The organism is Duganella paludis, assembly GCF_054461335.1.
This window is the reverse complement of record NZ_CM136922.1, coordinates 5167202-5221122: the sequence shown is the minus strand read 5'-3', so window position 1 is coordinate 5221122 and position 53921 is coordinate 5167202. Positions and strand designations below refer to the sequence as shown.

The following is a 53921-nucleotide window of genomic DNA, read 5'->3' as shown; positions in this document are numbered from 1 at the left end:
TGATCGCGTTGTGCACCAGGTTCATCAGGATCTGCTGCACCGCGTGGCGGTCGCTGGACACCGCCGGCTCGTGCATCGACTCGAACTCCAGCGCCAGCCCCTTGCTGCGCGCCTGCGGCTTGAACGAAATCAGCACTTCATCGATCACCGCGCGGCACGACAAGGGCTGCACATCGAGCTCGACCTTGCCGGACTCGATGCGCGTCAATTCCAGCAAATCGTTGATCAGCGACAGCAGGTGGCGGGCACTGCTTTGCACCATGCGCAACTGCTTGTTCTGTTCATCATTAATGGGTCCAGGCAACTTCATTAGCATAGTACCTGTAAAACCGATGATCGCGTTCAACGGCGTGCGCAATTCGTGCGACATGCCGGTCAGGAAACGGTCCTTGGCCGCCACCGCCTTGGCCAGTGCGACATTGTTTTCCTGCAGCGTGCGCTCGAAGTGCTTGCGCTCGCTGATGTCGCGGATCGCGCTCATCACCAGCGTGCCCTCTTCGGAATCGATCGGGCTCAGGCTGATCTCCACCGGGAACTCGGCGCCATCACTGCGCAGGCCGTACAGGTCGCGGCCGCTGCCCATGGGCCGCACCAGCGGCTGCGCCATGAAGCCGGTGCGGTGGGCGATGTGGGCGTGGCGCAGGCGCGCCGGCATCAACTGCTCCAACAACATGCCGCGCAGGGCGCCGTGCGCATAAGCAAACAATTGCTCGGCCTGGCTGTTGGCCAGCACGATGCGGCCGGCGGCGTTGGCCATGATGATGGCGTCCGGCATGGAGTCGAGGATGCCGTCGTAGCGCGCCTCGACCAGCTTGGCATCGCGCAGCACCTTGAGCGCGGTGACATCCTTCTTGCTCCACAAGATATAGGCGGGCTGGCCCTCTTTATCACGCACCAGCTTGCTTGAACTGTCGATGTAGACCAGGGTGCCGTCCTTGGCCTGCCGCATCGACTCGTAGCTGGCCAGGCCGCGCGCCAGTGTTTGTTGCAGGATGTCGACACTATCATTAAAGCGGGAAGGTGGTTCGATCAGCGCATCGAGTCGGCGCCCCATGGCCTCCTCGCTGCTGTAGCCGAACACGGCCTCGGCGCCACGCGTCCAGCAAACTACTTCGCCGTCGGTCGTGGTCAGCACCACCGCATCGGGAGTCTCGTTCAGGAACAGGGTGCCGAAATCGACGGTCATCGCCTCGCCTTTTGCTATGAGCACAGGACTCACCATACAGCATGGCGGCAGCGAGATACTCACACAAAATCACACTCGCGCAACGGCCTCGATTTCGTCCAGTGCACAACGCAGAATTTCAGGGTGGCGGCCGAGCGCCACATGGCCGATGGCACCGAACACCAGGTTGCGCGCGCCCGGCAGCACGCTGGAATCCTGCGGCGCGATGATGTTGTCGTGGACAGAATAAATCGAACTGATCAAGGTGCGTTGCGTATTTGCCTCAGAGGCCGCCAGCGCGTTCAGCCAGGCGCTGTCGCGGCGCATCTGCGCGGCGTTGCTGCCGGGGCCGAAGTGCGCCAGCGCCGTGCCGTGGTGCGGCGTGCCGAGCGTGATTACGCGGGCGATATGGGCGTCGCCGTAGCGGCGCAGGTAGGCGCGCGCCACCAGCCCGCCCATGCTGTGGCCGAGGATGATGACTTGCGCACTGCCAGTCTCGCGCCGCAAGCGTTCCACCGCCGTGTGCACCTGCGGCGCGTAATCGTCGATCGATGCGCCCGGCGGTTCGAGATCGATGCCGTAGTGGCTGATGCGCGCCTGCTTCAGCAGCTTGCTCATCGGTAGCCAGTAGCCGCTGTTGCAGACGTAGCCATGGATCAGCAGCACCGGCAAACCACGCGCTTCCGCCTGCAACTGCAGGCCGACGGGACGCAGCATGTAGTACGACGAGGTCAGCATCGAGGAATTGAATTCGTGCCAGAACAGGCCCGCCGCGCGCAGCGGATTGAGCGCATGATCCGGCGGCGTGATGCTGCCGGATCGCCAGCTCAGGTAGAAGTTGTTGGCCGCGATCAGCAGCCGCACCAGCAGCACGACCAGCACGCCGAAGCCGAGGCACAGCGCCACCGTGAACGGCGCGCTCAGCGCGGCTACACGCAGCGGCCGCCACCAGTAATAAAGCCCGGTCGCCAGCAGCCCGGCGACCAGGGCTTGCAGCACCAACAACAGGATCAGCAGTCGTTTAATCATGACCGCATGATACCGTGTTCAGGCCACTCTCACGCGCGTGTAGGCCGCACCGCCGGCTTGCCGCTCAGTTCCTGCGCCAGGCCGCTGGCCAGGCGCGCGACGATGCCGTAAATCGACAGCTGCGGATTGGCGCCGATCGAGGTCGGGAACAAGGAACCGTCGTGCACCGACACATTGCTCAGCCCGTGATAACGGCCGCTGGAACTGGTCACGCCCAGCCGCTCATCGTCGGACATGGCGCAGCCGCCCATCACGTGCGCCGACACCACCCGCGTTTGCAGCAGCTTGAACGGCAGCGCCGCGATGCCGGCCTTGGCCTGCGCCCAACTGCCGTACATCTGCGACCGCTCATGCGTGGGCATGACGCTTTTGGCGCCGGCGGCAAACTGGATTTCGGCCATGCTGAGCAGCGCGCGGCGGGCGCCGTCCCAGATGAATTCGCTAATCGGATAATCGAGCACCGGTGCGCCGTCGACCAGCGCCACGCTGCCGCCGGGCGCATCGTCGTGGAAGCCGTCGCGCAGCAGCGCCAACAGCGCGTGCACATGCGGGAACTGCTGCATCAGCGCCGCGTGCTGCGTACCGAAGCCGGCCATGGTGGTCGACAACAGCAGCGGATGCAGCGGCGGCGCTTCCAGCTTGTAACCCATGGGACCGTCGATGCGGTCGGTGTGCAGGAAGTGGTCGGAATACACCGTCTGCGGCGCGCCGGCATAGCCGTCCACGCGCTGCGCGAACAGGCCGGCCGAGATCACGGTCGGATGCAGGAAGGTGCGCCGGCCCAGCAGGCCGCGCGGATCGGGCGCAAGCGAGCGCAGCAGCAACGCCGGGGTGTTGATGGCGCCGCCGGACAACACGAAATACTTGGCGCGCAGGGTCACGCGGCGGCCGGTGGTCTGCAGGCCGTCGACGCTCAGCGCCACGCATTCGAGTTCGGTCACGCGGTCGTTTTTGATCACCAGCTTCTCGGCGCGCACCCGCGTCAGCAGGCTGGCGCCATGCTGCAGGGCCGACGGGATGGTGGTCACCAGCATCGACTGCTTGGCGTTGGTCGGACAGCCCATGCCGCAATAGCCGAGGTTCCAGCAACCGTTGACGTTGCGGCGGATCAGCGCGGTTGGAATACCGAGCTTGCTTGCGCCACGGCGCAGCAGATCGTTGTTCTCGTTGGGTGGCGTCGGCCAGTCGGTGATGGACAGGCGCTCCTCCATCATGCCGAACCACGGCGCCAGCGACTCCGGCGTGTAATCCTTGAGGCCGAAGTGCTGGTTCCAATAGCGCAGCGTGATGTCCGGCGTGCGAAAGCTGCTGGTCCAGTTGACGGTGGTGCTGCCGCCCACGGTGCGGCCCTGCAAAATGTTGACGCCCTTGTCCTTGGTCTTGCGCGCGGCCGACTCCTGGTACAGCGCGGGATAGGCGTCGGCCTCGCGCATCTTGAAATCCTTGGACGACTTGAGCGCGCCCTCTTCCACGATCAGCACCTTGAGACCGGACAGCGCCAGGATCTCGGCCGTCACGCCGCCGCCGGCGCCGCTGCCGACGATGACCACGTCCGCTTCCAGCGTTTGATCGGCCTGCAGTTGCGCGCCGTCGGTGACGTGCCAGCCCGCGGCCAGGCCGGCCTGGATTGGATCAGGGATCAGGTTCGCGCTCATGCCAGCAACTCCTTCGGCGGACCGGGATAGCCGATCGCCTCCCAGCTGGACGGATCGGCATACCAGGCGCCGATGATCAGGTCATGCAGCCCGTGATACGCGGTTTGCAGCGTCTGCAGGCGATGCGTGCGCCAGTTCTGCAGGAAGGCTTCGACCTGGCGCGGATCGGCCTGTTCCCAACCGCCGCCCACGCCGGCCAGCAAGCGCCGCGCCGGCCCCAGCGCCAGCAGCCCGAACAGGTCTTGCACTTCCTTTTGCGTGGTCAGCGGCAAGCCGCGCACGGCGTCGCCCACGTGCTGCCCGGCGGCGGCCAGCGCCTGCGCGCGCGCGGCCGGCTCAAGCGGCAGGACCGGGCCCAGCATGACGGGAATAATCGCCTGCAACACCGCCTGGGCGCCGCCTTCCAGCGCGAAACGGTGCAGCGTCGGCGGATGCGCCAGACGATAGAGGGCGCCACCGGCAGCGAGGGTTAACGCGCCGGCTACGCCGATCTTCAGAAAAGATCTGCGGGATAATTCCATTGTCTCCGTCCATTTTTATGGTTTGGCCACAGTGTAAGCCAAAGCGCCATGCTGCTTCCAGGCAAAAATAGAGGGGGAAGTCTAGATCACCGCCGGCAGGTAGGCGGCGCAGAATTCAGGGGGCATGCGGCGCGCGCGGCCGCTGCTGATGTCGATGCAGACCAGCTCCCAGCGGCCGCGCAACACCGTGGCTCCGTCGCTGGCGCGCAGCAGCTGGAAGCGGCGCTCCATGTTCAGCTTGCCGTCGGTGGCGTACAGCCAGGTGCCCAGCACCAGCTGCTCGCCGGCGCTGGTCGGCAGGATGTAGTCGTATTCGGAGCGGCGGATCGCCATCGCCCGGTCCAGGCGGCGGTAGTCCGCCAGGCTCATGCCCAGCGCTTCGGAGTGCGCCCAGCCGGCTTTTTCGCACCATTGCACGTAGACGGCGTTGTTGGTGTGGTCCAGTCCATCGATGTCGGCGACGGCCGGCGACAGCTCCAGGGTGTACGGTTGCGGATGATCCCAGTTCCAGCTCATGGCGTCCTATTTCGGTAACTCGTATTGGTATTTTTTCAGCAGCCGCTCGTAGGCGCCGTCGCGCACCATGGCGTCCATGGCGGCACGCCAATCGGCCAGCAGCGCGGGATCAAGCTCGGGCGAGCTGGCCACGTAGATCTTGACGCGGCTTATCACCACGCCGCGCCGCAGGCTGTCGGCTTTCAGGCCGGCATTGCGCTGCGCCGACAGGATGCCGTTCCATGAACTGAGCCAGGCATCGACCCGCCCCGCGCTGAGCTTGCGGGCGTTGAGGTCGTCGTGCGTGACCAGGCTCACGCGGTCGAAATTGTGGGCCTCGGCCAGGCGCGCGCCGGCGCCGTCGCGCACCACGCCCAGCGCCAGCTTGCGCACTGCGGCGATCGAGGAGATGTCGACGCTGGAATCCTTGGCAGCGACCACCACGAAATCATCCTCCAGGATCGGCACCTGCCACTGGTAAAGTTTTTCGCGCGCGGGAATGCGCGACACCGGCGCCACCAGCGTGCCGGGCGTGCTGGTGGCCAGCATCAACGCGCGCGCCAGCGGATACAGCTGGATCTTGCCGACGTGGCCGGCGCGGCGCGCCATCTCCGCCATCAGCTCGCAGGCCAGCCCGGACGGCGCCTCGCCTTCAACCGTCGGCGGAATGCAATAGAACGACGTCTCGGCGCCTATCATGCGCAGCTCGGCGGCGGCGGCGGCCGGCACGCACAGGCAGGCGGCCGTCAGTGCCAGCAAGCGGCGTTTGAGGGAGGTCGACATGGCGCCTCAGTCCTTGGCGCCGGGCTTGCCGGTCATGTGGCGGGCGATGCCGCGCAGGATGTTGACTTCTTCCTTTTCCAGCTGGGCGCGCGCGAACAGGCGCTTCAGGCGCGGCATCAGCTTGCGCGGGTTGGCGGCGTCCAGGAAACCGATCCGCACCAGCGCCTGCTCCAGGTGCTGGTACATGCCCTCGATCTGCTCGACGCTGGCGGCCTCGCCCTGGAAACCGATCTCGCTGGCCTCGCCGGCCGGCTGGCGCGGGGTCAATGCCACGCCGGCGCCGTCCAGCACCGCCATGCGGCATTCGTAGGCCAGCACCTGCGCCGCCTGCGACAGGTTCAGCGACGAATACTCGGGATTGGCTGGAATATTGATCAAAACATTACATTTCTCGACCAGCTCGTTCGGCAGGCCGAAGCGTTCGTTGCCGAAGATGAGCGCGGCGCGCAGCTCCGGCTGCGCCACCAGTTGCCCGGCGAACTGGCGCGGCGCCAGCACCGGCGGTGAAAATTCGCGCAATCTTGCCGAAACGGCAGCGGCGAAATTGATGCCCTCCAGCGCCTCGGCCATGCTGCCCACCACCCGCGCGCCCTCCAGGATATCCTGCGCGCCGCTGGCGAAAGCCACCGCTTCCGGGTCTTGCAGCGCGTTCTCGAAACGCGGCGTCACCAGCACCAGGTCGCTGTAACCCATGGTTTTCATGGCCCGCGCCACCGCCCCGATATTGCCCGCGCGGCTGGTCTCGACCAGAATAAATCGCAGTTGTTTGAAAAGATTCGTGTTGATTTGGGGCAGGTTCATTTAAAATAGCGCAATCGCGCGGTATCGATACGGAAATTCAAGCAGAATTCTACCCTGTCGGCGCCGCCCCGCTCTTTAATTCACTCTTGTACCCTTACGCGCCGCCGGGCTGGTATTCCCCCGGTGGGCGTTAGCGTTCTTTTAACGGAAAAAGCCCACATGCATCCAATGATCAACACGGCGGTCAAAGCCGCCCGCCGCGCTGCGGCCGTCATCAACCGCGCCTCGTTCGACCTCGACCGCGTCATCGTGACCGAGAAAAACCACAAGGACTTCGTCACCGACGTCGACCAGGCCGCCGAACAGGCGATCATCGAAGTGCTGTCCAAAGCTTATCCGGACCACGCCTTCCTGGCCGAGGAATCGGGCGCCTCCAAGAACGCCCACGACGAGAGCGAATACACCTGGATCATCGACCCGCTCGATGGCACCACCAACTTCATGCACGGCTTCCCGCAATACTGCATCTCGATCGCGCTGGCCCAGCGCGGCGTGATCACGCAAGCGGTGATTTACGACCCGGTGCGCAACGACCTGTTCACCGCTACCAAGGGCGCCGGCGCCTATCTGAACGAAAAACGTATCCGCGTCGGCAAGCTCGACCGCATCAGCAATGCCCTGCTGGCCACCGGCTACCAAACCGGCAGCCCGAAGGCATTGACCGAATATCTGGAAATGTACGGTATCATGGCGGAACGCAGCCAAGGCGTGCGTCGCGCAGGCAGTGCCGCGCTGGATCTGGCCTACGTCGCATCGGGCCGTCTGGACGGCTTCTACGAAAAAGGCCTGAAACCTTGGGATATCGCCGCCGGCGCCCTGATGGTCACTGAAGCCGGCGGTATCGTCGGTGAATTCAGCGGCGAATCGGACTACCTGTACAAGGGCGACATCATTGCCGCCAGCCCGAAAGTATTCGCCCAGATGGTCGGCTTGCTGGCCCCCTACGCATAACCATTCCACACGTTCTTCTTAGAAAAGGGAGCGTTTGCTCCCTTTTTTATTTCCCGAAGTATTTCCTCTTTGAAACAAGATGCTATACTGAAAGTTGCGGCACCGCTCAGTCCGATGCCGCAAACCAAGAATAATCGACTGCATTCACATAAAGTTAATATGTCATTCTCCTCCCTCGGTTTGTCCGACGCCCTGATTCGCGCTGTCAGCGAAACCGGCTACACCTCGCCCACCCCTATCCAGCAGCAGGCCATCCCTGCCGTGCTGAAAGGCGGCGACCTGCTGGCGGGCGCGCAAACCGGCACCGGCAAGACGGCCGGCTTCACCCTGCCGCTGCTGCACCGCCTGTCGACGGACGCCGTCGGCCTCAAGCAGACCAGCAACAAGACCCCACGCGCGATCCGCGCCCTGATCCTGACCCCGACCCGCGAACTGGCGGCCCAGGTTGAGGAAAGCGTGCGCGTGTACGGCAAGTACACCCAACTGAACTCCGCCGTGATCTTCGGCGGCGTCGGCATCAACCCGCAGATCAAGCAGCTCAAGCACGGCGTCGACATCCTGGTCGCCACGCCGGGCCGCCTGCTGGACCACATGGAACAAGGCACCGTCGATCTGTCGAAGGTCGAAATCCTGGTGCTGGACGAAGCCGACCGCATGCTCGACATGGGCTTCATCCGCGACATCAAGAAAGTGCTGGCCAAGCTGCCGCCGAAGCGCCAGAACCTGCTGTTCTCGGCCACCTTCTCGGACGAGATCAAGGCCCTGGCCGACGGCCTGCTGGACAAGCCGGCGACCATCGAAGTGGCACGCCGCAATTCGACGGTGGAAGTGATCGCCCAGAAGATCCACCCGGTCGACCGCGACAAGAAGCACCCGATGCTGGCGCACCTGATCAAGACCCACAACTGGACCCAGGTGCTGGTGTTCACCCGCACCAAGCACGGCGCCAACAAGCTGGTTGAACAGCTGGAAAAAGACGGCATCGGCGCCATGGCCATCCACGGCAACAAGAGCCAGTCGGCGCGTACCCGCGCCCTGAGCGAGTTCAAGGACAACAGCCTGCAAGTGCTGGTGGCCACCGACATCGCCGCGCGCGGCATCGACATCGACCAGCTGCCGCACGTGGTCAACTACGACCTGCCGAACGTGCCGGAAGACTATGTGCACCGCATCGGCCGTACCGGCCGCGCCGGCGCCACCGGCGAAGCCGTGTCGCTGGTGTGCGTGGACGAGCACGACATGTTGAAAGACATCGAGAAGCTGATCAAGCAAACCCTGCCGCGTGAAGTGATTCCTGGCTTCGAGCCGGACCTGAACGCGCGCGCCCAGCCTATCCAGCTGCGCAGCGGCGCCGGCGGTCACCGTAATGGTGGCGGCGGTGGTGGCCGTGGTGCTCCGCGCAACAAGCCGGCAGGCGCAGGCGCAGGTGCGGCCGGCAAGCCGCGCACGGCCGGCGGCAACGGCGGTGGCGGTGGTGCTCCACGCAGCAACGGTGGCGGCGCTCCACGCGGCAATGGCGGCGGCGGCGGTGGTGGCGGTGCTCCGCGCTCCGCAGCCCAGCACCGCTCCGGCGGCCGCGGCCGCTAAAATGAAAGCCATCTTCGGATGGCTTTTTTTTCGTGCATCGCCAAGGGGCAATCTGGATTAGGATAGCGAATCAACCACACCGCTAAACGTCCATGCCCAAGTTCGCCGCCAACCTGTCGATGCTGTACACCGACACCCCTTTCCTCGACCGTTTCACCCTGGCCCGCGCGGCCGGCTTCGAGGCCGTCGAGTTCCTGTTCCCCTATCCCTACGAAGCGGCTGAGATCGCCGAACGGCTGCGCACCCATCAGCTTAAGCTGGTGCTGTTCAACCTGCCTGCAGGCGACTGGAACGTCGGCGAGCGCGGCATGGCCTGCGATCCCACCCGCGTCGACGAGTTCCGCGCCGGCGTGGCCAGCGCCCTGCACTACGCCAAGGCGCTCGACGTCGGCCAGGTCCATTGCATGGCCGGCAAGCTGCCCGCCGGCCTGGCGCCCGAACTGGCGCGCGCCACCTACCTCGACAACCTGCGCTACGCCGCCCAGCAATGCGAGCCGGCCGGCATCAAGGTCCTGATCGAACCGATCAACCACTACGACATGCCCGGCTACTTCCTCAACCGCAGCAGCCAGGCGCTGCAGATCATCCAGGAAGCGGCTTGTCCCAACCTGTTCCTGCAATACGACGTCTATCACATGCAGCGCATGGAAGGCGAACTGTGCAACACCATCGAAGCAAACCTGCCGCAGATCAAGCACATCCAGATCGCCGACACGCCGGGCCGCCACGAGCCGGGCAGCGGCGAGATCAACTACCGCCACCTGTTCGCCTTCCTCGACCGCATCGGCTACGACGGCTGGCTCGGCTGCGAGTACAACCCTGCCGGCGACACCAACACCGGCCTGGCCTGGCGCGAGACGCTGACCACATAGTCTGCGCCCGCGCAACACTAAAGTCTTCACCAGCGGCAACAATCGACCCTAGCGTTTCCCTCACTGCGGAGTGTCCATGAAACTGTCCCGCCTGTTCCTGATCGTCGGCCTGCTGGCCATCCTCACCGGCTGCGCCAGCAGCACCCCGCGCATGGCCGACGTGCGCGCCTTTGCCAGCGAGGCGCCCAAGCTCGGGGCCTATCACGAACTGACGGAGCGCTACCGCCAGACCTACCAGCGCGAGCAACCGTTCCTCTCTCCCGAGGCCGACGCCCGCGAGCAACAGATCGACGCCCGCCGCCAGCAAGCCTGCGACGATTTCGTCAAGTTGCAGTACGGCCTGCAGGCCTACATGCAGACGCTGGGCAAGCTGGCCGGCGACAGCCGCTACGACATGGAGGACCAGGTCAAGAACGTCGGCAGCGGCATCAAGGCCTGGCCCGATTCCGGCCTGGACGACCGCCACGTCAACGCCTTCGCCGGCCTCACGCGCCTGATCGCGCGCGGCCTCACCGCGCCGCTGCAGGAGAACGCCGTCAACGACATCATGCGCGAAGGCCAGCAACCGGTGCAGGACCTGCTGGACGCCATGCGCACCCTGCTGCGCCTGTACGACAAGACCAGCGACAACGAAGAGAAAATCGTCATCGGCATGCTGGAATCGGAGATCCCCTTCCGCGATCCCAAGCGCGACAAGCTGCTGCTGGCGCTCGCCAAATCGCAGCAGCAACAGAAGCAGGCCGAGTTCCGCCTGATCGGCCTGCGCTACACGCTGGCGCGCAAGAACCTGGACGCGATCGAGCAGCAGCACCGCGCGCTGGTGGCGCAAATCCCCGCAAAACCGTAAGGAGCAGCCATGGCAGATCCGCATAAACAAGCCGAGTTCGAAACGCTGGCCGACCACTTGTCCGCCTGCGCCGACGCCTTGCATAAACGCCTGATGCGCGCCATCCGCAAGCCGGCGCCGGAGGGCGGCATTCCCGGCATTTCGCAGGGCGTGGCGCAGGCGCTGTTTGAAAACGAGGTGACGCTGCGCCAACGCGCCAACAGCCTGTACCTGGACGCCGCCGTGCTGGCCGCCAGCGGCCTCGCCGCGCAGCAACAGCAACTGCTGGAGGTGACCGCACGCGCGCAGGAAAAAATCGACCAGATCGACCGCATCAAGGATCTGGTGGACTTCGCCGCCGAGCTGATTTCGCTGGGCGCGGCCGTCGCCACCGGCAAGCCGGACAAGGTGCTGCAGCCGCTGGAAAAACTCAAGCACCACATCGAAGCGTTGTAACCCTGTAGCAGAACCAATAGGCGCGCAGCGGGTCCAATGCCAGAGGGGAAAAGTGGGAGCACAGGCATGGGCGCGAACGGATTGAATGAGCAACAGTGGCACGAGCTGCAGGCACGCCTGACGCAGGCGCGCGCCGCCCTGCTGAGCCAGCTCGCGGACGATCTCGACCGCACCACCGACCTGCGCCTGCCGCTGCCGCACGTGGCCGAGGCCTCCCCCGCCGACAACGCCAGCCAGCGCGCGCTGCACAGCGCCGTGCACGAGGCGGCCACGCTCACGGCACGCCGGCTCGACGTGGTGCGCCATGCGCTGGCCAGGTTCGATGATGCGAGTTATGGATTATGTGAAAGTTGCGGCGAGCCGATAGGCTATTCGCGGCTGGCCGCCTGCCCAGAGGCGCGCTTTTGCATCCAGTGCCAGACGCGCCTGGAACGGGGCCTGCGCTAGCTAGTCAAGCCAGGGCTGATTGCGGATCTTGGCCACCTGCCGCTGCGCCATCATGCGCCACAGTTGCAAGGCGTCGGCCTGCGCCGGCACGGTCATGGTGCGCGGCGAGGCCAGCGCGATTTCGCAATCGCGGTCCGACCATTCGGCAAAGCGCACCGAGCCGCCGGACGACACTTCCATCTCGTACATCAAGCCGTCGTCGTAACCGAAGCGCAGCACGGCGCTGCCGGGGCCGTCGTCGGAAGCCGGCGCCTTGCCGCCGTAGACGTCGGCCAGCGCCGCCGCCATCTGGGCCTCCGACGGCGCAGCCACATCGCGTCCGTCAGGACGAGTGAGCACTAGCCATGCCTGTGTCATTGCCGCCTCCCGCTCTTCGGTTGGGTGTCTAGCGACTATCATACCGAAAATTGCTCAGCGCGCAGACATCGTCGCCGATATGCAACAGCGCGGCCCAAAAGAGGGATAGCAAGCCGACACTGTTGCCGGAGAACGGTCAGCCAGCAATCAGTTCCGGCAGCGAATTCGGATCGAAATCGCGCCAGTCGCCGGCCGTGATGTGGCCTTCGGCCCGTTCGATCTCGCCCGCCCCCAAGCGCAGCAGCACGCCCTGCGCGCGCTGCTCCTGCGCTACGTCGTCGACCGCCACGGCAATCATCATGCCGGACTTGCGCGGCGCGCGCACATTGCTGCCGTCCTGGTCCGGCTCGCCCGCCTCCTTCATCTTGTGCAGGCTGTACAACGAGCCCACGTGGGCGCCCACCAGCGCGCCCACCACCGGGCCGATCGGACCGGTCACGGGCATGGTCGCCGCGCCGACCACCGCGCCCGCCACCGCGCCGGTGGCGCCGCCCTTGACCACGCCTTCGTCGCTTTCCTTGGCGCCCGGCGATTTGTCATGATCCCCGCCCAGCTCGTACACATCGTGCTGGCCGGGCGGATTGACGTAGAAGGAACTGATGCGCGCCGCCCCGAAGCCGGCGTCCAGCAAGGCCAGCCGCGCATTGGCGATTTCGTCCTGCAACTGGAAATGTCCCGCAATGATGGTGCTCATGATGTTCTCCTGTGTTCATGGTTAGCCGCAGTGTCGCCCGCCTGCACGCGGGCTTCCGTTCGCTCCCGCACATGTTTGGCCGTATAATCAACCGATAGTTTTTTCGAGCAGCAAGCTTCCATTTCGATAGGAACGCCTGATGGAGTTCGATGAGCAGCCGCCGCTTTACCAGCCGCTGGTCGACTTGCGCAACGGCGCGGTCGCCGGATTGGAGGCGCTGTCTCCGGACGCCGACAGCCTGGCGCTGCTGCGCCGCTCGTGCACCGATCGCCAGCTGTGGCAAGGCGGCGTGCTGGACGGCGGCGATCTGCAGGTGACCATCAACGTCGCGCCGGCGCAGCTGCACGATCCGGCCTTCGGCCACGAGGTGGCGGCCATGCTCGAACAATATGGCGTTCAGCCCACCGCGCTCACGCTGGAACTCGACGAGGACACCCTCACCAACGATCCAACCGCCAGCGACCGCGCGCTGGATTTCTTCAAGCAATTGGGCGTCTGCCTCACGCTGGACCACTTCGGCGCCGGCCCGGCCTGCCTGACCCACCTCCTGCGCTACCCCTTCGACTACGTCAAGCTCGACGCCGCGCGCGTGCACGGCGTGGCCGACGACGCCGGCGCCGCCGCGCGGTGCCAGGCCTTGATCGCCATGGCCCACCACCTCGGCATCCGCATCGCCGCCGACGGCGTGCACACCGAAGCGCAGTGCGCCTTCCTGCGCACCAACCTGTGCGACCTGGTGCAGGGCGAGCTGTACGCGGCACCGCTGCCTGCGGCCGAGGTCGGCGCCCTGCTACGCGAGGACCGGCGCCTGCCGCCGCAGTTGCTGCGCACCCCGGCGCGGCGGCGTTGCCTGCTGCTGGTGGACGACGAGGCCAATATCCTGTCGGCGCTCAAGCGCCTGCTGCGCCCGGACGGCTACCACATCCTGAGCGCCGACTGCGGCGAGCAGGCGCTGGAGATGCTGGCGCAGCAGCCGGTCGACGTCATCATCTCCGACCAGCGCATGCCGGGCCTGAGCGGCGCCGACTTCCTGCGTCGCGCGCGCATCCTGCGGCCGGACACCATCCGCATCATGCTGTCCGGCTACACCGAACTGCAGTCGGTCACCGAGGCCGTCAACGAAGGCGCGATCTACAAATTCCTCACCAAGCCGTGGAACGATGCGCAGTTGCGGGCCCACCTGGCCGACGCCTTCCGCCTCAAGGAGATCGCCGACGACAACGCGCGCCTGAACATGGAGGTGCGCAACGCCAACCACGAACTGGCCGGCGCCAACCGCCGCATGGAGCAGTTGCTGCACCAGATGCAGCGCCAGATCGACCGCGACGAGATCAGCCTCGGCATCGCGCGCGAAGTCCTGCAACAACTGCCGCTGGCCGTGATCGGCCTCGACGACGATGGCATGATCGCCTTCATCAACGGCGCCGCCGGCCGGCTGTTCGCGCACAGCGGCGCCCTGCTCGGCAACCAGGCGCACGCCGTGCTGCCGCAGCTGTTCGACACCGCTGGACCGCCATCGGCCGGCCGCCAAGTCGACATCGCGGGCCGGCGCTACGCCGTGCACGGCTACGCCATGGGCCGGCATTCGGCCTCGCGCGGCAGCCTGCTGACGCTCAGCCTGGCGGGAGACCCGGCATGAGCCCGATTGCGCTCGACGAGGTGGTGCGCCGCGTGCACGACCTGCCCTCGCTGCCGGCGGTGGTGGCCGAACTGCTGTCCAGCATGGAGGACGAAGACGATATCGACCTCAACTACCTGGCCGGCCGCCTGGCGCTCGACCAGGCCCTGACCGCCAAGACGCTGCGGCTGGCCAACTCCTCGTTCTACGGCATGCCGTCCAAGGTGATCAGCATCCCGCAGGCCATGTCGGTGCTAGGCCTGCACAGCGTGCGCACGCTGGTGACAGCCTGCGGCGTCATCGGCGCCGTACCCAAGGCGGCCGGCACGCCGCTCGACTTCGACGCCTTCTGGCGCCACGCCATCGCCACCGCCGTGTGGGCGCGCGCGCTGGCGCGCCACCTGCGGCAAAGTCCGGACACCGCCTTCACCACCGGCCTGCTGCACAACCTCGGCACGCTGGTGCTGGCCACCCGCTTCCCCGAGGAATACGCCGCCGTGCCGCTGTGGCGCAGCGCCCACCAGGACGCCAGCGTGGCGGAGGCGGAGCTGGCCGTGTTCGGCGTCGACCACACCGAGGCCGGCCGGGCGCTGGCGGCGCACTGGAAGTTCCCGCTGGCGATCCAGGACGCCATCAGCCAGCAGCACCGCGCCGATGCCACCGGACTGGCGCTGGCGGTGGGGCTGGCGCATCTGCTGGCCGGCCCGGCCGACGATAAGGAATCGACCTGGGCCACGCTGGCGGTCGAAGAGGAACAGCGCCGCCAGCTGACCGAACACTGCACGCTGATGGTGAACGATATGTGCCAGATCTTAATCAACTGAGTGATCAACCGGGAAGCGGCCATGAAACTGAGCACGCAGGCGGAAGTCGACCTGTCCGAATTCTTCGACGGCAATCCGGTGGCCACCTTCGCCATCAACCGCCAGCACGTCATCACGCACTGGAACCGCGCCTGCGAGCAATTGCTGGGCTGGACCCGCGCCTGCATGGTGGGCACGCGCAATCAGTGGCAGCCGTTCTACACCAAGGAGCGGCCGCTGCTGTCGGACCTGATCGTGGCCGGCGACGACAATATCGCCGCCCATTACCCCGGCCACACGCGGCGCTCGACGCTGATTCCCGGCGCCTATGAAACGGAAGACTTCTTTCCGAACATCGGCGCCAGCGGCCACTGGCTGCATTTCACCGCCGCGCCGCTGCGCGACGCCGAGGGCCACATCGTCGGCGCCATCGAAACCCTGCGCGACGTCACCGAGCGCCGCGTGGCCGAGAACGCGCTGCGCAAATCCCGGGACAGCCTGGAGCACATCGTGGAGAAACGCACGGCCCAGCTGGCGCAGGCCAACGACAAGCTGGAGGACGACATCCGTCAGCTCACCGAGCTGAACGACATGCTCACCACCGCGCAGCAGCAGTTGGTGCAGTCCGAGAAGATGGCGTCCATCGGCCAGCTGGCGGCCGGGGTGGCGCACGAAATCAACAACCCGATCGGTTACATCTTCTCCAACGTCGGCACGCTGCAAAGCTATCTGGAGCAGCTGTTCGGGATGTTGGACGCCTATCAGCAGGCCGAGGCCAGCATCGCCCAGCCGACCGTGACGGCGCAGCTGCGCGCCATGCGCGAGCAGATCGACCTCGACTTCCTGCGCCAGGACATCCCGGCCCTGATGCGCGAATCGCGCGAAGGCATCGTGCGCGTGCGCCACATCGTCGAAGACCTGAAGGACTTTTCGCGCGCCGACGCCGGCCAGCAATGGACCCGCGCCAACCTGCACCAGGGCATCGACTCCACGCTCAACATCGTCGCCAACGAGGTCAAGTACCGCGCCGACGTGGTCAAGGCCTATGGCGACATACCGGAAATCGAATGCCTGCCGCTGCAGATCAACCAGGTGGTGCTGAACCTGGTGATCAACGCGGCGCAGGCCATGGGGCCGGAGCGCGGCCTGATCACCCTGCGCACCGGCATGGCGGACGCCCACACCGTCAAGCTGGAAGTGGAGGACAGCGCCTCCGGCATTCCGCCGGAGGCGCTGTCGCGCATCTTCGACCCCTTCTTCACCACCAAGGCGGTCGGCAAGGGCACGGGGCTGGGCTTGTCGCTGGCCTACGGCATCGTCAAGAAACACGGCGGCCGCATCGAAGTCGATACCGAACCGGGACGCGGCAGCTGTTTCCGCGTGCTGCTGCCGATACGTCACACGGAGGAAACCGCATGAGCCGCATACTGCTGGTGGACGATGAACCGAATATGCTGAGCGCCCTGCAGCGCGCGCTGCGGCAAAGCAAGCCGCTGGCCGGGGCCCAGATCGAAACCTTCACCAATCCGTTCGAAGCCTTGAACCGCATCTGCGTGTGCGAGTTCGACCTGGTGGTGTCGGATTTCATGATGCCGGAAATGAGCGGCGGCGAATTCCTGCAGGCGCTCAAGGACGTCGCCCCCACCACGGTGCGCATCATGCTGAGCGCCTCCACCGATTTCCAGACCGCCATGACCGCCATCAACGAGGCCCAGGTGTTCCGTTTCATTTCCAAGCCGTGGCAGCAGTCGGAGCTGGAGCAAAACATTCTGCAGGCGCTGGAGGAACGCCAGCGCCTGCTGGCCGAGGCCGGCCGCAGCCCGAGCGCGCAGGAACTGGAAGCGCGCCGGCTGGAACAGGAGGAGCCGGGCCTGCTGCACGTCAAGCGCAGCGACGACGGCTCCATCATCCTTTAGCGGCGCGCCGACGCGCGCTACGCTGGCGGCGGTTTGATGTTGACGGCGACGTCGTCAACCAACTCGTACGGCACGCGTACGTTCGGCCCTTCCCCGCCAAAATCGGCAGGATTGCGCGTAATGATGAGGCGACCCTCGACTTCCGCCGTAGCACGAATAATGCAATCCAGGAGTTGCAGTTTCCTCCCTACGCCGGCACCCTGGCTTGCAACGCTGTCGCCCCGAATCGTGGCGGCGCGGCGCGGCGCATGATGTCGTCGTTGGGATGGACGATTTGGATGCCGGCGTTGAGAAGAAGCGCATCGAAAGCATTGCGCTCGGCCTGATCCATAAGGCAGGCAACCTCCATCCAAACTACCGAGCTGATGACGGCGTCGTCATAGGTGAAAAGCTCGTTGGCAGCGGCTGCATGACCGTTGAAATTGTCGAGCAGGATGTTGCTATCGAACAGTACTATTGTCATTCAGACCGCACCTCGCGCTGGTAAGCAACCGGATCTTTAGGCTTGGTCGGGTCATTCTTCCAAATGCCGTGCATGCTCATGATCGCTGCCTTGCGCTTGGCGCGTGCTTCCGCCGACGGGACCGCTGGCGCCACCTTGGCCGCCGAAGCGCTGACCTGCGAATCATTCAGCGCCTGGACTAGCTGTTTCGCCGTTATGTGTTCAGGATCTAATTGCTGGGCGCGCGCGGCGGTCTGGACCTGATCCATTTCACCCTCGCTAAGCTCAACTGTTAAGCGTTGTGCCATGATGCGCCTCACGCCAGTTATCGTTGCAGCTAGTGTATAACATTTGGGCAGGACCAGCGCCGGACAACTTTCATGCCGAACTGCGCTGGCCAAAACCTTGAGAATCAAGCTCGGCATATAGCACCGGTGGCGGCGGCGGCGCCATCCAGTCGCGCGGGTCGACGCGGTAGTATTTGAGGAATTCCGCGTACAGCTCGGCGTGGTGTTCGGCCATCTGATACGGTTTTTCGAAGAAGGTTTCGGTCGCCACGGCAAAGAACTCGGCCGGGTTGGTGGCGCCGTAGGGGTCCATCACCGTTTGCTGGCGGTACATGGCGTTCATGCGCAGGTTTTGGAAGTCGCGCGATAGCACTTCCGACCATTCGCGGTAGCTGGCTGGATTGCCGAGGTAGGGGGCGCCGTTGGCGCGGCCTGATTCGCTGTCGAGCTGGTGGGCGAACTCGTGCAGGACGACGTTGTGGCCGTCGGTCCAGTCGGCGGCGCCGCGCTGGACGTTGTCCCAGGACAGCACCACGCGGCCATCGTCCCACGACTCGCCCAGCATGCTCTGCCGGCCCGGCGTGACCACCCCGCCCGGCCCCACTTCGGCCCGCTGCGCCACGAATTCGCTGGGATAGACCAGGATGGTGTGCAAGGCCGGATAGACCTTGCTGGGCCGGTTCAGCAGCAGCATGCAAGCTTGCCCGGCGATGGTGATGGCCATTTCATCGGTCACCTCCAGCCCTTCGCAGCCGACGAATTTCTTTTGATGCAGGAACTGCACCACCATGCGCCGCAACTGCTGTTGCAGATCCGGGCTCATGCGTTTGTAGACGGGTATGTTTCGCTGCAGCACGGCTTCCGCATGGGGCGGCAAGGGCCGGGCCAGCACGCGCTGCAGGCGCCAGCGCGGGTAGAAAAATGGCGCTGCAATCAGCAGCGCCGTCAGGCCTATCCAGATCAAAGCTTCCATATGCCGCTGTCCGTTGAATGTCTTGACGGAGTAGTTGGGGTTGCTTGTTTACATTTCAATATGCAAACATCATACCCCTGCGGCGGGAGGCTTACTCTGCTTTTTGCTGCGAAGCCGGCGTACCGAACAGTGCAGCCACCAGCGGATCGCGCATCACCGGACCCCGATTGACACGGATCGCATAGTGCGTATCGTCGGCCAGAATGTGGAAGTGACGGCCGCTGCCCGACATGGCTTGCTCGCGCAGGCCCGGACGTTCCTTGCGCGGCGGCGCGCCTTCGCGCTTCGGCTGGGCGATGGCGGCCAGGAAGGCGGCAATGCGCTCCGGGTCGGGGGTCAGCTGGTACACCGCCTTGCCCAGGTAGGTGGCCGTGCCTTCGACATAGCGCGACAGCTCGATCACGCCGGCCTCGCGCAGGTCGCGGATATATTTACGGGCGCCGGACGGCGAAAATTTCAGGAACCAAGCGATCTCGTCGGCCAGCATTTCGTGCTGGGTCAACTCGGCGATCAACTTTTGCATGTTTTCGATGCGGCGCAGGGTGGCCGAAGTCGAGCGCACACGTTCGATGGAAGCCATCGACAGGGCAGGCTTGCGGTCCAGTGGGGCCGGGGTCGAGCGGTCGACCAGGGTCAGGCGCGCTGTCGTCGCCTGCATCTCCGGCGAGGCTTTCATCTCGTTCTGGACCAGGGTTTGTTGTTTGCTGACTGCGTGCATGGGATCACTCCTTAAGATTGGGTATGCCTTGAGCCCAAGAATGCCCGCATGTGCGGCCGCAGTCTGTGCGGCAACGAACATTATTGAGCCATCTATGTCCTTACGATGGGACAAAAGCAATCCAAATAAGTTTTCAGCAAATGTGACCGTTTTGATACAGCTCAAACTTGTGTGCGCTAGCGAACGGTGAGAACGAACCAAGTTGCCTAATCTTCGCTCCAACAGCGGTGCAACAACATTGCTGGCATCGAAACATTTTTAAACAATTCGGGAGCTTACCTGTGAATAAATCAAAAAAAATCGCCCTCGCCGCTGCAGTCCTCTGTGCGTCGTTCTCCGCCATGGCCCAAGACGCGGTCATCAATCCATCGTGGTATATCCAGCCTAGCGTGAACGGCATCAAGCCTGATTCCGACTTCGGCGTGGACAAGCGCGGTTACGGCGGTGGCCTGAAATTCGGTAAAGCTGTGAACCAGAACTGGGACGTGCAAATGGGCACGACCTACGCCAGCAGCGACGAAAACGGCCAGCGCTACCAGCAAAACACGCTGGGCGTGGACGGTCTGCTGATGCTCTCCCGTAAATCCTTCCGTCCTTTCCTGCTGGTCGGTGCCGGTGTTGAACGCGACAAGGCCAACCTGGTCGGCAATATCGAGCGCCGCAAGAACTCGCCTTACCTGAGCGCCGGCCTGGGCTTCCAGGCCGACCTGAGCGAACGCGTCGCCCTGCAAGCCGACCTGCGCAATGTGCATGGCTTCATCCGTGACGGCTCCTTCCCTAACAGCAAGAGCAACAACTACTATGCGACCGTCGGCCTGAACATTGCGTTCAACGCGCCACCGCGTCCAACCCCACCGGCGCCGCCGCCAGCACCTGTGGCCGCTGTGGAACCGCCACCGCCACCAGCACCACCAGCACCGCCGCCACCAGCGCCGGCGCGCTTTGAAAAAGTGACCATGTCGGCCACCGAGCTGTTCTCGTTCGACAGCGCCAAGCTGAATCCGAACCAGCCTAAACTGGACGACATCGCCAATGTACTGAACACCAACAGCGGCATCAACGACGTGGTCATCTCCGGCTACGCCGACCGTCTGGGCAGCGACAAGTACAACCAGAAACTGTCCGAGCGCCGCGCCAATGCGGTCAAGGACTACCTGGTCGCCAAAGGTATTGCCGCCAATCGCCTGAACGCCGTCGGCAAGGGCGAGTCGAATCCTGTTGTGGAGTGCAACGACAAGAAGCGCGCCGACCTGATCAAGTGCCTGGAACCTAACCGTCGCGTCGAGGTGGAACAAATCACCATCGAACGTCGCGTGCAATAACAAGGAATGAAACGCCCCGCAACTTCGGTTGCGGGGCTTTTTTTTTATGAAGACAAAAACCATACTCTCTGTATTCAAGTGCGCCATTTCCGAATGGTTCGAGCATCGCGGCGGCAGCATGGGCGCGGCGCTGGCGTTCTACACCCTGTTTTCACTGGCGCCCATCCTGGTGCTGGTGCTGGCCATTGCCGGCTGGTTCTACGGGCCGCAGGCGGCGCAGGGTGAATTGTTTGCCCAACTGCGCGGCCTGGTCGGCACGCAAGGCGCGGAAGCGATCCAGCTGGTGCTGGCTGGAGCGAAGAACAAGGAAGAAGGCCGGCTGGCCACGCTGATCGCCAGCGCCCTGCTGCTGTTCGGCGCCACCACGGTATTCGCCGAACTCAAGGACAGCCTGGACGCCATCTGGCAAGTGCCGCCGCTGACCAAGGGCACGTTCTGGAACGTGATCCGCACCCGCCTGCTGTCGTTCGGCATGGTGCTGGTGCTGGCTTTCCTGTTGATGGTGTCGCTGGTGGTCAGCGCCCTGCTGACGCTGCTGGAGAAATACTGGGGCAGCTTGTGGGGTGACGCGGGCATGATCCTGTCGGGGCTGAACATGGCCATCAGTTTCCTGGTGATCGCCGCGCTGTTCGGCGTGATCTTCAAGATGCTGCCACGTATCAAACTGTCGTGGCATGACGTGACCATCGGCGCGCTGGGAACGGCCGCCTTGTTCACGTTGGGGAAATATGCGATCGGCGCCTATATCGGCAACAGCGGCGTGGCCAGCAGCTTTGGCGCCGCCGGCTCGATGATCGCCCTGCTGCTGTGGGTGTATTACTCGGCGCAGATTTTCTTCTTCGGCGCCGAGTTTGCGCGTCAATATGCTTTGCAGCTGGGCAGCTTGCGCAACAAATCACTCGCCCAGTAGCTCAGCCACCACTTCCATTCCTTCAACCCGCTCGGCCACCACCTTGACGATCACCGTCAGGGGGACGCCGAGCAGCAAGCCCCACACGCCCCACAGCCAGCCCCAGAACAGCAGACTGACGAACACGGCCGCTGCATTCATGCGGGCGAAGCGGCCCGTCATCCAGGTCGCCACCACGGTGCCGATCAGGGTGGCGACGGCCAGCGATACGCCCATCACCAGCAAGCTCATCTGCAAGGATTCGAACTGCAGGAAGGCCACCACGCCGGTCGCCACCATGATCAGCAGCGGACCGAAGTACGGCATCAGGTGCAGCAGGCCGGCCACGATGGCCCAGGCGCCGGCATTCTCCAGGCCGATCCAGCGCAAGGCCACCCACATCAGCAGCGCCAGCGCGACATTGGTCACCAGCAGCATCAGCATGTATTTCTGGATCGAGACGTTGATGTCTTCCAGGATGTGGACGGTAATGCGTTTCTTGGTCAGCGAAGGCCCGGTCAGCTTGACCAGCTTGCGCTTGAAGGTGTCGCCCGACAGCAGCAAAAAGAACACCAGGAAGATCACCATGGTGGCTTGGCTCAGGAAACCCATCACGCCCATGGAGCCGGCCCAGATCCAGTTCATCACCGGGAAGCTTTCCGAGGTGCTCGGCGGCGGTGTGGCGCGGCGGGCCGCACGCTTCTCCTGCGCGCCGGCGGTGGCCTGCTGCAGTTCGGCGGCGACGTCCTGGATGCGCTGGATGGTGCTGGGGCCGCCACCATGCAGGCGGTCGGACAGCAGGCGCGACAGCTTATGTCCGGCCGTGGGCAATTCGTCGACGATCGATTGGAATTCGCCCTGCACTTTATCCATCACCAGCACCGAGCCGCCGAGGATGGCGGCGGTCACCAGTGTGGCGCCGATCAGGCGCGGTATGCGCCATCGCTCCAGCACGCAGACCAGGGGACTCAGGGTATAGGTAATCAGGATGCCGAGCAGCACGGGCACAAGGAAATTGCGCGACCATTGCAGGGCGTAGAGGAAGGCGACGGTTGCAATCACGCCGAGCGCGAGACCGCGCGCGTGGACATGCAGCGGAATACGAGGAGCATCAAGGTCCTCGGCAGGTAGGTTCATGATGACTCACAAAAAAAATGCCGGCGCGATGGTCGCGCCGGCGGGGCTACTGGCTAGCGCGAAAGCTTACTTGACGCGAATGTCGTTCTTCACGGAAGTGACGCCTTTGACGCCGCGGGCAACCTGGCCGGCTTTAGCGATGTCTTCAGGTTGCGCCACGAAGCCGCTCAGTTGCACGGTGCCTTTGAAGGTTTCGACGTTGATTTCGGTCGATTTCAGGGTAGGCTCGTTGAAGATGCTGGCTTTGACTTTAGTGGTGATGACGGAATCGTCGACAAATTCGCCGGTGCCTTCTTTGGTCGAGGTCGATGCGCAGCCGGTCATGGCGCCCAGCAGCGAAACAGTGAACAGGGCAGTAGCGATTTTATGTGCGATTTTCATGGCGATTCTCCTTGGTTTGAAAAAATGAGTTTGTCAGCCAGCGGGACGTTGTTTGGGTTCCGTCTCTGCTACCGATGTGCCATTAAACGCTGAATCCAGGGCGCGCTCTGTACGCTAGCGTACTAAAAGCCCAACGACCTTGTTGCCTGCGGCACAGTGCGTAACCGCACAGATCTTCCGGCGCGTCGTGTCTATGCTGGTATCACACTTTTCCAGGAGGATAAAATGAAACGCTCAACTACCCTTGCCGCTGCTGTCTTTGCCGGCGTTGCCGTGCTGAGCGGCTGCGCCAGCACCAGCCAGCAGCCTCAGCAGATCGGCTATATCAGCAATGACTCTTCTACTTACGGCACCATCGATTCGATCCAGGTGATGCAAGCACGCGGCAGCTCCGGCGCCGGCGCCATCACGGGCGGCCTGATCGGCGGCCTGCTGGGCAACCAGGTTGGCTCGGGCAGCGGCCGCACCGCCGCCACCGTGGCCGGCGCAGTGGGCGGCGCCGTCGTTGGCAACAACGTCGAGAACAACCGCAACGCCGGCAAGGAGGAGTATCAAATCTCCGTGCGCATGGATAACGGCGATACCCGCATCATCCAGCAGGACAGCGTTTACGACCTGCGCGTCGGCAACCGCGTGCGCCTGATCGACGGCCGCCTGTATCGCTATTAATGCGTCGTCCGGGACCAGTCCACATCAATTACTACATCCACTAAAAGGAGAACAACATGGGTACCATCATTCTGATTATTCTGGTCCTGGCCTTGATCGGCGCACTGCCGACCTGGCCGCACAGCCGCAACTGGGGCTACGCCCCCAGCGGCATCACCGGCCTGATCGTGGTCATTCTGCTGATCATGCTGCTGACCGGCAGGCTCTAAACCAAGGAGAAGATCATGGTTCGTCACATCATCACAGGCGTGATGATGGCGTGTGCGGCGCTGTGCGCCGCACACGCGCAAGACACCACGCCACCGCAAAACGTCCAATTGCAGCAACAGGAAATTGCCAAAGGAGAGCCGGCGCGCTGGACCCAGCCGGATCTCACCAAAGCCCAGCAGGCACGCACGCTGCGCAAGGAAATCGGCGCGGCGCTGGCCGAGGCCAAACAGGCTTGCCACAAAGGCCCTGCGGCCGAACGCGGCGCCTGCATGAAGGAAGCGCAAGCGACCTATCAGCGCGACCTGGCCAATATGCCGCAGTTGCTGGCGCAAAGCCAAACCAGCCAACAATAAGCAAGGGCCGCATCAGCGGCCCTTGTTTTTATTCCTGCTCCGCCGCGCTTCTGCGCCGCATCATCCAGGCCACGCCTGCGCCCGCCGCCAGCGCCAACACCAGCACCGGCTTGATCAGGCGCCTGCGCGCGATGAACGAGCCGACCGTTAAGGCATACGGCATCAACGACTTCGCATACGGCAGCAGCGACTTGACGTTCAAGCCGCCCATGCCGCCCGGCTGCAGCAAGCCGCCCAGGCGTGCCTGGGCCAGACCGACCGCATGGTCGACCGCGCCATGGAACAGCGCGTCCGGATGCAGTGCTTGGCCGACCAGCGCTTTCGAGTGCACCAGCTTAATGCGGTACAGCTCGCCCTCGCGGATCACCTTCAGCTTTTCGGCCGCCAGCGCGGCCGCTTCTTCGTGTTTGCTCATGGCTTTTCCTTACAACAGCATGTCGCGGTCGGACTTGAGTTCGGCCATGGTCGCCGGCAGCGAAAGCTTGCCACTGCGTAGCAGGCTGCGGGCATACAAGATGAGGCCGATGGCGATCAGCAGGAAGACCCCGGTGATGATCGGCAGGATAAGCCAGCCGATGACCGCCCAGGCGAGGTAGACGATGGTAACCGAGGCGTAGATGAGCGCAAAGCCGCCCAGCACCACGGCCAGCGCGAACACCAGCACCAGCTGCAGCAGGCGGTCGCGCACTTCCGCCAGCTCCAACGCGGCCAGTTCAAGCCGGTTGAGCAGCAGGCCGATCGCGTTGCGGGTCACCAGACCCAGCGACGCGATCAAACCCGGCGGACGAGTACCTTCTTCGTGCGCCACGGTGGATTACTTGCGGCCGATGATCACGCCGATCAGCAGGCCGATGCCGGCTGCCGCCGCGATCGAACGCCATGGGTTTTCCTTGACGTATTCATCGGCGTGCTGCGCCGCTTCCTTGGTCGCGGCCAGTGCGCTGACCTGGGCGTCGTGCGCCTTGGCCAGTGCGCTGTCCAGCGCGCGCATGCCGCGGCCGCGCAGTTCGTCGGCCTTCTCGCCGGTCAGGGCGGTGGCGGCGGTAAACAATGCCTGGGCATCTTTGACCAGAGTTTTCACGTCGTTATTCACGGTACTGATGTTTTGTTCCAGCATGATGAAGCTCCTGTTATGGTTGTTGATGTGAAAACTGTACAGCAAATGCGGCCGGCTTGACGCCGGCCTGTTTCAACCGTGTACGTCCATCAGATCACGCATATCGTCCGCGTGTTCTTCTTCGATCGCCATGATCTTGATCAAAAGATGGCGGGTTGTCGGATCGGTGTCGCCGATCTGTTCAATCATCTGACGGTAGGACTCGATGGCCACGCGCTCGGCGATCAGATTGGCGCGCACCATCGATTGTACGTCCTCCGACGCATCATACTCGGCATGACTACGTGCGAGCAATGTTGCCGGATTGAAATCAGGATCGCCGTTCAGCTGGACGATGCGTTCGGCCAGCCAGTCGGCGTGTTCCTGCTCCTCGTTGGCGTGTTCCAGGAACTCCGCCTTGATGCTGGCGTTCTCGCGGCCCGAGACCGTGTAGTAGTGCCGCTTGTAGCGCAGGATGCACACCAGTTCGGTAGCCAGCGCCTCGTTCAACAGCTTGATGACGGCCTCGCGGTCGCCCTGGTAGCCGGCCGTGACGGGACCGTCTTCCAGGTTGCGGGCAGCGGCGCGAATGGCTTCGACATCGATGCCTGCCGGATGGGTTAGGGTAGATTCAGCCATGGTCAATCCTTATTGGGTGAGAGGTTAGCGGCGGTTGGCGATCGGTGCGCCGTTCTGCGACAGCACGATCTCCACACGGCGGTTGAGCTGGCGACTGCCGGCGTCCGAGTTGCTGGCAACCGGATACGCTTCGCCATAGCCGCGCGTGGCCACTTTGGCGGCCGGCACGCCCATGCCGATCAGGGCGGCGCGCACCGACTCGGCGCGGCGCTGCGACAGTTCCAGGTTGTGGTTCGAGGTGCCGGTGCTGTCGGTGAAGCCTTCCACCAGCACCACGCTTTGCGGTTCCTGCATCAGCACGTCGGCGATTTTTTGCGCGGTGCGCTGGCCTTCAGCGCTCAGTTCGGCGCGGTCGACATTGAACAGCACATCGCTCAGGGTGATGATGATGCCGCGTTCGGTCTGCTTGGCTTGCAGATCGGCCAGTTGCTGTTGCAGGGCGGCGTTCTTGGCTGCTTCATCGCGCGCCGAATTGGTGGCGGCGTCGGCTTGCGCGCGGGCCGCGTCGGCATCGGCCTTGGCTTGTTCAGCCGCCGTACGGGCGCGGTCGGCGCTGGCGCGGGCATTGTTGGCTTCGGCGGTACGGGCCTGCAGGCGCACTTCATCGCGCTGACGGGCGGCGTCGGCCACTTGGGACTCAGCCTGCTTGCCTTTGGCGACTTCCTGCGCGGTGGCGATCTTCTGCTTGGCGACATAGGCCAGCTTGTCGATCTCGTCCAGGCTTTCCTTTTTCGCGGCGGCGGCGTTGGCGCGGTCCAGCGCATCGGCGGCGGCCTTGAATTCCAGCGGCGCGTTGGCGGCTACGGATGGATTGCTTTGGGCGACGGCAAAGTCGCTACGCGCCTGGTCCAGCTGACCGGTGGTGGTCGGCGTGGTGCTGCAAGCGGCGAACATGACGGACACGGCAAAGGCGGCTGGCAGAAGGATGAATTTTTTCATGATGGGCTCCATTCAGTGAAATTTTTATTGTTGGCTGGTGGCGTTGGCGCGCTGCAGTTCTTCGCGCAGCAGGCGGATATTCTGTTGCAGCTCGTCGGCCGCAGTGGTGGCCTTGGCCGAATTGGCCTTGCTTTGCGCCAGCTGGGCATCGGCCTGCGCTTGCACCGCCAGGTCCTGGGCGGTTTTGTAATCCTTGGCGGCCAGCGCCTGGTTGGCGCGCATCAGTTTTTCACGGGCCGACTGCATTTCGGCGGGCGCCAGGTCGGCGGCACCGGCACTGGTGGCGGCGGCGACCGCTTCACGGGAAACGGCGACGCCGGCGGTGGCCGGGGTTTTGTCGCTGGCACAGCCGCTCAGGCCGACCAACACTGCGATACCGGCCATCATTTGCCATTGGGTGTTCAGGTTCATCATTATTTTTCTCCTCAAGTTTTGTGGGATGAGCGTAGTTATAAACGGATGTCGCGTTGCCATCAGTACGGTGACGCACAAAAGCGGAATGTGTAGAATGATGCAACTATCAAGATAAGGTTTTCCATGGCCCTCCCGCGTCGTACCCGTATTGCCCTGGCCGTCGGCGCCCTCGTGCTGGCCGTGCCGGTCGCCGCCGTTGTTGCGCTCAGCTCGGTGGATTGGGAGCGGGCACGTCCCTGGCTCAACGACAAGATCGGTACCGCGATCGACCGCCCGTTCGAGATTCGCGGCCCACTGGCGCTGGACTGGCATCGGCGGGACAGCTGGCTGCCGCAGCCGCACTTGGTGGCGCACGATGTCCACATCGGCAATCCGCGCGGCATGCAGGCGCCGGCCGAGATGGCCAGCGTCGGCCAGTTCGCGTTTGCCATCGAACTGCTGCCGCTGCTGCGCCAGCGCATCGTGGTGCCGGAGCTGCGCTTCGACAATCCGGCCCTGCTGCTGCAGCGCGACGCCGACGGCCGCCACAACTGGAACTTCAAGCGCGACGAACAGCCTTCAGTGTGGAAGCTGGAGGTGCTCAGCGTGGTGTTCTCCAAAGGCACGGTGCACTACATCGACGCCGTGACGCACCTGGACGCCAGCGCCACCATCGACACCATCGACGACCCTCGCTATGACGTGGCATGGCAGTTGCGCGGCAAATGGAACCAGCAGGACGTCAGCGGCAGCGGCAAGGCCGGCGCCGTGCTGTCGCTGCAGCAGCAGACCACGCCCTACCCGCTCGCGGCCCACCTCAACGTCGGCGGCACCAGCATCAGCTTCGACGGCACGCTGACCAAGCCGGCCGCGCTGACGGCGCTCGACATGCGCCTTAAACTGTCCGGCCCCAGCATGGCGCGGCTGTATGGCCTGACCGGCGTGCTGCTGCCGGAAACGCCGCCCTTCGTCACGGAGGGCCATTTGACCGGCAACCTGGGCGACCATGCCAGCCACTGGGTCTACGACAAGTTCACCGGCAAGGTCGGCCAAAGCGACATCGCCGGCAAGCTCGACTTCAAGACCGGCCAGGCCCAAGCGCGCCCGCTGCTGAGCGGGAACGTGCAATCGAAACTGCTGCAGGTGTCCGACCTCGGCCCGCTGATCGGCGCCGACTCCAAGGCCAGCAAGGAAGCGCGCGGCGCCGACGTGGTACAGCCCGGCAACCGCGTGTTGCCGGTCGAAACCTTTCGCACCGAACGCTGGACCGCCATCGACGCCGACGTCAACTTCAAGGCCGCGCGCATCACGCGCGACAAGGACCTGCCGATCCATAATCTCGATACGCAGATCCACATGAAGGACGGCGTGCTGGCGCTGACGCCGCTGAACTTCGACATCGCCGGTGGCCGCTTCACCTCCACCGTCATGCTCGACGGCAGCGGCAAGATCAATCCGCACGCCATCCGCGCCGAACTGAAGGCCGATGCCAGCAAGTTGCAGCTCAAGCAGCTGTTCCCCGGCATCGACGGCATGCAGGCCACCGTGGGTGAAGTCAACGCCGGCGTCTCGCTGTCGGCCACCGGCAACTCGGTGGCCAGCCTGCTCGGCTCTTCCAACGGCGAGCTCAAGGGCGTGGTCAACCAGGGCAGCGTCAGCAAGCTGCTGCTGGAAGCCATGGGCCTGAACATCGGCAGCGTGGTGCTGGCCAAGATCTCGGGCGACAAGCAGGTCAAGCTCAACTGCATGGTGACCGATTTCGCCGTCACCAACGGCCTGATGAAGACGCGTTTGTTCGTGGTGGACACGGCCGATGCCCGCATCGACATCGGCGGCACCGTCAACCTCGGCAACGAGAAACTGGACCTGGTGCTGCGGCCGGACGCCAAGAGCATGCGCGTGCTGTCGCTGCGCGCGCCCATCTATCTGCGCGGCACCTTCAAGGAACCCGACATCAGTGTCGACAAGGGCACGCTGGCCTTGCGCGCCGGCGGCGCCCTGGCCTTGGCGGTGGTGGCGCCGGTGGCCGCCATCGTGCCGCTGATGAGCACCGCGCCGGGCGAGACCTCGGGCTGCCAGGCCTTGATCGCCCAAGGCGGCGGCAAGCCCAGCGCACCGCGCCCACGCTGATTCGAGAGCTGTGTGTGGTGCCGAACGGAAGTGATACGCACGGTTGCGTAATCTGTAGTCATTGGTTGAGGCGCAATACCGCGCCTTGCCTGCCACAGGAGAAACCATGAACAACATCAAGCGAATCGCAGCAACGGCCGCCGTCGTGGCAGCCACTCTGGGTCTGAGCGCATGTGCCAACATGTCGGGCCAGGATAAGAACACCGCCATTGGCGCGGGCGTAGGTGCGGTGGCCGGCTCGGTCCTGACCGGCGGCAGCGCAGTCGGCGCAGTCGGCGGCGCGGCCGTCGGCGGCGTGATCGGCAACCAGGTGCAAAAGCCACCACGTTGATCGCTAAGCGCCATCAGCTAAAAGATGCACCTTCGGGTCGAATGCCGTTCAGTTAAGACTGAGCGGCATTTTTTTTAGATGTTCCACCGATGCCTGTGTGGTCGCAAAAACCTGCTTCAAAGTTTGCGCCGTCCCCAGCGCGTCACTCCAGGCTTCGACCTGCTCCACACTGGCCTTGGCAAGCTTGCTGCGCACGGTTTTCGGCAATGCCCCGAAACGTTGCGCCAGCAACCGTTCCAGCAATGCAGCCGCCCCCTCCGCGCGCCCCCGCGCGAGTCCTCGCTCTAGCCCTTGTTCGAGCCCTTGCTTCAAGCCCTCGCACCGGCCTTTCTCCAGGCCTTTCTTCAAGCCCGTCTCCATGCCTCTTTCAACGCCTATCTCAAGACCTTTCTTTATGCCATCTTCGAGGAACATTTGTTCCAGTGGGTTGAGCAATTTCATTTCGTGCTCCTTTTCCAAGCGGAAGACTGCCTGCCAGTAGCGTCGCTGATACGGCTCAGGCAAGGCCATCATCCAGTTGATCACGTTGAATAATACGATTATGCGCCTGCGATTCCAACGATGCTTGAACAGTAGCCTGGTCAAGTGTAGCTTGGCCGCGTACAGCACATCCGGATCATGATGCGCTTGCTGCGTACGCAGGTGGACCAGCGTCACCCAAGCAAATGGATGGTGTGAGGCTTCCAGCGCCTCGGTGTTGGCGACGCAATCAAGCAGCTTGGCGGTTGTGAACGAGAATCCCCTGGCCGTGCCCAGCACCCGCTGATGGAAACTGCTTGGCCGCCAATTGGGATCGGCATCGGCCAGCAGCACCAGGCTGGCCACCGGTTGGCCGTATGTCTTGCCGATATGGTAGTTGTAGTCGTGCATACGACGCGCCAAAGCTGCATCGCGCTGCGCCTGGATTTCGATGTGGACCAGTACCCGGTGCTCGGAGCCGTCACGCAGGAATAGCTCGACCAGCTTGTCGGCCACCATCACGTCCGGGACGGTGCCGATAACAATCCCCGCCAATTCCTTGTCCCGGAAACGCGGCCGCTGCGTCCAATCGATGTGCGCGCTGAAGTCGGGAAAGTAGAAGTCCATGAAGGGGTGGAAAGCATGCGTTAAAGCGGCTTTCCACGGTAGGTCGTAGCGGGCGGGTTGTGCGGTGTTCGGCATTCGTTCAGTCTGCCGTCATAGCGCACCACATCGCATGACAAAAGACAAAGCAGCGCAAATCGCCTTACTTTTCCTTGAACAGATCGTAGCAATGGCAGGAGACGGCTTCCAGTCCGGTTGAATCGAGGATCTCGATGTTGCCGCGGCTGTAGGTGATCAGCTTTTGCTGTTGCAGCGCGCTGGCTGCCTTGGTGACGCCCACGCGACGCACGCCCAGGGCATGGGCGAGGAACTCGTGGGTCAGGTGAAATTTGTCCGATTGCAGGCGGTCGCGCGTGATCAGCAGCGAACGCGCCAATCGCGCCTCCAGCACATGGAAGCGGCTGCACACGGCGATCTGGATGGCTTGCGCCAGCATGCTGTCGGTGTAGCGATGGATCAGGCGGCGCAGCGATTCCATGCGATAAAACTCGGTGACGAAGTCACCCACCGCCAGCCGATAGACGCGGCCTGAACGCTGCACCACCGCCCTCACCTGCGCCAGTTCGTGACCCAGCACCACCGAGGCACCCAGCATGCCTTCGCGTCCCAGTGAACCGATCTCCAGCGTCATGCGCCCTTCGGCCACGCCAAGCAGCGAGATCAGGCAATCGATCGGGAAATACACATAGCGCATTTCCTCCCCAGGCTCCGACAGCAACTGGCCGTTTTCCACACGGACCGTTTCGCATTTTTCCGCGAGCTGGAGCTGGTCGTCGTCCGGCAGGCTGGCGAGCAGGCGGTTGTTCGCCAGGCGGGGCAGCGCGCGGTCTTCGGTGGTATGTAGGCTGGAGGTATGCATGCAACCAAGAGTAAGGGCAATTATTTCCCCTGTATGTACGATGACGCACGGAAGAAATAGATGTCCTCTAGGAAAATATCGCTCTAAATGCATCATCTCACACAACAACCAAAAGGAGCACCTCATGGACACCCAAAACAAGCCAGGCACCCATCCCGTCATGGTCATCGCCGCCGTCGCAGTCGTACTGTTCTGCGGCGTTGGCAGCGCAGCGCTGTTGGGCTGGCTGCCGACCTCCAACGCCACCGTTCCCACCCAAGTGAGCGGCATGCCGCCTGCGCCATCGACGTCCTCGTCGGCAGCGCTGGCGCCCACCTCTGCCGAACCTGTGCTGGCGCAGCAAGGCCAGGGCCAGATGTCGGAACCGGTAGCACGCCAGGCGCCATGCGCCAGCTGCGGCGTGGTGGAATCGGTGCGCTCGGTTGAGCACCGTCCGCAAAGCAGCGGCGTCGGCGCGGTCGGCGGCGCGGTACTGGGTGGCTTGCTGGGCAACCAGGTCGGCAGCGGCCATGGCCGTCAGGCGGCCACGGTGGTCGGTGCGGTCGGCGGTGCGGTCGCCGGCAACCAGATCGAAGGCAATATGAAAACCACGCACACCTGGGACATCGTGGTACGCATGGATAACGGCAGCAAGCGCACCTTCCACCACTCGACGCAACCATCGTGGCGCTCCGGCGACGCCGTGCGCGTGGTAAAAGGCCAGCTGCGCTCGGTAGACTAAGAAGTAAGGTACGGCAGCGTACAGAACGTGTAGCAAGTATTACCGATAATAGATTCAACACAACCCGAGGAGATAATCATGCTTTACACCATCGCTGTAGTTCTGCTCATCCTGTGGCTGCTGGGCCTGGTAACGTCCTACACCATCGGCGGCTTCATCCACATCCTGCTGGTGGTCGCCATCATCATGGTGCTGCTGCGCCTGATTAGCGGACGCGGCGTCTAGCCATCTCCGCAGTTGGACGAACGTGAACGGCGCCTTGGCGCCGTTTTCGTTTATGCTTGTCGTTTTGGGGAGGACACATGAAACGTCTATTGCTCACGCTGGCCATCCTGGCTGCTGTACCCGCCTCCGCACAATCCCAGTCCATCAAGCCCGGCCTGTGGGAATTGAATAACAAGGTCAAGACCGGCAACGCCCAGACCGACCAGGCCATGAGCATGGCAATGGCGCAACTGGCGGCCTTGCCGCCCGAGCAGCGCGCGCAAATGGAAGCGCTGATGGCGCGCAATGGCGTGTCCATGCCCAAGGCCAGCGGCGACGGCGGCATCACCCTCACCGCCTGCGTAACGCCCGAGATGGCCGCCCGCAAGGAACTGCCGCTCAACCAGCAAGGCAAGTGCACGTCCACGCAGGAACAGGTTCCGGGCGGACTGAACATCGCCTTCACCTGTACCGATCCAGCATCCAGCGGCAAGGGCCAGATCCGCTTCAGCAACGACAGCGCCTACACCATGACCATGAATGTAATCAACCAAAGCGGCGCGGGTCCGCAAACCGCCACAGTCGAATCGAGCGGACGCTGGCTGAGCGCGGCCTGCCCGGCCAAGTCCAAGTAAGCTTCAGGAGTGATCAGAAGGAGTGGCGCAGGCCGATGTTGACGGCGCGGTCGCCGTTGCCGCGATTGCTGGCATTGCCGACGGTATAGCCAGCGCCGTTGCGGTTCTGGATTTTGGCGAAGGAGGCGTACATATTGGTGCGCTTCGAAAACGCGTAGCTGGCGCCGACGGCGAGCTGGCCGGCGTCCATATCGGCCAGGCCGCGATCATCCTTGCGGATGTACGAAGCAAGCAAGGTCGTCGCTCCGCCCACCGGCACGGCCACGCCGACCAGCACATCGCGGCTGTTCGTGGACGGATAGCGCTGCGCCACCGCGCCGTACGGATTGGTTTCATCCCACTGCATGCCGGCATCGCCCCGGCTGTGGCCGTAGGCCGCATAGCCGACGAAACGGCCGAAGTCGAAGTTGGCCGCCACCAGCGAGTTGCGCGCCGACTGATCGACGGGCGGCGTGGAGCCGGTGGCATCCAGCATGTTCTCCTTGCGCTGGTGGGTCAGGCTCAAATTGAACCGCCCCTTTTCATAGCCCAAGGTAGCGCCATACGCGCGATTGACGCGGCTGTTGAACGGCGACTCGCCGAAGGCGTAGATCACCGATCCCACCAGGCCGCTACGCGAGCGCGGCGATCTATACTTGACAGTGTTGTCGTAACGCTTGGTGGTGTAGCCGACCAGGTTGGCCGCACTGCCAGCCATGCCGCCGTGGAAAGGATCGGCCACATCGGTCAGCGTTTCATACACGAGGTTGTACTGGCGGCCCATAGTCACCAGCCCGAGCGGACCATCCAACCCGACGTAAGCCTGGCGGCCGAACAGGCGGCCGTTCTGGTCGGAGATGCCGGTATCGTTGAGGATGCCCGCTTCCAGCGTATAGACCGCTGCCGTGCCATTGCCCAGATCCTCGCGTCCGCGCACGCCCAAACGCGAACCGCTGGCGACGCCGCTGTCGAGCTTGGCGCGCGGGCATTCGCCCTGGCAGCCGCGTTCAGCCACCACGCCGGCATCGAGCGTGCCATACACCTCCGTCTGTGCAATGGCGGCCAGCGGGGCGATCAAAGCAAGCGTAGCGAGTGCGGGTTTCATGGTGGCGAATAGTGAATGACGGTTGCAATGGTTGAAGCCAGTGTAGGCCTCCCCTGCGGTCCGCTCTGTGCGCACCATCACGCTAGCGCTGAATTGCAATCAGGAAAGCTGTGTTCGCTGCCGTACATACAGGCTGACGATGCGCCGGTATACTCGCCCCATGCTAGAAATCCTTGAAAAAATCAACGCGGAGAGCGACGACATCAGCCTGCTGGTCGAGCTGTTCGCCACCCTGCGCCCCAAGCGCGCGCACGACGGCGCCAGCGCCACGGCCCACGTACGCACCTTGTGCCAGCTACTGAAAGGCAATCCCGCGCATGCGCTGGCGCTGCGTCAGTACGCCCGCAACATCATCGCCGCGCGCCGCCACGCCAGCCTCTACACCGAGATCGGCGTATTGTCCAACGATGGCTTCTTCTCCGAATTAAAAACCCGCATCGCCTACCGCATCTTGCCGCCCGCATTGGGCAACGACTACCTGAGCGAGGCGCTCGACCAGGTGGTCTACAAGCGCACCGATTACATCTGGATCAGCCAGGTGCCGGCCGACGACTGGCTGGCCCTGCTGGACGTGGTCCAGCACGCCGAAGGCGCGCCCGAACACGACAGCAACCTGATGCTGCCCGGCCTGCTGGACGCGATCCGCACCCTGTCCTACCGCGTCTGCGCGATCGGCCTGGAGCCGCGCCTGACCAACTTCCACACCGAGATGGAAACCTACGAATCACCCTTCATGGTGCAGAACTTCGAGGTCAACGCCTATCTCGACGCCTACCACCGCAAGCTGGCCGGCGACGAAGTCGAGATGGAAGACGCGCGCCACCTGTTGGTGATGCTGGACCAGTGCGACGCCGTGATCGCCAAGATCCGCAAGAAAGCGCTGAGCCAGGGCACCAGCATCGCCCTCACCTACCTGCTGGTGTCGCTCACGCAAAGCCTGGACCGCATGCGCAAGCTGTTGTTCCTGGTCGATGAACAGGAAGACGCCGCCCACCGCAGCGCCGCCGTGGCGCTGACGCTGGAACTGATCGAGGCGCACAACAACAAATACATGGTGAGCGACCTGCTCAGCGATAACATCAACCTGCTGGCGCGCAACGTCACGGAGAACGCCAGCCACACTGGCGAGCACTACGTCGCCGACAACCGCCGCGAGCTGGGCCGCATGTTCGTGCAGGCGGCCGGCGCCGGCCTGGTGATCGGCTTCATGGCGCTGTGCAAGATCCTGATGTCCTACCTGCGCACCGCGCCGCTGGTGGAAGCCTTCCTGTTCAGCATGAACTACTCGCTGGGCTTTGTGTTCATCCATCTGCTGCACTTCACGGTGGCCACCAAGCAGCCTGCCATGACCGCCTCGCGCATCGCCGCCGGCCTGCATTCCAAGGATGGCCGCAACATCGACATCGACAGCATGGCCGAGCTGTGCAACAAGGTCATCCGCACGCAGAACATGGCGGTGCTGGGCAACCTGATGGTGGCGATTCCGACCGCCTGGCTGATCGCCATGGCATGGCCGCTGATGACCGGTCATCACCTGGTGTCGCCGGAAAAGGCCATGCACCTGCTGCAGGACATCGATCCCATCCACGGGCCGGCGCTGATCTACGCCGCCATTGCCGGCGTCTGCCTGTTCGTCGCCGGCCTGATTTCCGGCTACTACGACAACAAGGCGCTGTACACGCGCTGGGGCCAGCGCGTATCACAGCTGCGCGGCCTGCGCTGGCTGCTGGGTCAGCCGCGCCTGGACCGCCTGGGCGCCTATCTGGAAAACAATCTCGGCGGGTTGATGGGGAACTTCTGCTTCGGCATCCTGCTCGGCGTGATGCCCTTCCTCGGCTTCGTGCTGGGGATACCGTTGGACATCCGGCACGTCACCTTCTCCTCCGCCAACTTTGCGACAGCAATTGTTGGACTCGATCACAATGTCGGCTGGGAACTGGTTGTGACCTCGGTGGCAGGATTCCTTTCCATCGGGACAGTCAATCTGCTGGTCAGCTTCGGGCTGGCGCTGTGGGTGGCGCTGCGCTCGCGCCAGGTGCGCTTCAAGAACGGCTGGCAATTGCTCAAGGCGATGGGCCGGCGCTTCCGGCAAGGACCGATCTCGTTTTTCTTCGGTTCGAATGACGATGACGTACCTACTGAAAAGGCGATCCGATGAAACTGCTGCACATGCGTAGCTGGCTCCCCCTGGTGTTAATGTGCTGGGGCTTGCTGGGCGCATGCGCGTCCCTGCCCAACGTCACCGCGCTGGGCGACAAGCTCGAAACCGGCGGCGCGCCCACCGTCAAGGGCGCCAAGGGCGAACTGAGCGACGCCCGCGCCAAGTCGCTGCTGGCCAAGCGCTGGTCCAAGGGCACGCTCGACATGCAGCAGCAGGCGGCGCTGGAGGAGGCGGCGACCGGCGTGCCCCTCATCGCCGGCAACAAAACCACCTTGCTGTTCGATGGTCCGCAGACCATGACGGAAATGCTCAAGGCCATCAACGGCGCGCGCAACAGCATCAACCTCGAAACCTACATCTTCGACCAGGACGAACTCGGGCTCAAGTTCGCCGACGCGCTGATCCTCAAGCAGCAGGAAGGCGTGACCGTCAACGTGCTGTACGACAGCGTCGGCACCATCGGCGTGCCGGCCGAATTCTTCGACCGCATGCGCAAGGCCGGCATCCGCCTGGTGGAATTCAACCCGGTCAATCCGGCCAAGGTCAGCGGCGACGGCTGGAAGCTCAACAGCCGCAACCACCGCAAGGTGCTGATCGTCGACGGCAAGACCGCGTTCACGGGCGGCATCAACATCAGCGCCACCTACGCCAAGAGCTCGCTGTTCCGTTCCGCATCCCGTCCCACCGACAAATCGCAGGTCGGCTGGCGCGACACCCACATCAAGATCGAAGGGCCGGCGGTACAAGCCTTCCAATGGCTGTTCATCCGCAACTGGGCGACGCAGGACAAGGACGACTTGCCGGAAGCGGACTACTTCCCGACGCCGGTGATCGCCGGCGACAAGGTGGTGCGCGTGCTGGGCAGCGAGCCGGGCGGCAAATTCGAAATCTACAAAGCGTATGCGCTGGCGATCCAGGAAGCGAAGAAATCGATCCACATCACCTCGGCCTACTTCGTGCCGGACCGCCAGACGGTGGACGCGCTGATCGCCGCCGCGAAGCGTGGCGTAGACGTCAAGATCGTACTGCCGGGCGTCTCCGACAGCGGCCTGGTGTTCTACGCCGGCCACGGATTTTATGAAGACCTGTTGGAAGCGGGCGTGAAGATCTACCAGCTCAAACTGGCCGTGCTACACGCCAAGACCGCCGTCATCGACGGCACCTGGTCGACGGTAGGCTCGACCAACATCGACACCCGCAGCTTCCTGCACAACAGCGAAATCAACGTCATCATCATGGGTGAAGCATTCGGCACCGAAATGGAGCGCGCCTTCCAGGAAGACATGCGCGACTCCAAGCTGATCACGCTGGAAGACTGGCGCAAGCGCCCGCTGGCCAACCGCCTGAAAGAATGGGCCGCCCGCTTCATGAACTACTGGCTGTAAATTCGGGGTCAGTTCCGACATTCGGACACGAGCCCAGCCGTAGCAGCCGCTACGGCTGGGCTCGTGTCCGAATGTCGGAACTGACCCCGGTTCAGGCTTCGGCGGTGAGCGACCAGGTGTCGCCGCTGCGGCGGAAACATTCGGTGTGCACGGGCTCGAAACTGCCTGTGCCTTCGATCCAGCTGTAGCGGTCGACCTCGATGTCGTCCGGCGCAACCCGCAGCACGTTGAAGGAATTCGATTCGCCGCGCCCGCGCGTGGAGGTTGCGGTGCCGGCTTGCACCACCAACGCCGCGTAGCCTTCGATCTTGTAGCGCTGCGCGCTGTTGCCGGCATGGCTCGAATGCAGGTGGCCCGCCAGCAGCAGGTCGACGCCGCATTCGGCAAATGCCTGCATCGCCATCGGCGCGCGGTCCACCAGGTCGTCCTCATCGAAATTCTCGGGCAGGTCGAACGGGTGGTGGGTGACAATGATGCGCGTGTGGTTTTCTCCCACCGCTTGCATGCGCTGGCGCATCTGCGCCAGTTGCTCCTTGTTGACCCGGCCATCCTTGAACGTCAGCGAGCGCGCCGTGTTGATGCCGAGGACGACGATTTCGTCGTCCACATATTCCGGCGCCAGGTCCAGCGTGACGTAGCGCGTGTACTTGCGCAGCGGCGTCAGGAAGCGGCTGGCGACGTTGTACAAGGGGATGTCGTGGTTGCCCGGCACCACGATCTGAGGCCCCGGCAAGGTGTCCAGCCACGCGCGCGCGACTTTGAATTCCTCGGTCTTGGCGCGCTGCGTCAGGTCGCCCGACACCACCACCACATCCGGCGCCAGGCGCACCACCAACTCCTGCAGGGGCCGCAACAGGCCCTGGTCGACCCGGCCGAAATGCAAATCCGATAAATGGACGATGGTGCGCATGCTGTTCTCCTAGGCGGCGGGGACGATCACGCTCAACGACGATGCCCTTGAGCGATAGCATAGTGGCGGGCTCATCATTGTTACCTCCCCGTCCGTGGCGACCCGCAGGCGCTGGTGCCGCGTTTCGATGGTCAGCGACGACGACGACAGCACGTCGAAGTCGCGCGCCGCTTCCAGCTTGCCGAACAGCGCGTGCACGGCGTAGCGCAACAGGCCGAGCCGCGTCGGCTTTTGCGCCACGTACAGGCACAGCTGGCCGCTGTCGAGCCGCTCGCGCGCCCCCAGCGTCAGCCCTTGCAGGTATTCGTTGTTGCCGATGAAGACGAAGGGCGTGCGCCGCAGGTGCTCATCATCGTTGATCTTGAGCCGCACGCTGAGGAAGGGAAAGCGCCGCAGCACGGTGAACAGCGCCCAGCCGAACGCCGGCCACTTGCCGCGTCCGAGATGGCGCTGCTGCTGTTCGCGGTCACGCACCAGGTCCGGGTAGATGCCGAGGCTGGAGTTGTTGAGGAAAATGCGGCCGTTGACTTCGCCCACATCCACCTGCGCCGGCACACCGTGCACCGCGTTGGCCACGGCCTGGTCCAGATCAAGCGGTATCTTCAAGTCCTTGGCGAAGTGGTTGAGCGTGCCCAACGGCAGCACGCCGAGCCGCGTCGGCGTGTCGACCAGCACCGAGGCCACGGCATTGATGGTGCCGTCGCCGCCGCCCGCCACGACCACCGGTGCGCCTTCCTTCACAGCGCGTTCGGCGCGCGCGATCATTTCCTCGCCGCTTTTGGCCAGCGTGATGTCGGCCTCCACGCCTTGTGCGCGGAACTTCTCTTCCAGCGCGGTGGTCCAGCCGCCGCAATAGCCGAGGCCGGCACTGGCGTTGACGATGACGACGATTTTATTCATACGGTTTATACGGTTTTACCTTCTCGCCGGCGGCGCAGAGTGGAAACGCCAGTGATGCACACGGACAGCCAGGCCACGCTTTCGGCCATGCCCGCCAGCACGTCGCTGACATAGTGCGCGCCCAGATAGACGCGGCTGAATGCCACCAACAATACCATTGTCAGGCAGAAGCTCACCGTTCCCAAGCGCACACTCCACGCCGGCCGCGCGATCACCAGGTAGCTAACCAGCATGCCATAGAAGCAGGTCGCCGCCGTGGTGTGGCCGCTGGGAAAACTGTAGGTCGCCAAAGTGACCAGCGGTTCCTCGAACACCGGCCGCGTGCGCTGGAATATGTGCTTGAGCACGACATTCAGCAGCATCCCGCCCGGCACCGCGAACATCAGCGCCAGCAGCCAGTAATACGCCTGCCGTCGCCACAGGTAAAACGTCAATAAGCCCAGCAGCAGCGCCATGCCCGCCACCGAGTGCATATTCGAGATCGCTAACATGAAGCCGGTCACCGGTTCGAAGGCGTGGGCGTTGAACCAATGCGCCACCTGCAGGTCGAGCACGGTGATGGTTTCCTGCCCCATTACGGCCTCGGCCAGCTCATGGAATACCAGCCCCGCAGCCAGCAGCAGGGCCATGCCCACAGTCAGGTGCAGCCCGAATTCCCCGCCCGGAGACAACCTTGCCTCCACGAAATTAAGCAATTTGCTAATAGTTGGCACTCCTTCATGGACCGCCGATTAAATTCCGGCAAAAACATCAAAACGACAAATTTACTGTGTATTTGCACAGTACCTGTGTATTCATACAGTAGTTATGCTATTCTGAACTCCTCGTTAAACACCTCTCCAACAAAAAAGGAATTGTCATGAGCACTCTGAACAGCAGCTATGGTTCCCGTTTCGGTCTGGAATACCTGCCTACCTCTTTCATGGTTCGCATGGGCAAACGCGAAATGATGGTGTGCCGTGACTTCCGCAAGCGTTTCTACGCTGTGAACCCGATCATGGAATGCGACACCGGCGTACAAGCAGGCCACCTCGAGGTCCTGCTGTTCCGTCGCTGGCTGCTGATCCTGTCCAAGTCGAAGGCGCACTAATGGTTGCCGGTGCCAGTTGCCCTACCCAGTCGCATGACAGGCCGGCAGACGCCGCCGCCTCGCTAGCGCTCCTCACCTGGGTGTGGCAACTGGCGAGCCGACAAGCGCAGGATGACGCTCCGTCATCACCGCAATAATCGTCTCGCCAGTAATGATGGTAAACGCATTTCCGCTTAAGCCTTCTCGCATTGCGTGCGCAGGAAATCGCGCAACTGCAAAACAGTCGGCGTAATCTGCGAGCGGTGCATGCACAGCATATTCAGCGCCGTGCGTTCGCCCAGCACATCGGGCAGCAGCACTTGCAAGCGGCCGGCGCGGATATCCGCGCTCAAATCCAGCCGCGATTTATAGGCAATGCCCAGTCCTGCCACGGCCCAGCGCCGCACCACGTCGGCATCGTCCACGCTGCGGTTGCCGTTGACGTGGATGACCACGGGCTTCGCATCCGGCTCTGCTGCGGGATAAAAACTCCAGCGGTCATGAATCACCTCGTCCAGCATAAAGCGCAGGCAGTTGTGCCGTGACAGATCCTCCAGCGTACTGAGCTTGCCGTGCTGCTTGATGTAGTCCGGCGAGGCCACCAGCACGCGACGATTTTCCGGCGCCAGCGGAAACGCGATCAGGCTGGAATCTTCCTGCACGCCATAGCGTATGGCGATGTCCACCGGTTGCCGGTACATATCCGACACCCGGTCGCTGATGCTTAACTGAAAACCGACCTTCGGATACAGCGCCTGGAATTCATCGAGCCAGCCCAGCACCATGTTCCGCCCCAGGTCTGACGGCATGGAGATTTTCAACGTGCCGCCCAGCGTTTCCTGTCCCTGCATCAGCGTATCACGGCCTTCTTTGAGCAAGCGCAGCGCTTCGCGCGCATGGCGCAGATAAAGCTCGCCCTCCTCCGTCAGCCGCAGCGAGCGCGTGGTGCGGGCAAACAGCCGCAACTTCAACTCGCCTTCCAGCCGCTTGACGGCGGCACTGGCCAGCGCCGGCGAAATTTCCAGCTCGCGCGCGGCGGCGGACAGGCTGCCCCGGTCGGCGGTACGGACAAACACGGTCAAATCGTCCAAACGCAGCATTTTCTTCAATTCTTTGAAAGTGTTTCGGCGCACAGCCTCTTTTTCAGCGCCACGAAATAAATGATGATACCTCCATCCCAACTATTTCGGAGCATTTCCATGAAAGCCATCGCCTACCGCCAGTCCCTGCCCATCGACCATGCCGACGCCCTGATCGACATCGAACTGCCCATGCCGCAAGCCGCCGGCCGCGATCTGCTGGTCGAAGTGCGCGCCATCTCAGTCAATCCGGTGGACACCAAGATCCGCCGCAACGTCGCGCCGGCCGAAGGCCAGGCCAAGGTGATCGGCTGGGACGCCGCCGGCGTGGTCAAGGCCGTGGGTGCGGACGTGACTCTGTTCAAGCCGGGCGACGAAGTCTGGTACGCAGGCGACCTGACCCGCGCCGGCACCAACAGCGAATTCCACCTGGTGGATGAACGCATCGTCGGCCACAAGCCGGACAACATCGATTTCGCCCAGGCCGCCGCGCTGCCGCTGACTACCATCACCGCATGGGAACTGTTGTTCGACCGCCTGGAAGTGAGCCGCGACGCCGGCGCCACGGCCGGCAAATCGCTGCTGGTGATCGGCGCGGCCGGCGGTGTTGGTTCCATCCTGGTACAGCTGGCGCGCCAGCTGACCGGCCTAACCGTCATCGGCACCGCCTCGCGTCCGGAAACCGGCGAGTGGATCAAGCAACTGGGCGCGCACCATGTGATCGATCACAGCAAACCGCTGAACGAAGAGATCGCCCGTCTCGGCCTGCCACCGGTCAACTACGTCGCCGCGCTGAACCAGACCGACCACCACTGGGCGGCCATCAGCGAGCTGGTGGCGCCACAAGGCAAGATTGCGCTGATCGACGATCCTACCTCCATCGACGTGCGCACGCTGAAACGCAAGAGCGTGTCGCTGCACTGGGAATTCATGTACACCCGCTCGATGTTCCAGACCGAGGACATGCAAAAACAGCACCAGTTGCTGAACGATGTCGCCAAGCTGGTGGAAACGGGCGCCGTCAAAACCACGCTCGCCGAGCGCTACGGCAAGATCAATGCCGCCAACCTCAAGCGCGCCCATACCCTGATCGAGAGCAACCGCGCCAAAGGCAAGATTGTGCTGGAAGGTTTCTAAGCCAGGCCCGGCAAGCGCGCCGCTGCGGCTGCTGTGGCATCGGCATCGGCGCGCAGCCGCGCCAGTACGGCATCATCGTGACGCGTCAAGGCTTCCTGCATGCGGGTGGCGGCGGCGCAGGACGCTTCCAGCACCGCGATCAGCGCCGCCTGCCGCCGCTTTAATCCGGCCGACTCGTAGCCCAGCTGCTCGAACAGGCGGCCGATGTCGACGCAGTGGTCGCGCAGTTCGAACATGGTGGCCTTGGTGTATTCAATGTCGGTGCGCATGCTGCGATCGAGGTCCAGCATTTCCAGCTGTTCCTGCTTGTGTGGCGAGATCTCGCGGATGGTCGGCCCCCAGCTTTCGTACTTGCCGGCGATTCTACGGATGCGTGCGATTTTCTGATCCAGCATGCGGCAGTAGTGCCAGCACAGCCAGCATACCGGCAAGCGCGCCACGAAGCGCGGCAGCCCGGCGGTGGAAAGCTTGCGTTCGAGTTTTTGGACAGCGGTGACCAGACGCCGCGCGCTGGCTCCGGTGGGAAGTTGGGACATGATGGCAGCTCCGATGAAGGGTTCTCAGAGCTACGGTAGCCGCCGCATCAAACCATGGTTTGATGCGGCTTAAACTTTCTATCGATTTTAGGTGGAAGTCTTGCGCAGCATGGCTTTGATGCCACGCAGGCCCTGGCGAATGCGCGCCTCGTTCTCGATCAGCGCGAAGCGCACGTACTCATCGCCATACTCGCCGAAGCCGATGCCCGGCGACACGCACACCTTGGCCTCGGCCAGCAGCAGCTTGGCGAACTCCAGCGAGCCGAGATGGCGATACGCTTCCGGAATGCGCGCCCAGATGTACATCGAGGCCTTGGGCTTCTCCACCGGCCAGCCCGCTTCGCACAAGCCTTTGTGCAGCACGTCGCGGCGGGCCTGGTATTGCGCACAGATGTCGCTGACGCAGGACTGGTCGCCTTCCAGCGCGGCAATCGCCGCCACCTGCACCGGCGTGAAGCTGCCGTAGTCATGATAGCTCTTGATGCGCGCCAGCGCCGCCACCAGTTCCTTGTTGCCGACCATGAAGCCGACGCGCCAGCCGGCCATGTTGTAGCTCTTCGACAGCGTGAAGAATTCCACCGCCACCTCGCGTGCACCCGGCACCTGCATGATGGACGGCGCTTTCCAGCCGTCGAACACGATGTCGGCATACGCGAGATCGTGCACCACCAGGATGTTGTGCTGTTTGGCCAGCGCCACCACGCGTTCGAAGAATTCCAGCTCCACGCACTGCGCAGTAGGATTCGACGGGAAGCCGAGGATCATCATCTTCGGTTTCGGATAGCTCTCGCGCACGGCGCGTTCCAGTTCATCGAAGAAATCCACGCCCGGCGTCATGCGCACGGAGCGGATATTCGCGCCGGCGATCACCGCGCCCCAGATGTGGATCGGGTAGCTCGGGTTAGGCACCAGCACGGTGTCGCCCTGGTCCAGCGTGGCGAGCATCAGGTGCGCCAGGCCTTCCTTGGAACCGATGGTGACGATGGCTTCCGAGTCCGGATCGAACTCGACGTCGTAGCGCGTCTTGTACCACTTGGAGATGGCGCGGCGCAGGCGCGGTATACCTTTGGAGGCGGAGTAGCCGTGCGTGTCCGGGCGTTGTACCGTGTCGACCAGCTTGCTCACGATATGCGGCGGCGTGGCGCCGTCGGGATTCCCCATCGACATGTCGATGATATCCTCGCCGCGACGGCGTGCCGCCAGCTTGAGCTCGGCGGTGACATTGAAAACGTAGGGGGGCAGGCGATCGATACGCGCAAAGCTGCGCGGAGTTTGGGTGTCAGTCATGAATTGTCCACGTAAGCGCCCGGAACCGTCCGAGCGACGTCGATGCAGAAGCATCGGGATCGATACTAGACGATCCCGTCCATGTCTGGCAAGAATTTTAAGCGGCGGCTTGCTTGTCCTGCTCGCTGAACCACTCGAACAAAATCAGGCCGATGATGGAAGCGATCGGCAAGGTGAACAAGGCGATGAGCACCCACAGCACCGGCGAGCGGCCGAGGCGCTGGGCGGCAATGCCGATGAACACCAGGTGCAGCACCAGGCAAATAAAAATGCCGAGGCCGGCGGCAATTATCAACAGCACCGACTGCAGCGTGTAATGCGACAGCGGTGGTAGAAAAGCCGCGATGCTGATGATCAACAGCACCAGCGTGACAGCGGCGGCGGCAATAGGTTGTTGGGCGCGATCGACTTGCATAAGATCTCCTTGGCGAAGAGGCTATGCTGCCACGAACCGCTTGCAAAAGCAATAACGCGCTGGCTAGCGCAAGGAGGTCAGCGCCGAGGCGGCCACGATGGCGGCGATGGCCAACCATTGGGTCGGCGTCAGGTGTTCGCCCAGCACCGCCATGCCGACCAAGGCACTCAATGCCGGCGCCGCGCTGCTGAACATGCTGAAGGTGCGCGAGGACAGCGTGCGCATCGATAGCATCTCCAGCGTGTACGGCAACGCGCTCGACATCACGGCGATCGCCGCGCCGATCAGCAGATACGACGGCGTCAGCAGCACAGCGCCGGCATGGCCGATGCCGATCGGTACGATGAACACCGATGCCGCCAACATGCCCCACGCCACCGACTGCCCACCCGACATGGTCGAGACGCGCTTGCCGTACACGATGTACAAGGCCCAGCACACCGCTGCACCGGCCGCATAGGCCACGCCCACCGGATCGAGCTGGTCGACCGCGCCATGGATCGGCAGCAAGAAGTACAAGCCGACCACCGCCAGGCACACCGCCACGAAATCGCGCGGGCGATGCGAGGACAGCACGGCCACCGTCAACGGCCCCGCCACCTCGATCGCCACCGCGATGCCCATCGGAATACGGCTGAAGGCACGGTAGATCAGCAGGTTCATCACGCCGATCACCACGCCGTAGATGGCGACGTTGAGCGCTTGCTTGCTGGTCAGCGGCGTGCGCCACGGACGGAACATCAGCAGCATCACCAGCGCCGAGATGCCGACGCGATAAGCAGTAACGCCTTCCACGCCGATCTTCGGAAACAAGTGCTTGGCGATGGCCGCACCGGCATTCAGCGACAGCTGGCTGCACAGCAGCGCCAAACCGGCGGCCCATGGATTTCCCGCCAGTTTGATTTTTTCCTGGTCCATGCTATTTCGCCGACAGTTCCAGCTTCAGCCCCACCGGCTTGCCGGCATCGCTGTCGGCCGTTGCGGGCGATGCAGCCGTGGCGGCGCCAGGTGCGACGCCGGCCTCCTTCAGCACCGCCATCACGGCTGCGGCACGGCGGGAGCCCAGCTGCGGCAAGGCGTCCTTGTCCAGCGGCTGGCTTTGTTCCAGGCGTTCGCGCAGTTGGTCGTAGAAGGCCGTGGCGTCCGCCACTTGCGGTTCGCCCTGCACCATCTTGCCCAGGCGTTGCAGGACAGGGAGCTTCTTGCTGGCGGCGGCGGGATCCGCAACGGCCGTGCCTTCGGCGGCTTTTTTCTGTTTCTCCAGCTCGGCCGCGCCGAAGCGTTCGGCGTACAGGTCGCGCAATGCGCCGCGCACTTTGCGTTGGCCGATATCGAGCGGGCCGGGTTGCTCGTTGGCCGCCAGCTTGATTTCGGCGCGGGCCAGCACCACGCGGCGCAGCGCTTGCGCACGCAGGGCGGCGCCGTCGTTGGCTTCGTTGTACGCGCCGGGCACGGCGAGTTTCAGTTCAGGCTTCTTGGCCAGGATCTTGGCGATCTGTTGCAGTTTTTCGCGCTCGGGCGGCAGCACGACGTCGCTGCCGGCATCGAACTCCACCGCTTCCAGCTTGTCGCCGCTCACGCCGAACAGGTTGCCCAGCGCGCGGAACGGCGAGGTCACGATTTTGGTCATGATGTTGCCCAGCGCCTTCCACACTACGGCGCCGTAGCTGAAACTTGGATCGTTCATGTTGCCGGACACGGGGATGCCGAGGTCGATGCGGCCGTTGCTGTCCTTGAGGATGGCCAGCGCCAACTCCAGCGGCAACTTGAGCGCGTCCGGGCTGTCGATGCGCTCGCCGAGCGTGAGCTTGTCCAGCACGATCTGGTTGTTGCCTTCGAGCTGGTTGTTGCGCACTTTGTATTGCAGGTCGAGCGAGATCTTGCCTTCGGCGATTTTGTAGCCGGCGAATTTCATGCTGTACGGCGAAGCCGACACCATGTCGACGTTCTTAAACAACACGTTCAGGTCGGTGTTATCGGCGGGGACGAAAGGATTTAGCTGGCCACGCACGCGGGCCATGCCGAAGTCATCCACGCGGCCGTCCAGTTCGATCTGGCTGCGCGCGTCGCGCTTGGACGAGAGGCCGGTGATCACGCCGTTCAGCTCATAGATCTTGGCGGCGAATTGCGGGCGCAGGCTGAGGTCGGTGAAGTCCAGCTTGCCGTTCTCAACGCGCACACGGCGCATGCGGATCGGGAATGGCTCGCTGGCTGCGGCGGCCGGAGCTGCCGGCGCAGCGGCGGCTTGGGCGGCTGGGGTAGCGGCCGGCGGTTCCACCAGCAGGCGCTGCGCATTCATGCTGCGGTCGTTCTCGATCATCAGAATCGCATTCGGCTCGACCACGCGCAATTCCGCCACATCAAGCAGATCGGGCTTGAGGCTGAGAGCAAGCTTGTCCGCGCGCACCGACTTCCAGTGCGCGAAGTGGTCGTTGTCGAGTTCATTCAGCGACAGCTGGGCGACTTCAAACGAACCGTCGTAGCGCAAGGCCGGATCGGCTTTGCTGCCGCCCGCGCCGGTGCGCAGACGACCTTGCGCATTGATGGCACCATCGGCGATTTTCAGCTTGACGTACTTGCCCAGCAGCGGCTGCACCGGCGCCAGCGCCAGCTTGCTCAGCTTCAGTTCGGTATCGACAGCGCCGGTGGACGGCACGAGCTTGCCCTTGGCGGTCAACTGCCCACCTTCGCGCAGGCTGACGCCGCCATCGAAAGTCAGCGGCTTTTTCAGATCGGTGCTGGCATCGCGCACTTTCAGGTTGAAGTCTTGCAGGTTGACCTTGATGCCGGTGGCCGCATCGTCATAACGCGCGCCGAACTTGCTCAGCTCGACCGACTTGACCTCAGCCACCCAAGCCGCCTCGGTGCGCGCAGGCGCAGTCCCGGCGCCGGATGCCGATGCAGGCGTGGACGCCCGCTCTGGCGCCGCTGGCACTGCCGGCGTCGTCCGTCGTGCCGCCGGGCCGGCCGTGCCGCTGCCGGGCAGTGCCGACATGAACAGGAACTGCCCCTTGGCATCCCGCGACAAATCCAGCTGGCCGCCGTCCGCATACAAACGCCCCACGCTGGCCGTGCGCGCCGACAGATCCAGCGACGCCTCATCAAATCCTATCCGCGCCAATTTGAGCGGCGCAAGGGAACCGCTACCCATCGCCACATCATCCATGGCGAACGAGGCGGCGTCGAGATTGAGCTTGTCGCCATCCATCTGCAAGCCCAGCTTGAGCTTGGCATTACTGGCACTCACCTTGAGCACCGGGCTCACTGTCTCATCCACATACGAAAGCGACACCGCATCCAAACCAATCTGCTTGAACTGCAGCTTCCACGGCGCAGACGGCGCAGCGGCAGCGGCCGGCGCAGGCTGCGGCTTGCTCGTCGGCGGCGCCGGCAGCATCAAACCGGCCACATCCAGCTCACCGCGCGCATCGCGCCGCACCGCCAAAGCACCGCCGTTCAACTGCAACCCGCCCACCAGCACCGAGCGCTTCAACAAATCCACGCCCACATCGCTAACCGCCAGCTGCTTCAACTTCACAAACGGCGCATCGATGCCCCGCTTCAGCGACAAATCATTCAGCGTCAACCCAGCGCCAGCCAGGCTGGCATCCAAGCGCCCATCCTGATAAGCAAACTTGTACGGCACCTGCGCCGACAACTTACCGTCGGCCACCACAATCCGCGAGAACGACTTCAGATACGTCGCCACACCCGGCAACGCCACATTCTCCAGCGTCAGCAAGCCACTACCGGCAATCGGATTCACCGCCGCCACGCCCTTCCAGCGCAGCTTGCCACCGAGCCCGGCGTCCGCGCTTAAGGTGTAATCGCCATTCTCATCCGGCAGCGTGCTCAGGTTATTCAGGGCAAAGGTGATCGGCGTGAACGTATCGTTATAGCCGGCGCGCTGATCGTGCATCGCCACCTTGCCGCCATCCAGCACAAAATGTTCGATCACCAGACGCGGCATGCCGCCGTTGCTGTCTTCCTTCTTATGCTTGTCCAGCGTCGCCAGCAACTCGGCGATATTGAACTTGCCATCCTTGGCGATCGCCAGTTGCACCGACGGTTCGGTGATGCGGATCTCGGCAAAACTCCAGGCGCGACGGAACAGCGAGCGCCATTGCATCTCCACCGCCAGCGCGCCGACCGCGAACAGCGGCGCATCGTTGGCCTCGGTAAAGCGCACATCGCGCGCCTCCAGCCGCAGCGTGAACGGATTGAAGCTCAGCTCGCCGATGCCGGCTTTGCGCTCCAGTTCGGTCTCGGCATACTTGGGTAGCTGGCTCCGGATGACGCTGGGCACCAGCCAAAAGCCTGCCACCGCATACACCCCGAGCGCGCTCGCCGCGCCTATCGCCCACCGCTTCCATCGTATCGTCATACCGGCCAACCTTTGCTTTTTTTATGTTACAGGCAACAGTATAATCGATGCATGAACGCCCAACTCGAACCCTTCCACGCCATTGCCATCAGCAAGCTCGCCCACGCCCTCAAGGCGCAGGGCCGTTCCATCATCCACATGGAGTTCGGCCAGCCTTCGACCGGTGCCCCCAAAGCCGCCATCGCCAGGGCGCACGAAGTCCTTGACGCGGAAAGCATGGGCTATTGGGAAAGCGCACCGCTGAAGGAACGGCTGGCGCGGTTTTACCAGGAACGCTACGGTGTGCAGGTAGCGGCGGACCAATTCATCCTGACCTGCGGCGCCTCGCCGGCGCTGGTGCTGGCGCTCAGCTCCATGTTCTCGCCCGGCGACCGCATCGCCATGGCGCGGCCCGGCTACGTCGCCTACCGCAACACGCTCAAGGCGTTGCACATGACGCCGGTGGAAATCGCCTGCGGCGCGGAAGTCGGCTTCCAGCTCACCGCCGCCGCATTGGCGGCCGTGGAACCGGCGCCGCATGGCGTGATCATCGCCAGCCCGGCCAATCCGACCGGGACGCTGATCAAGGCCGAGGAACTGCACGCCATCGCCGAAGTGTGCCGTGCGCGCGGCATCCGCATCATTTCCGACGAGATTTATCACGGCCTCAGCTATGTAGAACCGGCGCAGACCATCCTCGCCTACGCACCGCAGGCGCAGGTGGTCAGCAGTTTCTCCAAGTATTTCAGCATGGCCGGATGGCGTCTGGGCTGGCTGCTGGCGCCATTGGATCACGTCGAGCGCGCGCAAGCGTATTGCGGCAACCTGTTCCTGACCGCGCCATCGCTGAGCCAACACGCCGGCCTGGCCGCTTTCGACGCGCTCGATGAACTCGACGCCCACATCGACGTCTACCGCGAAAACCGCCGTCTGCTGCTGGCCGCCCTGCCCGCGCTGGGCCTGACCACGGTGGCGCCGCCGGACGGCGCGTTCTACATCTACGCCAGCATCGCCCACCTGACCGACGACAGCCTGGCCTTCTGCAAGCGCCTGCTGGAAGACACAGGCATAGCCAGTGCCCCAGGCATCGATTTCGATCCGGTGGACGGCAAGCACTTCATCCGTTTCAGCTTTGCGGTCTCGACGGCCGAAATCGCCGAAGCGATCGGCCGCATGACGCCGTGGTTCGCGGCCCAAGCCGGCAAGGCCTGAGAGCGAAAAACGCTATTGCTCGGTCATGCCGCGTAGATTTTCGATATCGGCCACCGCGTGGCGCCAGGCGATTTCCGGATCGTAGACCGGCGCCGACTGCAGGCCGAGCTGGATATCCTTGAGCACCTTGTCGCCAAGGGAAATCTTGTAGCGCAGCGCCGTGTACTCGACATCGTAGGTTTTTTTCAAACCCTGCGAGCGGGTGTAGGTTTCGTGAGAGGCGGGCATAATATCCTCCTGTTTGAGAACGTCAGCCTAGGATAGCACCAACTCAGAAATCCGGCATTTTCGCGATCAGCTTGTCGAGCGTGATCGGATAGTCCCGCACCCGGACGCCAGTGGCGTTGTACACCGCGTTCGCAATCGCCGCTCCCACACCGCAAATGCCGAGCTCGCCGACGCCCTTGGCTTTCATCGGCGATGAAATCGGATCGGTCTCATCAAGGAAAATCACCTCCTGATGCGGAATGTCGGCATGCACCGGCACCTCGTAGCTGGCCAGGTCATGGTTGACGAAGAAACCGCCACGCTGGTCGATCACCAGGTCTTCCATCAGCGCCGCGCCCACGCCCATGGTCATCGCACCGATCACCTGGCTGCGCGCCGACTTGGGATTGAGAATGCGCCCGGCCGCGCACACGGCCAGCATGCGCCGCACGCGGGTCTCGCCGGTGGCCGCGTCCACCCCCACTTCCACGAAATGCGCACCGAAGGTCGATTGCTGGAACTTCTTGTCGAGGTCGCCGTACTCCATCATGTCTTCGCCCACCAGTTCGCCGCCGGCGGCCGCTTGCGACAGCGGGAAGCTGCGGCCGTCGGCACTGACCGCGTTGTTGGCGAATTCGGCCACGCGCTGATCGAGTCCCAGCTTTTGCGCCGCCAATTCACGCAGCTTGACGCAGGCGGCGTACACGCCGGCCGTCGAGCTGTTGGCGCCCCACTGCCCGCCCGAACCGGCGGACACGGGAAAGTCCGAATCGCCGAGCTTGACCACCACCTGCTTGAGCGGCACGCCCATCATCTCGGCAGCGGTCTGCGCAATGATGGTGTAGGTGCCGGTGCCGATGTCGGTCATATCGGTTTCCACCGTCACGATGCCCTGCTTGTCCAGCCGCACCCGCGCCGCCGACTTCTGCACCAGGTTGTTGCGGAAGGCCGACGCCATGCCGATGCCAATCAGCCAGCGGCCGTCGCGCGTCTTGCCGGGCTGCGGATTGCGCTTGTCCCAGCCGAAACGCTGGGCGCCGGTGCGCAGGCAATCGACAAAGCGCCGCTGTGAGAACTTGCGGTCGCGCTTGGCAGGGTCGACCGTGGTGTCGTTGATGATACGGAAGGTGATCGGGTCCATCTTCAGCTTCTCGGCCATTTCATCCATGGCGATTTCCAGCGCCATCAGGCCCGGGGCCTCGCCCGGGGCACGCATGGCGTTGCCTTCGGGCAGATCGAGCACGGCCAGTCGCATCTTGGTCAAGCGATTCGCTCCGGCATACAGCAGCTGGGTTTGCTGGACGGCGGTTTCCGGCTTGCCGTCCGGCAGGTCGCCCGACCAGCTCTCATGCGCGATCGCGCTGATCTTGCCCTCGCGGCTGGCGCCGATGCGGATGCGCTGCAAGGTCGCGGGACGGTGCGTGGTGTTGTTGATCATCAGCGGGCGCTGCAAAGCCACCTTGACCGGCCGGCCCACCGCCTTGGCGCCCAGCGCCGCCAGCACCGACTCGGCGCGTAGGAACAACTTGCCGCCGAAGCCACCGCCAATGTAGGGCGAGACCAGGCGCACATTCGCCTCCGGGATGCCCAGCGTCTTGGCCATGTCGCCCTTGCCCCAGTTGATCATCTGGTTGGCGGTCCACAGGGTCAACTTATCACCCTTCCATTCGGCCACCGAGGCATGCGGCTCCATCATCGCGTGCGACTGGTCGGGCGTGCTGTAGTTAGCGTCCAGCCGCACCGGTGCGGACGTGTACGCACCGTTGAAATCGCCGACCTTCTTGTCTGCGTTTTCCTTATCCTTGTGCGGCTTGGCCGAGTCCTTGGCCTTGGCCAGGTCGTAAGCGCCCTTCTCGGCCGTGTACTGCACGCGCACCAGTTGCGCGGCGGAGCGCGCCTGCTCGAAGGTCTGCGCCACCACCAGCGCAACCGCCTGGTGATAGTGCTGGACTTCCGGCCCGGCCAATAGATTGGCGGTATTGAAGTTGCCCTTGGTCAGCTTGCCGGCATTATCGGCAGTCACCACCGCCAGCACGCCGGGCGAGCGCCGTGCCTGTTCGATGTCGATGGACTGGATACGGCCCTTGGAGATGGCGGCGCCGACCACGTAACCGTAAGCCGCCTCGCGCTCGTAGGCGTACGGTGCGGTGCCGGTGGTCTTCAACGGACCGTCGATGCGGTCGGTGGCGTGGCCGATGACCTTCAGCTGGTCAATGGGATTGGTGGTCGCTGGCGTGGTGAATTTCATCTGGATCAGCCTTTCTTCGCATCGGCCAGTACGGCGGCAAGCGTGCGCTGCACTAGCGGCACCTTGAAAGCATTTTCCGCGCTGGTGCGCGCGCCGGCCAGCAAGGGCTCGGCCACGGCTTGCGCACCACGCACCATGCTGGCGTCGGCGGCCGGAATGCGCCACGGCTTGTGCGCCACGCCGCCCAGCGCGACCCGTCCGCTGCCGTCCGGCATCACGATGGCCGCGACGGAAATCAGCGCGAAGGCATACGAGGCGCGGTCGCGCACCTTGCGGTACACGTGCACGCCGCCAACCGGCTTGGGCAAGGTAACGCCGGTGATCAGCTCACCTTGCACCAACGCGTGTTCGATGTGCGGCGTGTTGCCCGGCAGGCGATGGAAATCGGCAATCGGGATGGTACGCGTAGCGCCGTCGGGCTTGACGGTTTCCACGGTGGCGTCGAGCAAGGCCATGGCCACCGCCATGTCGCTCGGATGCGTAGCGATGCAGGCATCGCTGGCGCCCAGGATGGCGTGGTTGCGGCTATGGCCGCCGATGG

At 63.7% G+C, this 53921-nt stretch carries 61 protein-coding genes (2 of these 61 running past the window's edge); 25 read left to right on the top strand and 36 right to left on the bottom strand.

Annotated elements, in window-relative coordinates; genetic code table 11:
- The 7 genes from ACXZ1M_RS23110 to ACXZ1M_RS23080 form a co-directional block, all read right to left on the bottom strand.
- On the bottom strand, positions 1-1210 hold the 5' portion of the coding sequence (locus ACXZ1M_RS23110; protein WP_459049948.1) for a PAS domain-containing sensor histidine kinase. Its footprint begins 311 nt before the window's first position; 1210 of the gene's 1521 nt are visible here — the first part of the coding sequence; the start codon lies at positions 1208-1210; its stop codon lies beyond the left edge, outside the window.
- A 45-nt stretch (positions 1211-1255) separates the two neighbouring features.
- Positions 1256-2194, bottom strand: a complete 939-nt coding sequence (locus tag ACXZ1M_RS23105) for a lipase family alpha/beta hydrolase (protein ID WP_459049947.1) — start codon at positions 2192-2194, stop codon at positions 1256-1258.
- A gap of 29 nt (positions 2195-2223) precedes the next feature.
- Positions 2224-3849: a GMC family oxidoreductase gene (locus ACXZ1M_RS23100; RefSeq protein WP_459049946.1), complete on the bottom strand. Its 1626-nt coding sequence runs from the start codon at positions 3847-3849 to the stop codon at positions 2224-2226.
- Entirely contained in the window at positions 3846-4370 is a 525-nt protein-coding gene (locus ACXZ1M_RS23095) for a hypothetical protein (protein WP_459049945.1), read from the bottom strand. The genes ACXZ1M_RS23100 and ACXZ1M_RS23095 overlap by 4 nt, the downstream gene beginning before the upstream one ends.
- Before the next feature lie 81 nt (positions 4371-4451).
- On the bottom strand, positions 4452-4886 hold the full coding sequence (locus ACXZ1M_RS23090) for an acyl-CoA thioesterase (RefSeq protein WP_459049944.1): 435 nt from the start codon (positions 4884-4886) through the stop codon (positions 4452-4454).
- A gap of 6 nt (positions 4887-4892) precedes the next feature.
- A complete protein-coding gene (locus ACXZ1M_RS23085; protein ID WP_459049943.1) occupies positions 4893-5648 on the bottom strand; it encodes a substrate-binding periplasmic protein in 756 nt (251 codons plus the stop codon).
- Between the two features lie 6 nt (positions 5649-5654).
- The gene (locus ACXZ1M_RS23080; RefSeq protein ID WP_459049942.1) at positions 5655-6449 is read right to left on the bottom strand and encodes an RNA methyltransferase; all 795 of its coding nucleotides are present in this window, start codon (positions 6447-6449) and stop codon (positions 5655-5657) included.
- Positions 6450-6617: 168 nt separating this feature from the next.
- On the opposite strand from ACXZ1M_RS23080, the gene ACXZ1M_RS23075 reads away from it, so the two are divergent.
- The 6 genes from ACXZ1M_RS23075 (at position 6618) to ACXZ1M_RS23050 (ending at position 11588) form a co-directional block, all read left to right on the top strand.
- On the top strand, positions 6618-7400 hold the full coding sequence (locus ACXZ1M_RS23075; protein ID WP_373992103.1) for an inositol monophosphatase family protein: 783 nt from the start codon (positions 6618-6620) through the stop codon (positions 7398-7400).
- 159 nt (positions 7401-7559) lie between these two features.
- Entirely contained in the window at positions 7560-8987 is a 1428-nt protein-coding gene (locus ACXZ1M_RS23070) for a DEAD/DEAH box helicase (RefSeq protein WP_459049941.1), read from the top strand.
- 92 nt (positions 8988-9079) lie between these two features.
- Positions 9080-9859: a 2-oxo-tetronate isomerase gene (gene otnI / locus ACXZ1M_RS23065; protein ID WP_459049940.1), complete on the top strand. Its 780-nt coding sequence runs from the start codon at positions 9080-9082 to the stop codon at positions 9857-9859.
- A 76-nt stretch (positions 9860-9935) separates the two neighbouring features.
- Complete coding sequence (locus tag ACXZ1M_RS23060; RefSeq protein WP_459049939.1) at positions 9936-10706, top strand: hypothetical protein; 771 nt, start codon at positions 9936-9938, stop codon at positions 10704-10706.
- Positions 10707-10715: 9 nt separating this feature from the next.
- Complete coding sequence (locus ACXZ1M_RS23055; RefSeq protein ID WP_459049938.1) at positions 10716-11141, top strand: hypothetical protein; 426 nt, start codon at positions 10716-10718, stop codon at positions 11139-11141.
- Between the two features lie 66 nt (positions 11142-11207).
- The gene (locus ACXZ1M_RS23050) at positions 11208-11588 is read left to right on the top strand and encodes a TraR/DksA family transcriptional regulator (RefSeq protein WP_459049937.1); all 381 of its coding nucleotides are present in this window, start codon (positions 11208-11210) and stop codon (positions 11586-11588) included.
- Here the strand turns inward: ACXZ1M_RS23050 and ACXZ1M_RS23045 are convergent, their stop codons facing one another.
- Together ACXZ1M_RS23045 and ACXZ1M_RS23040 are read right to left on the bottom strand one after the other, a co-directional pair.
- Entirely contained in the window at positions 11589-11945 is a 357-nt protein-coding gene (locus tag ACXZ1M_RS23045) for a hypothetical protein (protein WP_459049936.1), read from the bottom strand.
- A gap of 136 nt (positions 11946-12081) precedes the next feature.
- Complete coding sequence (locus ACXZ1M_RS23040) at positions 12082-12639, bottom strand: glycine zipper domain-containing protein (protein ID WP_459049935.1); 558 nt, start codon at positions 12637-12639, stop codon at positions 12082-12084.
- Between the two features lie 139 nt (positions 12640-12778).
- On the opposite strand from ACXZ1M_RS23040, the gene ACXZ1M_RS23035 reads away from it, so the two are divergent.
- The 4 genes from ACXZ1M_RS23035 to ACXZ1M_RS23020 are packed head-to-tail and all read left to right on the top strand — an operon-like array spanning position 12779 to position 16976.
- Positions 12779-14278, top strand: a complete 1500-nt coding sequence (locus ACXZ1M_RS23035) for an EAL domain-containing protein (RefSeq protein ID WP_459049934.1) — start codon at positions 12779-12781, stop codon at positions 14276-14278.
- Positions 14275-15081, top strand: coding sequence for an HDOD domain-containing protein (locus ACXZ1M_RS23030; protein ID WP_459049933.1), 807 nt, complete (start codon positions 14275-14277; stop codon positions 15079-15081). Before ACXZ1M_RS23035 ends, ACXZ1M_RS23030 begins: the two co-directional genes overlap by 4 nt.
- A 21-nt stretch (positions 15082-15102) precedes the next feature.
- Positions 15103-16479: an ATP-binding protein gene (locus ACXZ1M_RS23025; RefSeq protein ID WP_459049932.1), complete on the top strand. Its 1377-nt coding sequence runs from the start codon at positions 15103-15105 to the stop codon at positions 16477-16479.
- Complete coding sequence (locus ACXZ1M_RS23020; protein WP_459049931.1) at positions 16476-16976, top strand: response regulator; 501 nt, start codon at positions 16476-16478, stop codon at positions 16974-16976. Before ACXZ1M_RS23025 ends, ACXZ1M_RS23020 begins: the two co-directional genes overlap by 4 nt.
- Before the next feature lie 187 nt (positions 16977-17163).
- Here ACXZ1M_RS23020 and ACXZ1M_RS23015 read toward each other — a convergent pair whose 3' ends face one another.
- The 4 genes from ACXZ1M_RS23015 to ACXZ1M_RS23000 all read right to left on the bottom strand — a co-directional run bounded on the left by ACXZ1M_RS23015 (position 17164) and on the right by ACXZ1M_RS23000 (position 19396).
- Positions 17164-17439, bottom strand: a complete 276-nt coding sequence (locus ACXZ1M_RS23015) for a PIN domain-containing protein (protein WP_459049930.1) — start codon at positions 17437-17439, stop codon at positions 17164-17166.
- Positions 17436-17726 (bottom strand): hypothetical protein, encoded by a 291-nt coding sequence (locus ACXZ1M_RS23010; RefSeq protein ID WP_459049929.1) that lies wholly within the window; start codon positions 17724-17726, stop codon positions 17436-17438. The genes ACXZ1M_RS23015 and ACXZ1M_RS23010 overlap by 4 nt, the downstream gene beginning before the upstream one ends.
- Positions 17727-17796: 70 nt before the next feature.
- Positions 17797-18678, bottom strand: a complete 882-nt coding sequence (locus ACXZ1M_RS23005) for a M90 family metallopeptidase (protein WP_459049928.1) — start codon at positions 18676-18678, stop codon at positions 17797-17799.
- Positions 18679-18769: 91 nt separating this feature from the next.
- A complete protein-coding gene (locus ACXZ1M_RS23000; RefSeq protein WP_459049927.1) occupies positions 18770-19396 on the bottom strand; it encodes a winged helix-turn-helix domain-containing protein in 627 nt (208 codons plus the stop codon).
- Between the two features lie 281 nt (positions 19397-19677).
- On the opposite strand from ACXZ1M_RS23000, the gene ACXZ1M_RS22995 reads away from it, so the two are divergent.
- On the top strand, positions 19678-20718 hold the full coding sequence (locus tag ACXZ1M_RS22995; protein ID WP_459049926.1) for an OmpA family protein: 1041 nt from the start codon (positions 19678-19680) through the stop codon (positions 20716-20718).
- Between the two features lie 46 nt (positions 20719-20764).
- Complete coding sequence (locus ACXZ1M_RS22990) at positions 20765-21628, top strand: YihY/virulence factor BrkB family protein (RefSeq protein WP_459049925.1); 864 nt, start codon at positions 20765-20767, stop codon at positions 21626-21628.
- On the opposite strand, the gene ACXZ1M_RS22985 is transcribed toward ACXZ1M_RS22990, so the two are convergent.
- Together ACXZ1M_RS22985 and ACXZ1M_RS22980 are read right to left on the bottom strand one after the other, a co-directional pair.
- A complete protein-coding gene (locus ACXZ1M_RS22985) occupies positions 21614-22744 on the bottom strand; it encodes an AI-2E family transporter (protein ID WP_459049924.1) in 1131 nt (376 codons plus the stop codon). The two genes, ACXZ1M_RS22990 and ACXZ1M_RS22985, sit on opposite strands and share 15 nt — an antisense overlap.
- Before the next feature lie 66 nt (positions 22745-22810).
- Positions 22811-23125, bottom strand: coding sequence for a BON domain-containing protein (locus tag ACXZ1M_RS22980; protein WP_373991362.1), 315 nt, complete (start codon positions 23123-23125; stop codon positions 22811-22813).
- 225 nt (positions 23126-23350) lie between these two features.
- On the opposite strand from ACXZ1M_RS22980, the gene ACXZ1M_RS22975 reads away from it, so the two are divergent.
- Genes ACXZ1M_RS22975 through ACXZ1M_RS22965 form a run of 3 tightly spaced genes read left to right on the top strand, consistent with a single transcriptional unit; the run spans position 23351 to position 24357 of the window.
- On the top strand, positions 23351-23794 hold the full coding sequence (locus tag ACXZ1M_RS22975) for a glycine zipper 2TM domain-containing protein (RefSeq protein ID WP_459049923.1): 444 nt from the start codon (positions 23351-23353) through the stop codon (positions 23792-23794).
- A 56-nt stretch (positions 23795-23850) separates the two neighbouring features.
- The gene (locus tag ACXZ1M_RS22970) at positions 23851-24003 is read left to right on the top strand and encodes a DUF3309 domain-containing protein (RefSeq protein WP_090192273.1); all 153 of its coding nucleotides are present in this window, start codon (positions 23851-23853) and stop codon (positions 24001-24003) included.
- A 15-nt stretch (positions 24004-24018) separates the two neighbouring features.
- A complete protein-coding gene (locus tag ACXZ1M_RS22965) occupies positions 24019-24357 on the top strand; it encodes a hypothetical protein (protein WP_459049922.1) in 339 nt (112 codons plus the stop codon).
- A 28-nt stretch (positions 24358-24385) separates the two neighbouring features.
- On the opposite strand, the gene ACXZ1M_RS22960 is transcribed toward ACXZ1M_RS22965, so the two are convergent.
- From ACXZ1M_RS22960 to ACXZ1M_RS22935, 6 genes are all read right to left on the bottom strand, one after another.
- Positions 24386-24772 carry a hypothetical protein gene (locus tag ACXZ1M_RS22960; protein ID WP_459049921.1) on the bottom strand — a complete coding sequence of 129 codons (387 nt, stop codon included), beginning with the start codon at positions 24770-24772 and terminating at the stop codon, positions 24386-24388.
- Positions 24773-24781: 9 nt separating this feature from the next.
- The gene (locus ACXZ1M_RS22955; RefSeq protein ID WP_459049920.1) at positions 24782-25165 is read right to left on the bottom strand and encodes a phage holin family protein; all 384 of its coding nucleotides are present in this window, start codon (positions 25163-25165) and stop codon (positions 24782-24784) included.
- Between the two features lie 6 nt (positions 25166-25171).
- Complete coding sequence (locus tag ACXZ1M_RS22950; protein ID WP_373991357.1) at positions 25172-25474, bottom strand: ElaB/YgaM/YqjD family protein; 303 nt, start codon at positions 25472-25474, stop codon at positions 25172-25174.
- A gap of 72 nt (positions 25475-25546) precedes the next feature.
- The gene (locus ACXZ1M_RS22945) at positions 25547-26092 is read right to left on the bottom strand and encodes a ferritin-like domain-containing protein (protein ID WP_459049919.1); all 546 of its coding nucleotides are present in this window, start codon (positions 26090-26092) and stop codon (positions 25547-25549) included.
- Between the two features lie 24 nt (positions 26093-26116).
- A complete protein-coding gene (locus ACXZ1M_RS22940) occupies positions 26117-27031 on the bottom strand; it encodes an OmpA family protein (RefSeq protein ID WP_459049918.1) in 915 nt (304 codons plus the stop codon).
- Positions 27032-27055: 24 nt separating this feature from the next.
- Complete coding sequence (locus ACXZ1M_RS22935; protein WP_459049917.1) at positions 27056-27445, bottom strand: DUF4398 domain-containing protein; 390 nt, start codon at positions 27443-27445, stop codon at positions 27056-27058.
- Between the two features lie 123 nt (positions 27446-27568).
- Between ACXZ1M_RS22935 and ACXZ1M_RS22930 the strand changes: the two genes are divergently transcribed.
- Positions 27569-29554 (top strand): AsmA family protein, encoded by a 1986-nt coding sequence (locus ACXZ1M_RS22930; protein WP_459049916.1) that lies wholly within the window; start codon positions 27569-27571, stop codon positions 29552-29554.
- Positions 29555-29660: 106 nt separating this feature from the next.
- A complete protein-coding gene (locus ACXZ1M_RS22925; protein ID WP_459049915.1) occupies positions 29661-29885 on the top strand; it encodes a glycine zipper 2TM domain-containing protein in 225 nt (74 codons plus the stop codon).
- 48 nt (positions 29886-29933) lie between these two features.
- Here ACXZ1M_RS22925 and ACXZ1M_RS22920 read toward each other — a convergent pair whose 3' ends face one another.
- The gene (locus tag ACXZ1M_RS22920; RefSeq protein ID WP_459049914.1) at positions 29934-31046 is read right to left on the bottom strand and encodes a DUF4351 domain-containing protein; all 1113 of its coding nucleotides are present in this window, start codon (positions 31044-31046) and stop codon (positions 29934-29936) included.
- Positions 31047-31110: 64 nt separating this feature from the next.
- Entirely contained in the window at positions 31111-31827 is a 717-nt protein-coding gene (locus ACXZ1M_RS22915; RefSeq protein ID WP_459049913.1) for a Crp/Fnr family transcriptional regulator, read from the bottom strand.
- Between the two features lie 124 nt (positions 31828-31951).
- Between ACXZ1M_RS22915 and ACXZ1M_RS22910 the strand changes: the two genes are divergently transcribed.
- The 3 genes from ACXZ1M_RS22910 (at position 31952) to ACXZ1M_RS22900 (ending at position 33387) form a co-directional block, all read left to right on the top strand.
- Positions 31952-32548: a glycine zipper 2TM domain-containing protein gene (locus ACXZ1M_RS22910; RefSeq protein WP_459049912.1), complete on the top strand. Its 597-nt coding sequence runs from the start codon at positions 31952-31954 to the stop codon at positions 32546-32548.
- Positions 32549-32626: 78 nt separating this feature from the next.
- Complete coding sequence (locus ACXZ1M_RS22905) at positions 32627-32773, top strand: lmo0937 family membrane protein (RefSeq protein ID WP_008446864.1); 147 nt, start codon at positions 32627-32629, stop codon at positions 32771-32773.
- Between the two features lie 77 nt (positions 32774-32850).
- The gene (locus tag ACXZ1M_RS22900) at positions 32851-33387 is read left to right on the top strand and encodes a DUF3617 domain-containing protein (RefSeq protein WP_459049911.1); all 537 of its coding nucleotides are present in this window, start codon (positions 32851-32853) and stop codon (positions 33385-33387) included.
- A gap of 13 nt (positions 33388-33400) precedes the next feature.
- Here ACXZ1M_RS22900 and ACXZ1M_RS22895 read toward each other — a convergent pair whose 3' ends face one another.
- Entirely contained in the window at positions 33401-34471 is a 1071-nt protein-coding gene (locus tag ACXZ1M_RS22895; RefSeq protein WP_459049910.1) for a porin, read from the bottom strand.
- Positions 34472-34631: 160 nt separating this feature from the next.
- Between ACXZ1M_RS22895 and ACXZ1M_RS22890 the strand changes: the two genes are divergently transcribed.
- Together ACXZ1M_RS22890 and cls are read left to right on the top strand one after the other, a co-directional pair.
- Complete coding sequence (locus tag ACXZ1M_RS22890; protein ID WP_459049909.1) at positions 34632-36629, top strand: site-specific recombinase; 1998 nt, start codon at positions 34632-34634, stop codon at positions 36627-36629.
- Positions 36626-38017, top strand: coding sequence for a cardiolipin synthase (cls, locus tag ACXZ1M_RS22885; RefSeq protein ID WP_459049908.1), 1392 nt, complete (start codon positions 36626-36628; stop codon positions 38015-38017). The genes ACXZ1M_RS22890 and cls overlap by 4 nt, the downstream gene beginning before the upstream one ends.
- Before the next feature lie 91 nt (positions 38018-38108).
- On the opposite strand, the gene ACXZ1M_RS22880 is transcribed toward cls, so the two are convergent.
- Genes ACXZ1M_RS22880 through ACXZ1M_RS22870 form a run of 3 tightly spaced genes read right to left on the bottom strand, consistent with a single transcriptional unit; the run spans position 38109 to position 40456 of the window.
- Positions 38109-38927, bottom strand: coding sequence for a metallophosphoesterase family protein (locus tag ACXZ1M_RS22880; RefSeq protein ID WP_459049907.1), 819 nt, complete (start codon positions 38925-38927; stop codon positions 38109-38111).
- A 9-nt stretch (positions 38928-38936) separates the two neighbouring features.
- Complete coding sequence (locus tag ACXZ1M_RS22875) at positions 38937-39827, bottom strand: diacylglycerol/lipid kinase family protein (RefSeq protein WP_459049906.1); 891 nt, start codon at positions 39825-39827, stop codon at positions 38937-38939.
- A 5-nt stretch (positions 39828-39832) separates the two neighbouring features.
- Positions 39833-40456, bottom strand: coding sequence for a phosphatase PAP2 family protein (locus ACXZ1M_RS22870; RefSeq protein WP_459049905.1), 624 nt, complete (start codon positions 40454-40456; stop codon positions 39833-39835).
- A gap of 230 nt (positions 40457-40686) precedes the next feature.
- Between ACXZ1M_RS22870 and ACXZ1M_RS22865 the strand changes: the two genes are divergently transcribed.
- Entirely contained in the window at positions 40687-40917 is a 231-nt protein-coding gene (locus ACXZ1M_RS22865; protein ID WP_090192292.1) for a hypothetical protein, read from the top strand.
- A gap of 173 nt (positions 40918-41090) precedes the next feature.
- Here ACXZ1M_RS22865 and ACXZ1M_RS22860 read toward each other — a convergent pair whose 3' ends face one another.
- Positions 41091-41996, bottom strand: a complete 906-nt coding sequence (locus tag ACXZ1M_RS22860; RefSeq protein WP_459049904.1) for a LysR family transcriptional regulator — start codon at positions 41994-41996, stop codon at positions 41091-41093.
- Between the two features lie 99 nt (positions 41997-42095).
- Here ACXZ1M_RS22860 and ACXZ1M_RS22855 point away from each other — a divergent pair, with 99 nt between their 5' ends.
- The gene (locus ACXZ1M_RS22855) at positions 42096-43112 is read left to right on the top strand and encodes a zinc-binding alcohol dehydrogenase family protein (protein ID WP_459049903.1); all 1017 of its coding nucleotides are present in this window, start codon (positions 42096-42098) and stop codon (positions 43110-43112) included.
- Here ACXZ1M_RS22855 and ACXZ1M_RS22850 read toward each other — a convergent pair.
- From ACXZ1M_RS22850 to ACXZ1M_RS22830, 5 genes are all read right to left on the bottom strand, one after another.
- Positions 43109-43648 (bottom strand): hypothetical protein, encoded by a 540-nt coding sequence (locus tag ACXZ1M_RS22850; protein ID WP_459049902.1) that lies wholly within the window; start codon positions 43646-43648, stop codon positions 43109-43111. The genes ACXZ1M_RS22855 and ACXZ1M_RS22850 overlap by 4 nt on opposite strands.
- Before the next feature lie 87 nt (positions 43649-43735).
- Positions 43736-44935 (bottom strand): alanine transaminase, encoded by a 1200-nt coding sequence (gene alaC / locus ACXZ1M_RS22845; RefSeq protein ID WP_459049901.1) that lies wholly within the window; start codon positions 44933-44935, stop codon positions 43736-43738.
- A gap of 97 nt (positions 44936-45032) precedes the next feature.
- Positions 45033-45350 (bottom strand): hypothetical protein, encoded by a 318-nt coding sequence (locus ACXZ1M_RS22840; RefSeq protein WP_459049900.1) that lies wholly within the window; start codon positions 45348-45350, stop codon positions 45033-45035.
- A 63-nt stretch (positions 45351-45413) separates the two neighbouring features.
- Positions 45414-46268, bottom strand: a complete 855-nt coding sequence (locus ACXZ1M_RS22835) for an EamA family transporter (RefSeq protein ID WP_459049899.1) — start codon at positions 46266-46268, stop codon at positions 45414-45416.
- Position 46269: 1 nt separating this feature from the next.
- A complete protein-coding gene (locus tag ACXZ1M_RS22830; RefSeq protein WP_459049898.1) occupies positions 46270-49734 on the bottom strand; it encodes a DUF748 domain-containing protein in 3465 nt (1154 codons plus the stop codon).
- 51 nt (positions 49735-49785) lie between these two features.
- On the opposite strand from ACXZ1M_RS22830, the gene ACXZ1M_RS22825 reads away from it, so the two are divergent.
- Positions 49786-50925, top strand: coding sequence for an aminotransferase class I/II-fold pyridoxal phosphate-dependent enzyme (locus tag ACXZ1M_RS22825; RefSeq protein ID WP_459049897.1), 1140 nt, complete (start codon positions 49786-49788; stop codon positions 50923-50925).
- 12 nt (positions 50926-50937) lie between these two features.
- On the opposite strand, the gene ACXZ1M_RS22820 is transcribed toward ACXZ1M_RS22825, so the two are convergent.
- The 3 genes in view from ACXZ1M_RS22820 to ACXZ1M_RS22810 are tightly spaced (at most 43 nt apart) and all read right to left on the bottom strand, a layout consistent with a single transcriptional unit that may run on beyond the window.
- Positions 50938-51153, bottom strand: coding sequence for a hypothetical protein (locus ACXZ1M_RS22820; RefSeq protein WP_459049896.1), 216 nt, complete (start codon positions 51151-51153; stop codon positions 50938-50940).
- A gap of 43 nt (positions 51154-51196) precedes the next feature.
- Positions 51197-53380, bottom strand: a complete 2184-nt coding sequence (paoC, locus tag ACXZ1M_RS22815; RefSeq protein WP_459049895.1) for an aldehyde oxidoreductase molybdenum-binding subunit PaoC — start codon at positions 53378-53380, stop codon at positions 51197-51199.
- A 5-nt stretch (positions 53381-53385) separates the two neighbouring features.
- A protein-coding gene (locus ACXZ1M_RS22810; RefSeq protein ID WP_459049894.1) for an FAD binding domain-containing protein crosses the window boundary here: on the bottom strand, positions 53386-53921 show its 3' portion. Its footprint extends 418 nt past the window's final position; 536 of the gene's 954 nt are visible here — the last part of the coding sequence; the start codon falls outside the window, past its right edge; the stop codon is at positions 53386-53388.

Coding starts and splice junctions, on each gene's coding strand:
- ACXZ1M_RS23105 (WP_459049947.1), bottom strand. CDS start 2,194: ATGATTAAACGACTGCTGATCCTGTTGTTGGTGCTGCAAGCCCTGGTC.
- ACXZ1M_RS23100 (WP_459049946.1), bottom strand. CDS start 3,849: ATGAGCGCGAACCTGATCCCTGATCCAATCCAGGCCGGCCTGGCCGCG.
- ACXZ1M_RS23095 (WP_459049945.1), bottom strand. CDS start 4,370: ATGGAATTATCCCGCAGATCTTTTCTGAAGATCGGCGTAGCCGGCGCG.
- ACXZ1M_RS23090 (WP_459049944.1), bottom strand. CDS start 4,886: ATGAGCTGGAACTGGGATCATCCGCAACCGTACACCCTGGAGCTGTCG.
- ACXZ1M_RS23085 (WP_459049943.1), bottom strand. CDS start 5,648: ATGTCGACCTCCCTCAAACGCCGCTTGCTGGCACTGACGGCCGCCTGC.
- ACXZ1M_RS23080 (WP_459049942.1), bottom strand. CDS start 6,449: ATGAACCTGCCCCAAATCAACACGAATCTTTTCAAACAACTGCGATTT.
- ACXZ1M_RS23075 (WP_373992103.1), top strand. CDS start 6,618: ATGATCAACACGGCGGTCAAAGCCGCCCGCCGCGCTGCGGCCGTCATC.
- ACXZ1M_RS23070 (WP_459049941.1), top strand. CDS start 7,560: ATGTCATTCTCCTCCCTCGGTTTGTCCGACGCCCTGATTCGCGCTGTC.
- otnI (WP_459049940.1), top strand. CDS start 9,080: ATGCCCAAGTTCGCCGCCAACCTGTCGATGCTGTACACCGACACCCCT.
- ACXZ1M_RS23060 (WP_459049939.1), top strand. CDS start 9,936: ATGAAACTGTCCCGCCTGTTCCTGATCGTCGGCCTGCTGGCCATCCTC.
- ACXZ1M_RS23055 (WP_459049938.1), top strand. CDS start 10,716: ATGGCAGATCCGCATAAACAAGCCGAGTTCGAAACGCTGGCCGACCAC.
- ACXZ1M_RS23050 (WP_459049937.1), top strand. CDS start 11,208: ATGGGCGCGAACGGATTGAATGAGCAACAGTGGCACGAGCTGCAGGCA.
- ACXZ1M_RS23045 (WP_459049936.1), bottom strand. CDS start 11,945: ATGACACAGGCATGGCTAGTGCTCACTCGTCCTGACGGACGCGATGTG.
- ACXZ1M_RS23040 (WP_459049935.1), bottom strand. CDS start 12,639: ATGAGCACCATCATTGCGGGACATTTCCAGTTGCAGGACGAAATCGCC.
- ACXZ1M_RS23035 (WP_459049934.1), top strand. CDS start 12,779: ATGGAGTTCGATGAGCAGCCGCCGCTTTACCAGCCGCTGGTCGACTTG.
- ACXZ1M_RS23030 (WP_459049933.1), top strand. CDS start 14,275: ATGAGCCCGATTGCGCTCGACGAGGTGGTGCGCCGCGTGCACGACCTG.
- ACXZ1M_RS23025 (WP_459049932.1), top strand. CDS start 15,103: ATGAAACTGAGCACGCAGGCGGAAGTCGACCTGTCCGAATTCTTCGAC.
- ACXZ1M_RS23020 (WP_459049931.1), top strand. CDS start 16,476: ATGAGCCGCATACTGCTGGTGGACGATGAACCGAATATGCTGAGCGCC.
- ACXZ1M_RS23015 (WP_459049930.1), bottom strand. CDS start 17,439: ATGACAATAGTACTGTTCGATAGCAACATCCTGCTCGACAATTTCAAC.
- ACXZ1M_RS23010 (WP_459049929.1), bottom strand. CDS start 17,726: ATGGCACAACGCTTAACAGTTGAGCTTAGCGAGGGTGAAATGGATCAG.
- ACXZ1M_RS23005 (WP_459049928.1), bottom strand. CDS start 18,678: ATGGAAGCTTTGATCTGGATAGGCCTGACGGCGCTGCTGATTGCAGCG.
- ACXZ1M_RS23000 (WP_459049927.1), bottom strand. CDS start 19,396: ATGCACGCAGTCAGCAAACAACAAACCCTGGTCCAGAACGAGATGAAA.
- ACXZ1M_RS22990 (WP_459049925.1), top strand. CDS start 20,765: ATGAAGACAAAAACCATACTCTCTGTATTCAAGTGCGCCATTTCCGAA.
- ACXZ1M_RS22985 (WP_459049924.1), bottom strand. CDS start 22,744: ATGAACCTACCTGCCGAGGACCTTGATGCTCCTCGTATTCCGCTGCAT.
- ACXZ1M_RS22980 (WP_373991362.1), bottom strand. CDS start 23,125: ATGAAAATCGCACATAAAATCGCTACTGCCCTGTTCACTGTTTCGCTG.
- ACXZ1M_RS22975 (WP_459049923.1), top strand. CDS start 23,351: ATGAAACGCTCAACTACCCTTGCCGCTGCTGTCTTTGCCGGCGTTGCC.
- ACXZ1M_RS22970 (WP_090192273.1), top strand. CDS start 23,851: ATGGGTACCATCATTCTGATTATTCTGGTCCTGGCCTTGATCGGCGCA.
- ACXZ1M_RS22965 (WP_459049922.1), top strand. CDS start 24,019: ATGGTTCGTCACATCATCACAGGCGTGATGATGGCGTGTGCGGCGCTG.
- ACXZ1M_RS22960 (WP_459049921.1), bottom strand. CDS start 24,772: ATGAGCAAACACGAAGAAGCGGCCGCGCTGGCGGCCGAAAAGCTGAAG.
- ACXZ1M_RS22950 (WP_373991357.1), bottom strand. CDS start 25,474: ATGCTGGAACAAAACATCAGTACCGTGAATAACGACGTGAAAACTCTG.
- ACXZ1M_RS22945 (WP_459049919.1), bottom strand. CDS start 26,092: ATGGCTGAATCTACCCTAACCCATCCGGCAGGCATCGATGTCGAAGCC.
- ACXZ1M_RS22940 (WP_459049918.1), bottom strand. CDS start 27,031: ATGAAAAAATTCATCCTTCTGCCAGCCGCCTTTGCCGTGTCCGTCATG.
- ACXZ1M_RS22935 (WP_459049917.1), bottom strand. CDS start 27,445: ATGATGAACCTGAACACCCAATGGCAAATGATGGCCGGTATCGCAGTG.
- ACXZ1M_RS22930 (WP_459049916.1), top strand. CDS start 27,569: ATGGCCCTCCCGCGTCGTACCCGTATTGCCCTGGCCGTCGGCGCCCTC.
- ACXZ1M_RS22925 (WP_459049915.1), top strand. CDS start 29,661: ATGAACAACATCAAGCGAATCGCAGCAACGGCCGCCGTCGTGGCAGCC.
- ACXZ1M_RS22920 (WP_459049914.1), bottom strand. CDS start 31,046: ATGCCGAACACCGCACAACCCGCCCGCTACGACCTACCGTGGAAAGCC.
- ACXZ1M_RS22915 (WP_459049913.1), bottom strand. CDS start 31,827: ATGCATACCTCCAGCCTACATACCACCGAAGACCGCGCGCTGCCCCGC.
- ACXZ1M_RS22910 (WP_459049912.1), top strand. CDS start 31,952: ATGGACACCCAAAACAAGCCAGGCACCCATCCCGTCATGGTCATCGCC.
- ACXZ1M_RS22905 (WP_008446864.1), top strand. CDS start 32,627: ATGCTTTACACCATCGCTGTAGTTCTGCTCATCCTGTGGCTGCTGGGC.
- ACXZ1M_RS22900 (WP_459049911.1), top strand. CDS start 32,851: ATGAAACGTCTATTGCTCACGCTGGCCATCCTGGCTGCTGTACCCGCC.
- ACXZ1M_RS22895 (WP_459049910.1), bottom strand. CDS start 34,471: ATGAAACCCGCACTCGCTACGCTTGCTTTGATCGCCCCGCTGGCCGCC.
- ACXZ1M_RS22890 (WP_459049909.1), top strand. CDS start 34,632: ATGCTAGAAATCCTTGAAAAAATCAACGCGGAGAGCGACGACATCAGC.
- cls (WP_459049908.1), top strand. CDS start 36,626: ATGAAACTGCTGCACATGCGTAGCTGGCTCCCCCTGGTGTTAATGTGC.
- ACXZ1M_RS22880 (WP_459049907.1), bottom strand. CDS start 38,927: ATGCGCACCATCGTCCATTTATCGGATTTGCATTTCGGCCGGGTCGAC.
- ACXZ1M_RS22875 (WP_459049906.1), bottom strand. CDS start 39,827: ATGAATAAAATCGTCGTCATCGTCAACGCCAGTGCCGGCCTCGGCTAT.
- ACXZ1M_RS22870 (WP_459049905.1), bottom strand. CDS start 40,456: ATGGCCCTGCTGCTGGCTGCGGGGCTGGTATTCCATGAGCTGGCCGAG.
- ACXZ1M_RS22865 (WP_090192292.1), top strand. CDS start 40,687: ATGAGCACTCTGAACAGCAGCTATGGTTCCCGTTTCGGTCTGGAATAC.
- ACXZ1M_RS22860 (WP_459049904.1), bottom strand. CDS start 41,996: ATGCTGCGTTTGGACGATTTGACCGTGTTTGTCCGTACCGCCGACCGG.
- ACXZ1M_RS22855 (WP_459049903.1), top strand. CDS start 42,096: ATGAAAGCCATCGCCTACCGCCAGTCCCTGCCCATCGACCATGCCGAC.
- ACXZ1M_RS22850 (WP_459049902.1), bottom strand. CDS start 43,648: ATGTCCCAACTTCCCACCGGAGCCAGCGCGCGGCGTCTGGTCACCGCT.
- alaC (WP_459049901.1), bottom strand. CDS start 44,935: ATGACTGACACCCAAACTCCGCGCAGCTTTGCGCGTATCGATCGCCTG.
- ACXZ1M_RS22840 (WP_459049900.1), bottom strand. CDS start 45,350: ATGCAAGTCGATCGCGCCCAACAACCTATTGCCGCCGCCGCTGTCACG.
- ACXZ1M_RS22835 (WP_459049899.1), bottom strand. CDS start 46,268: ATGGACCAGGAAAAAATCAAACTGGCGGGAAATCCATGGGCCGCCGGT.
- ACXZ1M_RS22830 (WP_459049898.1), bottom strand. CDS start 49,734: ATGACGATACGATGGAAGCGGTGGGCGATAGGCGCGGCGAGCGCGCTC.
- ACXZ1M_RS22825 (WP_459049897.1), top strand. CDS start 49,786: ATGAACGCCCAACTCGAACCCTTCCACGCCATTGCCATCAGCAAGCTC.
- ACXZ1M_RS22820 (WP_459049896.1), bottom strand. CDS start 51,153: ATGCCCGCCTCTCACGAAACCTACACCCGCTCGCAGGGTTTGAAAAAA.
- paoC (WP_459049895.1), bottom strand. CDS start 53,380: ATGAAATTCACCACGCCAGCGACCACCAATCCCATTGACCAGCTGAAG.